This is a genomic window from Acidovorax sp. GW101-3H11, assembly GCF_001633105.1.
Classification (GTDB): Bacteria; Pseudomonadota; Gammaproteobacteria; order Burkholderiales; family Burkholderiaceae_C; genus Acidovorax.
This window is the reverse complement of the sequence record NZ_LUKZ01000031.1, coordinates 1-55,820: the sequence shown is the minus strand read 5'-3', so window position 1 is coordinate 55,820 and position 55,820 is coordinate 1. Positions and strand designations below refer to the sequence as shown.

The following is a 55,820-nucleotide window of genomic DNA, read 5'->3' as shown; positions in this document are numbered from 1 at the left end:
AGCTGCAGGCCGAGATGGCGCAGGAGATGGGCGCCTGCGTCTTTGACGTGACCCTGGATTGTGAAGACGGTGCCCCGGTCGGTTTCGAGTCCGGCCATGCGCGGCTTGTGGCCAGCCTGGCGCTGGGTGCCGCGCCCACGGCCCGGGTCGCCGCCCGCGTGCATGCGGTGGACCACCCGGCATTTGCCAATGATGTCGCCACGATCGCAGGCGAAGCAGGCCACAGGCTCTGCCACATCATGGTGCCCAAGGTCGAATCCGTGGACGACGTGCTGCAGGTGGAGCGTGCGCTGGAGCGCGCCTCGGCACCCCAGCTTCCCATCCACGTGCTGATCGAGTCGCCCGCTGCCGTGCACCGGGCCTTCGAGATTGCCGCCCACCCCCGCGTGCAGAGCCTGAGCTTTGGCCTCATGGACTTTGTGTCGGCCCATGGCGGGGCGATTCCGGCCCAGGGCATGACCTCGGTCGGGCAGTTTGCGCACCCACTGGTGGTGCGCGCCAAGCTGGAGATTGCTGCTGCCTGCCATGCCCACGGCAAGGTGCCCTCGCATTGCGTGGTGACCGAGTTTTCTGACACCGTGGCCATGCAGGGTGCAGCCCGCCGTGCTGCGCAGGAGCTGGGCTACACCCGCATGTGGAGCATCCACCCCGCGCAGATCCGCCCCATCCTGCAGGCCTTTGCGCCGCAGCAGGACGACATTGACAATGCTTCAAAAATAATAGCGGCCGCCGCTCAGGCTGATTGGGCTCCCATCAGCTTTGAAGGTGTGCTGCATGACCGTGCCAGTTACCGTTTCTACTGGCAGATCCTTGAGCGCGCCCACCACACCGGGCGCGCGCTTCCCCCGTCTGTGCGCCCCTGGTTTGGCGCATCGGCGGCTGTTCCATCGTGAACCACCTTCCTGAACACCCCTACGCAGGACCCTCCATGAAATCCATCATTGCCTCCGCCCTCCTGTTGCTGGCCCCGGCCATCGCCCTGGCCCAAACCGCGTCGGCCCAGTCGGCAGCCAAGTCCGAAAGCAAGGCTGCTGCAGCCAAGCCCGCCGCAAAACCGGCTCCCAAGACGGCCGCCAAGTCCGAGGCCAAGCCCACCAAGGCTGCAGCCAAGGACCCAGTGGCCAAGAAGGCCGCAGTGGCTAAGGCCGAGCCCACCAGCAGCCGCACCCAGCTGAAAAGCGCCACCAACCAGGTGGCAGCGGGCATCATTGCTGCAGAAGCGGCCCTCTCGCCCGCCGAGCTGGCCATCGCCGAACGCGTGCACACGGGCCGCATGCCCTGCGAGCTGGGGGCTTTTGTCACGGTGACGGCCGACCCCGCCACGCCCGGCCACTTCCATGTGGAAGGCAAGGGCTTCAAGTACTTCATGTCGCCCGTGGCCACGACCACCGGCACGGTGCGCCTGGAAGACCAGAAGGGCGGCGCCGTCTGGCTGCAGATCGCCAACAAGTCCATGCTGATGAACCAGAAGCTCGGCCAGCGCCTGGCCGATGAATGCATGAGCGCCGAGCAGGTGGTGGTGGCCGAAGCCATCAAGAAGAACCCCCCTGTGAGTGTTCTGGAACCCCTGCCTGCGGCCAAGTAGCCCGCTCGCTTTTTTGCGCCACTGCCCCCGAGAAATCCACGACCCCCTTGTGTGTGCTGGCGTGAGGGCCCTTGATGCCCTTGCAGCCCGGCACACCGCCCCACTTTAGAACGCAACCGGAGAAAAATGATGTTGAAAGCCTACCGTGACCATGTGGCCGAGCGTGCCGCCCTGGGCATCCCGCCGCTGCCGCTGGATGCCAAGCAAGTGGCCGAACTGATCGAACTGATCAAGAACCCACCCGCTGGCGAAGACGCCTTCCTGCTGGACCTGCTCACGCACCGCGTGCCTCCGGGTGTGGACGACGCTGCCAAGGTCAAGGCCAGCTTCCTGGCCGCTGTGGCGCACGGCGACGTGAAGGTGGGCCTGATCTCCAAGTCCAAGGCCACCGAGCTGCTGGGCACCATGGTGGGCGGCTACAACGTGCACCCCCTGATCGAGCTGCTGGACGATGCCGAAGTGGCTGGTGTGGCCGCCGACGCGCTCAAGAAGACGCTGCTGATGTTCGACTTCTTCAATGACGTCGCCACCAAGGCCAAGGCAGGCAATGCCAAGGCGCAGGAAGTGATGCAGAGCTGGGCCAACGCCGAGTGGTTCACCTCGCGCCCTGAAGTGGAAAAGAAGATCACCGTCACCGTGTTCAAGGTGCCCGGCGAGACCAACACCGACGACCTGTCGCCCGCGCCCGATGCCTGGAGCCGTCCCGACATCCCGCTGCACTACCTGGCCATGCTCAAGAACACCCGTCCCGACGCGGCATTCAAGCCCGAGGAAGACGGCAAGCGCGGCCCCATGCAGTTCATCGACGACCTGAAGAAGAAGGGCCACCTGGTCGCCTACGTGGGTGACGTGGTCGGTACCGGTTCTTCGCGCAAGTCGGCCACCAACTCCATCGTCTGGGCCACGGGCCAGGACATCCCCTTTGTGCCCAACAAGCGCTTTGGTGGCGTCACGCTGGGCGGCAAGATCGCTCCCATCTTCTTCAACACGCAGGAAGACTCGGGCTCGCTGCCCATCGAAGTGGACGTGTCCAAGCTGGAAATGGGCGACGTGATCGACGTGCTGCCCTACGACGGCAAGATCGTGAAGGACGGCGCCACCGTGGCCGAGTTCCAGCTCAAGAGCGATGTGCTGTTTGACGAAGTGCGCGCCGGCGGCCGCATCAACCTGATCATCGGCCGCTCGCTGACAGCCAAGGCCCGCGAATTCCTGGGCCTGCCAGCGTCTACCGCGTTCCGTCTGCCCACCGCTCCCGTGGCGACGAATGCAGGCTTCACGCTGGCGCAGAAGATGGTCGGCCGTGCCGTCGGCCTGCCCGAAGGCCAGGGCGTGCGCCCCGGTACCTACTGCGAACCCAAGATGACTACCGTGGGCTCGCAAGACACCACCGGCCCGATGACCCGCGACGAGCTGAAGGACCTGGCCTGCCTGGGCTTCTCGGCCGATCTGGTCATGCAATCGTTCTGCCACACGGCCGCCTACCCCAAGCCTGTGGACGTGAAGACGCACCGCGAGCTGCCAGCGTTCATCTCCAACCGTGGTGGCGTGGCCCTGCGCCCTGGCGACGGCGTGATCCACAGCTGGCTCAACCGCCTGCTGCTGCCCGACACCGTGGGCACCGGCGGTGACTCGCACACGCGTTTCCCCATCGGCATTTCGTTCCCCGCAGGCTCCGGTCTGGTGGCCTTCGGTGCCGCCACGGGCGTGATGCCCCTGGACATGCCCGAATCCATCCTGGTGCGCTTCAAGGGTGACATGCAGCCCGGCGTGACCCTGCGCGACCTGGTGCACGCGATCCCGCTGTACGCCATCAAGGCCGGTCTGCTGACCGTGGCCAAGGCTGGCAAGATCAACGCCTTCTCCGGCCGCATCCTGGAAATCGAAGGCTTGCCAGACCTCAAGGTTGAGCAGGCATTCGAGCTGTCTGACGCATCGGCCGAGCGCTCTGCCGCTGGCTGCACGATCAAGCTCAACCCCGAGCCGATCAAGGAATACCTGACCTCGAACATCGTTCTGATGAAGAACATGATCGCCGACGGTTATGCCGACGCCAAGACGCTGCAGCGCCGCATCGAGAAGGTCGAAGCCTGGCTGGCCAAGCCCGACCTGCTCGAAGCCGACAAGGACGCCGAATACGCTGCCGTGATCGAGATTGACCTGGCCGATATCAAGGAACCCATCGTCTGCTGCCCGAACGATCCGGACGACGCCAAGTTCCTGTCCGAAGTGTCGGGCACCAAGATCGATGAAGCCTTCATCGGTTCGTGCATGACCAACATCGGCCACTTCCGCGCCGCAGCCAAGTTGCTGGGCGGCCAGCGCGACATCCCCGTCAAGCTGTGGGTGGCACCACCCACCAAGATGGACGAGAGTGAGCTGATCAAGGAAGGCCACTACGCGGCGTTCGGCACGGCCGGTGCGCGCACCGAAATGCCCGGCTGCTCGCTGTGCATGGGCAACCAGGCCCAGGTGCGCGAGGGCGCGACGGTGATCTCCACCTCCACCCGCAACTTCCCCAACCGCCTGGGCAAGAACACCAACGTGTTCCTGGGCTCGGCCGAGCTGGCTGCCATCGCCTCGCGCCTGGGCTACCTGCCTTCGAAGGAAGAGTACCTGAAGGAAATGGGCGTGATCGACGCCGACAAGGCGAGCGTGTACCGCTACATGAACTTCGACCAGATCGAAGAATACGCAGAAGCCGCCAAGGGTGCGGCAGTCGCGTCCTGCTGACGCGCTGCGGATGCCCGGGCGGCGGTGTAGACCGCCTCCGGCCCCGACACAACGGCCCTTCGGGGCCGTTTTTTTTTGCTTCTGGGGCCGTTCTTCATCTTTTGGCACTGAAGGCAAAAATGTGACAGTCACGGTTTTGTCATGAAACCGTTCCTATGCTGCGGCCACAACAACAATAAAAAGAAAGAGAGGCTGGCATGGCATCCATGGTGGGTCGGGCGGGGGCGCTGCTTTTCAGTGCCGTGTTTGCGATCGGCTTTGGCCTCGGGGGTTACTGGGCGGGCCTGCGGCCGCTCGCGCAGACCCTGCAGGCGGCGTGGCAGGTGCGCAGCTGGGTGGCCCTGCCAGCGCAGGTGCTCCAGGCGGACCTGCGGCAGCGGCGGGGCAGTGAAGGGGGCATCACCTACGCGCTGCAGGCGCGTTACCGCTATGAATTCGGTGGTGCCCGCTACGAGGGCACGCAGGTGGGGCTCGACGCGCAAGGCGGGGCCGACAACCTGGGCGACTGGCAGCAGCAGTGGCACCGGCGGCTGCAGGAGGCGCAGTCGCGCAACCAGGCCATCACGGTCTGGGTGGACCCGGCCCAGCCATCCCGTTCTTTGATCGACCCGCACATCCGTTGGCCACTGCTGATGGTCCGGCTGCCGTTTGCATTTGTTTTCACCGGGGTGGGGCTGGTGGCGGCCTGGGCCTTTGTGTGGGTGCTGCTGGGGCGCGGCGGGGCGGCTGCGGCCCAACAGTCGCCTGAAGATGGCGCTTCGCAAGGGCCGGGCTTGGTGGCCAGCGCGCGCAGCTCCTTGCAGGGCACGGCCGCCACTGCATGGTTCTTTGCTTTGTTCTGGTGTGGCATCGCCTTCCCCATGGCGGGGGCGCTCTGGCCCGATCGGGGCGCGTCGGGGTGGGCCAAGGCCTTCATGGGGGTGTTTGTGGTGGTGGGGCTGATGCTGCTCTGCTTTGCCGCAGCCCAGACGCGCAAGGTGTGGCGCTACCGGGGCTCGGCGTTCACGGCCCTGCCACACCGGCCCCTGGCGGGGCGGGTGGTGGCCGTCACTCTGCGGCTGCCTGGCCGCGCGGCGGGGCAAGACGGTGCGCAGGCCCTGTGCTTGCGGCTTGCGCAGTACCGGGTGGACGAGTCCAGCTCGGGATCGCCCGAGCGGCTGGTGGAAGTGGTGGCGGCCAGCACCTCCCTACAACCCACCCCTGACGGTGGCCTGCACCTGTCGGCCCGTTTTGAACTGCCAGAGGACGCGCCCACCCACGGCGCGCAGCGGTCGGGGGAGCGTGTGGACTGGCGGGTGGAGCTGCAGCGGCCCGGCGGTACCCTGGAGCTTTCGTACGACCTGCAGGTGCAAGCAGCCCCATCGGCCCCATCGGCCCTGGCGGTATCCGCCCCCGACCGGTTTGACCGACGTGCGGCTTGGGGGCAGGAGTTGCCTGTGGCGCTGCCAGACAAGGCCCCCGCCGGGGATGACCACAGCGCCGCGCTGTGGCCCCAGGGTGTGCAGGTGCATGAGGCGCCCGACGCCTGGCAACTGCACTTTGCGCAGACGGGATGGCGCTGGGCCGCCGGGGTGGCGCTGGTTCTGCTGGGGCTGGAATGGGTCTTACAGGGCCGCGTGGGCGCGCAGGGCCTGGTGTTGCCACGCTCGCCCGGAGGGCTGGGCGTGATGGCGGTGCTGGTGGCGTTTGCGCTGCATGCCGCCACCCGGCGCTGGACGCTGTCCGTGAACGACGATGGTGTGCGCGTGCAGCGCAGCTCCTGGTGGTGGTCTTCGGTGCAATCCATTCCCGGCGAGGCCAGTCAGGCGCTGGTGCACAAGCTGCTGTACTCGACAGGCAGCGGGAGCAGCGAGCAGCGCTACCACGCGCTGTATGCGCGGCATGCCCGAGGGGGGCCGGTGCGGCTCACGCCGGGGCTCCGGGGCGCCGATGCTGCCGACGCGGTGGGGCGCGCCATCGCGCAGGCCTGGCAAGACCGGCGCGGCCGCTTTGCGCCCGGGGCGCTGCGGCACACCGCCGGTGACCACACACGCCCCGCGTGGGGCTGGCTCGTGGTGGCTGCCCTGCTGGCGGCGGCGCTGTGGGCGCCACGGGGTGCGCTGGAGGTGGGTGGCTCCCGCATGGGCGCAGTGCCTGCGCGGGCCTGGGCGCCAGCGGATGCCCAGCTGCTGGATGCGCAGAACACGGGCGATGCCTCCGCGTTGGAGCAGGCCCTGCGCGCTGGCGCCAACCCCAACCTGCTGGCCGACAACGGCTCGTCGGTGCTCATGCTCGCCTCGCACCGGGGGCAGATGGCGCATGTGGAGCTGCTTTTGCAGGCGGGCGCCACACCGGACCTGCGCCAGACCCAGAAAGACAGCGAGCGCGGCGACACGGCGCTGCTGCGGGCCTTCTATGGCGGCCACCTGCCCGTGGCGCAGCGGCTGGTGCAGGCCGGGGCCAGCCTGCAGGTGCGCAACCGCTGGGACTGGGGGCCCGTGCACATGGCGGCGCAAAGCGGCTGTGTGCCGTGCCTGCAATGGCTGGCCGAACAGGGGCAGGCCCTGGACGAACCCGCACCTGCAAGCTGGGGCGAAACCCCGGCTATGTTGGCGGCGGCCAAGGGCCGTGTGGAGGCGTTGCAGTGGATGCAGGCGCGTGGGGTGGACCTGGCCCGGCGCGACCGGCAGGGCCAGAGCGCGCAGGACTGGGCGCGGCAGCGCGGGCAGACTGAGGCCGAGCGCTGGCTGGCGGAGCACGGGGGGGCCCAACGGTAGGGCGCTTCGCACGGCGGAAGCACCCTCTGCACAAGCCCTGGCCGCACGGCGATGGCTGCGGGAAGACCCGGGGGCGGGCGCTGGCGGTCTCTGGGTAGTATTTGCTATTGTTTTTGAAGCGATGTTTGAGACCCATCGCGCGGTAGCGGCTATTTTTATCTATATTTTTGCAGCCTCCCTGCTCCGGCGTGCCGCACCGTACCCCGCCGCCCCGCGTGCGCCCTTGTCCAGTCTGGCAGCGGTCGCTGCGGAACGTTCGGGCCCGGTGGCTGTCAGAGCCGGGCGAACCTTTTCACCACCACAACACCCCGTCCACGATGTTCAAGTCCTTCTTTTTTGCCCGCCGCTGGTGGGCCTGGTCTGTTCTGGGCTCTGCCGTGATCCTGCTGGCCACGGCCTACCGCGTGCAGCTCGATGTGCAGATCAACGAATGGTTTGGCAGCTTTTACGACCTGATCCAGGAGGCGCTGGGCAAGCCCGGCAGCATCACCGCCGAGCAGTTCTGGGGCCAGCTCTCCACCTTCGCGCGCATCGCCATGATTTATGTGACGACGGCGGTGCTGGTGGACTTCTTCAGCAAGCATTACATCTTCCGGTGGCGGCAGGCGATGAACGAGCACTACATGGCCGCCTGGCCCCGGCTGCGGCACATCGAGGGCGCGGCCCAGCGTGTGCAGGAAGACACCATGCGCTTCGCCCGCACCATGGAAGACCTGGGTCTGAGCTTCATGCGCAGCCTCATGACGCTGGCGGCCTTTTTGCCGGTGCTGTGGGCGCTGTCGGACAAGATCACCGAACTGCCGCTGATCGGCGCCGTGCCCCACGCGCTGGTGTGGGTGGCGCTGGCCTGGTCGCTGGGCGGCACGCTGCTGCTGGCCTGTGTGGGCGTGAAGCTGCCGGGGCTGGAGTTTCACAACCAGCGCGTGGAGGCGGCCTACCGCAAGGAGCTGGTGCTGGGCGAGGACGACCCTGCGCGTGCTGCGCCGCCCACGGCGGCCGAGCTGTTTGCAGCCGTGCGGCGCAACTACTTCCGGCTCTTCTTCCACTACCTGTACTTCGACGTGGTGAAGTGGTCGTACCTGCAGGTGAGTGTGCTGGTGCCGCTGATCGCGCTTGGCCCCACGCTGATCGCAGGCGCCATCACGCTGGGTGTGATGCAGCAGATTGCGCGGGCGTTCGACAAGGTGCTGGAGTCGTTCCAGTTCCTGGTGCTCAACTGGAGCACGGTGGTGGAGCAGATCTCGATCTACAAGCGCCTGCGGGCGTTTGAGCGGCAGATGCTGGAGGCCACACCGGCCTCTGCGTAGAGCCGGTGGGGCGCTACCGCACCTGCTTCTTTTCGAGCTTGCGGGTGAGCGTGCGCCGGTGCATGCCCAGGCGCCGGGCCGCTTCCGACAGGTTGAAGCCGGTCTCGGCCAGCACCTCGTTGATGCGCTCCCACTCCAGCGTCTTGATGGAGCTGGAGCGGTTGGTCAGCTCCACCTCGGTGTTGCCTGCCTTGAGCCCGAAGGCCGCCTCGATGTCGTCGGTGTTGGAGGGCTTGGCCAGGTAGTGGCAGGCGCCCAGCTTCACGGCCTCCACCGCCGTGGCAATGCTGGCAAACCCCGTGAGCACCACGATGAGCATGTCGGCATCGGCCGCATGCAGCCGCTGCACGCAGGCCAGGCCCGAGGCATCGCCCTTGAGTTTCAGGTCCACCACGGCGTAGCCCGGTGTGTGGTCGGCCAGCAGGGCTTCCACCTCGGGCAGGCTGGCGGCCTGCAGCACGCGGTAGCCGCGCCGCTCGAACGAGCGCGTGAGCGTGCGCGCAAAGGCCTCGTCGTCTTCCACGATCAGCAGCAGGCGCCCGTCGTCGTCATCGTGTGCGTTGTCTTCGGTGTGCATGGCGGGTTGGAGCAAAAGACTCTCAGCCTCTCAGGTCTTGGTGCCGGGCAGGGCAACGGCTGCCAGCGGCAGCTCTATGGTCACTTGTGCCCCGCCCTCGGGCAGGTTGCGTGCCGCCACGCTGCCGCCCAGGGTGCGGGCCACATTGAGCACCAGGTACAGGCCCAGCCCGTGGCCGGGGCGGTTCTTGGTGGACTGGTACGGGGTTCCCAGTTTGGCCAGCATGTCGGGGGCAAAACCAGGGCCCCGGTCCGTCACGGTGATGTTCAGCACATCGGCATTGCGCGTGACGGCCAGGCGCACCCAGTCGGGCGAGGCGTCGCGGGCATTGTCCAGCACGTTGAAAACCATCTGCTGCAGTGTGGTGTCCGACACCATGGGCGTGTCGGCGCCAAACTGGTTGTCGTACTCGAACGTAGGCATCGAGCGGGTGCCGCGCCATTCGCGCGCCAGCGCATCGACAAAGGTGCACACGGTGGTCTGCACCGACTCCTCGCCACGCGCTTCGCCCGCCGACAGCAGGATGCCGCTCACGATGCTCTTGCAGCGCTGCACCTGGGCCTGCATCTCGCGGATGTCCTCTTGCAGCGGGTTGTTGTCGGCCAGGCGCTTGTCGTGCTGCCAGTCGCCCAGGATCACGGCCAGGGTGGACAGCGGCGTGCCCAGCTCGTGCGCCGCTCCCGAGGCCAGCAGCCCCATGCGCACGATGTGTTCTTCTTCCACGCGGCGGCGGCGGGCAGCGGCCAGGCGCGCGTCGCGCTCGCGCAGGTTCAGGTTGATGCGGGTGATGAACACCACCACCAGCGTGGCGTTGAGCACAAAACACACCAGCAGGCCCAGCACATACAGGCTGGAAAGCCCCTGGTGCAGGTCCTGCGGCAGCTCCAGCGGCAGGTGGTGCGTGGCCAGCACTGCAAAACACAGCAGCGTGATGACAACGATGGACCAGATATAGGCCCCGCGCAGCAGCACAGCGCCGATGGTGATCTGCAGCAGGTACAGGAAGACGAAGGGGTTGGTGGTGCCGCCGCTCAGGTACAGCTGTACGGTGAGTACGGCCACGTCGATCAGCAGGGCCAGGAACAGCTCAATGGTGCGCACCATGACCCCCGTGCGCAGCCGCAGCAGGCTCACCACGTTGAACATGGCCAGGCAGCCCACCACCAGCAGCATCTCGCGCAGCGGCAGGGTCAGGTTCAGGCTGTAGTGCGCCACCTCGATGGTGAATACCTGGCCCACCACGGCAATCCAGCGCAGCTCGATCAGCTGCTGCAGGTTCTTGATGCCCGCAGCCGCATCGGCCGCACGCGGGCTGCGCTGCTGTTGCTGCTGCGGCGTGGCGGTGGGTTCTGTGCGCGGGGTGGGTGTCATGGGCGGTGGCTGGCGGGCGGTTGGGCGCTGCGTGCATCGCGCAGGCGGCGCTCGTAGCGTGCCACATACCAGCCTGCGCCCGCAACCATGAGGGCCAGGCCATACCAGGTCAGTGCATAGACCAGATGGCTGTTGGAGAAGCGGACCACCGTCATGCCCGCGCGCGGCCAGCGGGTATCGGTAGCCGAGGTTGCAGAGCTACCCGGTGTCGGTGGCAACCCCGCGTCGATGAAGAATGGGGCAGCCTGGGGCAGCTGCAGCGCGCGGCCCATGGCGGCAATGTCGCGCGAATACCAGCGCTGCTCAGCGGGTGCATTGGTGCGCAGGAAGCCGCCGTCCGGCTCGCTCATGCGCAGCAGGCCCTGAATGGTGGCTGTGGTGGGGGCGGAGGCGGGCAGGGGCGTGGCCAGCCACTGGGCGCGCTGCTCCTGCGGCACAAAACCCCGGTTCACCAGCACCTGGGTGCCATCGGTCAGCTGCAGGGGCGTCATCACCCAGAAGCCCGAGCCCAGCTCGGTCAGGGCCTGGGCGAGCACGGTTTTCTCAGGCAACCACTGGCCCTGCGCGGTGACGGGCAGGTATTCGTGGCTGGCCGCGCTCACCTGGGGCCATTCGGGGCGCGGGGGCAGCGCCACGGGGGCTGCATGCACGCGCTGCTCCACGCGCTCGATCAGCGCGAGCTTCCAGGCACGGCGCTGCACCTGCCAGGTGCCCAGCGCGATAAAGCCCAAAAACAAGGCGATGCCCACCATTGCGAGCACCGCCTGGCGAAGCCGCCGAGCCTGGGGGCCCGGGGCTGTGGGGTGGGACGGCATCAGGGCGTCGAGTGGCCCGGCGCCTCATGCGTTGCGGGCGCGGGCGTGGGGTGCTCGGGCATCATGTTGGCGTTCATGTGGAACATCACCCACAGCGTGCCCGCGATGGCGATGGCCACGAACACCACGGTGAAGATGGTGGACAGCATGGTCCAGCCGCCTTCGACTTTGCCGTTCATGTGCAGGAAGTACACCATGTGCACCAGGATCTGCACCACGGCAAAAGCACCCAGCACCAGGATGGCGGTGTTGCGGTCGGCAATCACCTTGGCCATGACCAGCCAGAACGGGATGGCGGTGAGGATGACCGACAGCACAAAACCGATCGTGTAGTCGCGCAGGCTGCTGTGGGGGCCCACGTCGCCATGGTGGTCGTCATGGTCATCGTGGTGGTCATGTCCGGCATGTGCCGTGTGTTGTGCGGCGCTCATTTACAGCACTCCCATCAGGTAGACAAAGGTAAAGACGCCAATCCAGACCACGTCCAGAAAGTGCCAGAACATGGACAGGCACATCAGGCGGCGCTTGTTCTCGTGGATCAGGCCATGTTTGCCAATCTGCACCATCAGCACCACCAGCCAGATAAGGCCAAAGGTCACGTGCAGGCCGTGGGTGCCTACCAGCGTGAAGAAGGCCGACAGGAAGGCGCTGCGCTGGGGCGTGGCGCCCTGGTGGATCAGGTGGGCAAACTCATAGAGTTCGAGGCCCAGGAAGCACAGGCCAAAAAAGCCCGTCACGGCCAGCCATACCAGCGTGCCCTTCACGTCGTTCTGCTGCTTGCGCAGCATGGCAAAGCCGAAGGTGATGGACGACAGCAGCAGGAAGGCCGTGTTGATGGCCACCAGCGTCAGGTCAAACAGCTGCGCGCCCGTGGGGCCTGCCGCATAGCTGCGGCCCAGCACGCCATAGGTGGCAAACAGGGCGGCAAAGATGAGGCAGTCGCTCATCAGGTAGAGCCAGAAGCCCAGGGCCGTGCCGTTCTCGGGGTGCGGCTCGTGCGCGGGGTGGTATTGGCGCAGCGGCAGGGCGGCGCTTGCGGCGCCTGCCGCGCCAGGGGTGTAACGGATATCAGACATGGCTGGCGCGCAGTTGTTGGGTGCGGAGGTTTTCCGTCTCTGTCACTTCAGAGGCGGGAATGTAGAAGTCGCGCTTGTAGTTGAAGGTGTGGATGATGGACGCCAGGATCACGCCAGCGAACGACACACCCGCCAGCAGCCACATGTGCCAGATCAGCGCAAAACCCAGCACCAGCGACAGCACAGAGATCACCGCACCCGAGCCGGTATTGGCGGGCATGTGGATCGGTGCAAAGCCGGTGAGCGGGCGCTGGTAGCCGTGTTTCTTCATGTCCCACCAGGCATCGATCTCATGCACCACAGGCGTGAAGGCAAAGTTGTAGTTGGGCGGGGGCGACGAGGTGGCCCATTCCAGGGTGCGCGCATCCCAGGGGTCGCCTGTGTGGTCACGCAACTGGTCGCGCTTGAGGTAGCTCACCACGATCTGGATCAGGAAGCAGGCGATGCCCGCCGCAATCATCGCGGCGCCAATGGCGGCGATCACGAACCAGATCTGCAGCGATGGGTCTTCGAAGTGGTTGGCACGGCGCGTGACGCCCATCAGGCCCAGCACATACAGCGGCCCGAACGCCACCCAGAAGCCCACCACCCACAGCCAGAAGGAGCGCACGCCCCAGGTGCGGTCGAGCTTGTAGCCAAAGGCCTTGGGGTACCAGTAGTTGATGCCCGCGAACAGGCCGAACAACACGCCGCCGATGATCACGTTGTGGAAGTGGGCGATCAGGAACAGGCTGTTGTGCAGCACGAAGTCGGCCGGGGGCACGGCCAGCAGCACGCCGGTCATGCCGCCGATGGCGAACGTCACCATGAAGGCCACGGTCCACATCATGGGCAGCTCAAAGCGGATGCGGCCCTTGTACATGGTGAACAGCCAGTTGAAGATCTTCGCGCCCGTGGGGATCGAGATGATCATCGTCGTGATGCCGAAGAACGTGTTCACGCTGGCACCCGAGCCCATGGTGAAGAAGTGGTGCAGCCACACCAGGTACGACAGGATGGTGATCACCACCGTGGCGTAGACCATGGAGGTGTAGCCGAACAGGCGCTTCTTGCAGAACGTGGCCACCACTTCGGAGAAGATGCCGAAGCACGGCAGGATCAGGATGTAGACCTCGGGATGGCCCCAGATCCAGATCAGGTTCACGTACAGCATGGGGTTGCCGCCCAGGTCGTTCGTGAAGAAGTTGGTGCCTGCGTAGCGGTCCAGCGACATCAGCACCAGGGCAGCCGTCAGCACGGGGAACGACGCCACGATGAGCGCGTTGGTGCACAGGGCCGTCCAGGTGAAGACGGGCATGCGCATCAGGTTCATGCCAGGGGCGCGCATCTTGATGATGGTCACGATCAGGTTGATGCCCGACAGCGTCGTGCCCACCCCCGCGATCTGCAGCGCCCAGATGTAGTAATCGAGCCCCACGCCCGGGTTCTGCGCCCCCAGGTTCGAGAGCGCCAGCCAGCCTGCGGTGGAGAACTCGCCCAGGAACAGCGACACCATCACCAGCACGGCACCGGCAGTGGTCATCCAGAAGCTGAAGTTGTTCAGGAACGGGAAGGACACGTCGCGCGCGCCGATCTGCAGCGGCACGAGGTAGTTCATCAGGCCCGTGACCAGCGGCATCGCCACGAAGAAGATCATGATCACGCCGTGGGCGGTGAAGATCTGGTCGTAGTGGTGCGGCGGCAGGTAGCCCATGTTGTCGCCAAAGGCCATGGCCTGCTGCAGGCGCATCATCACGGCGTCGGCAAAGCCGCGCAGCAGCATCACCAGGCCCAGGATCATGTACATGATGCCGATGCGCTTGTGGTCGATGCTGCAGATCCAGTCACGCCAGAGCGTGCCCCAGAGCTTGAATTTGGTGATGCCGGCCATCACGGCCAGGCCGCCCAGCAGGGTGGCGATGAAGGTCCACAGCACGATGGGCTCATGCGCCATCGGTATGGAGTCCCAGGTGATTCGGCCCAGGGCCCAATGCGGTTCGGTTACAACGGGTGAGGTGGACATGTTCGTCAGTCTCTTATGCGCGGATCATTGGCGGGAGAGGGTGCGGTCGTAGACCGTGGCGTGGCGCGCTTCGAGGGCGGCCACCACCTGTGCGGCGTTGTCCACGGTGCAGACGTCCTGGGGCAGGTTCAGGCCCTGGGCCTTCATGTAGGCCTCGCCACCGCGCTCGTCGATGGACATCATGTGGTGCATGCACATCTTGCCGTCCTCGACGCAGCGGTTCAGCACCTTGTCGTACAGGCCGTCTTCCACACTGGCAAAACGCTGCACGGGGTCGCGCTCGCTGGGCTTGACCAAGTCCAGGTAGGCCTGGCGCGTGAGCGGCTTGCCTTCGGACTTGTTCCGGGCCACCCACTGGTCGAAGTCGCCCTGGCTCAGGCCATGGAACTTGAACGTCATGCCCGAGAAGCCGGAGCCGCTGTAGTGCGAGGACATGCCTTTGTACACACCGGGCTGGTTGATCACGGCGTTCAGCTCGGTCTGCATGCCTGGCATCGCGTAGATCATGCCGGCCAGATCGGGCACGTAGAACGCGTTCATGGTGGATGTGGCCGTGAGCTTGAACAGGATGGGGCGGTCCACCGGCGCGGCCAGCTCGTTCACCGTGGCGATGCCCAGTTCGGGGTAGAAGAACAGCCACTTCCAGTCCATAGCCACCACCTGCACCTCCAGCGGCGTGGACTGCGCATCCAGCGGCTTGGTGGCCGAGATGCGGTCCAGCGGGCGGTAGGGGTCGAGCTTGTGGGTGCCGATCCAGGTCAGCGCGCCCAGGGCGATGATGATCAAGAGGGGCACCGTCCAGATCACCAGCTCCAGCGAGGTGGAGTGGTGCCAGTCGGGGTCGTAGTCGTCTTCGGTGTTGGCGGTGTTGTTCTGGCGGTACTTCCAGGCAAACCACAGGGTCAGCGCAATCACCGGCACGATGATGATCAGCATCAGCAGCGTGGCCTGGATGACCATGTGCCCTTGCTGCGCAGCGATGTCGCCAGCGGGGTTGAGGACGACCGCCTTGCTGCAGCCAGCCAGGCTGCCCAGGGCAGCGATGGCGGCCAGCCAGGCGGGCACGCGGGAGAGGGATAGTTTTGGCATGTGGAAGCGCAATCGGAGCGTTTGATTACGGGTAAACGCGGATAACGAAGTGCCGCCGAATGTAATAGCCCTAGCGAATTTGTACATTGGACATTTTGTCCAAGGTCAAAGAGGGTTGCCCCAGCTTGGTGCGTTCTGGCCGCGTTGTCCTGCCCACACCCTGGTAAAACCGCACTTGTGGCTGGTTGGACTTGCGTGTAGAACGGTGTTGTCTTATTCACACAACGACAAGGAGCCTTGTTCATGAGCAGCCCCGCCTCTGCCACCTACCCTGCGGCCGGTTTTGAAGAAAGCCCCGCCTCTCTCTCGCGGGCTGATACGCATGAAGACGTCACCCCCAGCGAAATCGCTGTGGGCGTGATCATTGGACGTTCGTCCGAGTATTTCGACTTCTTCGTTTTCGGGATCGCTTGCGTTCTCGTCTTCCCGTCCTTTTTGTTCCCCTTCCTGTCGCGCCTGGACGGCACGCTGATGGGCTTTGCGCTGCTGGCGGTCGCTTTTGTCGTGCGCCCGGTGGGCACGGCCATCTCCATGGCCATCCAGCGGCGCTGGGGCCGGGCCACCAAGCTGACCGTTGCGCTCTTCCTGCTGGGCGTGTGCACGGTGGGCATGGCGTTTTTGCCCGGCTACAAGGATGTGGGCCTGACGGCCGTGGTGGCGCTGCTGATCCTGCGCATCGGCCAGGGGCTGGCGCTGGGCGGTTCGTGGGACGGCTTGCCATCGCTGCTGGCCATGTCGGCCCCCAAGGAGCGCCGGGGCTGGTACGCCATGATCGGTCAGCTGGGCGCACCGCTGGGGTTTGTGCTGGCGGCGGGCCTGTTTGCCTACCTGTACAGCAGCCTCTCCGTGCAGGAATTTCTGGCCTGGGGCTGGCGTTATCCCTTCTTTGTGGCCTTTGCCGTGAACGTGGTGGCCCTGTTTGCGCGCTTGCGCCTGGTGGTGGGGCAGTCGTACTCTGAGCTGCTCAAGGACCGGGAACTGCAGCCCGTGCCCGTGAGCCGCGTCATGCGCGACGAAGGCAGCAATGTGCTGCTGGGCGCGTTTGCGGCGCTGGCCAGCTTTGCGCTGTTCCACCTGGTCACCGTGTTCCCGCTGTCATGGATCACGCTGTATTCCGAGCAGCCCGTCACCCAGATCCTGGGCGTGCAGATCGTGGGCGCCTTTCTGGCCGCTGGCGCCATCATGGTGTCCGGCTGGCTGTCGGACCATCTGGGCCGCCGCAAGCTGCTGGGCGGCATGGCGGTGCTGATTGGCGTGTTCAGCTTCATGGCACCTGTGCTGCTCAACTCCGGCGAAGTGGGCAGCACCATGTTCCTGCTGCTGGGTTTTGTGCTGCTGGGCCTGTCGTATGGCCAGGCCTCCGGCACGGTGACGGCCAACTTCTCGCCCCAGTACCGCTACACCGGCGCCGCCCTGTCGGCCGACCTGGCCTGGATCATTGGCGCGGCCTTTGCGCCCCTGGTGGCCCTGTACCTGTCGGCCCAGTTCGGCCTGCTGGCCGTGACGGTGTACCTGCTGTCTGGCGTGGCCTGCACGCTGGGGGCGCTGAACCTGAACCGGCGCATGGAGCGCCGGGATCGGTAAAAGCCCGGGGGAATGGGCTCAGGTAATTTGCTATTTAATTGATAGCTGCTTGGGCTTGTCCATCAGGCGGTAGAGGCCAAAAGGGCTAAAAAATGCCCGGCTAGATGCCGGGCATTTTTGTTTTCGAGCCTCAGTCCTGCGGGCTGAATCCAATAATCAAAGAAGCTGGAGGAGCCCGCCCACCGATGTCTCGCGGCAAGGTTTCCGTTTTGTCTAGTGCGCGCAGCACGGCGTCGTCCCAGGCCTTGTTGCCACTTGGCCGTACGAGGCGTTTGCCTACGATGGTGCCGTCAGGCGACAGCCGCACCTCTACCTCAGCCCGTGGGTTGCCCGTGATCATGTCTGGGTACACGATATTGGGTTTCACTTTGGCGGACACCATGCCTCCATACGCACCCGACGGACCCGCACTGCGCTGGGCTGTGCCCGTGGCAGTTTCTGCCCCCGTGGCGCCCGCCATGCCCTGGATGCGGCGCATGTTGGCTTCGCGCTGTTCAGCCAGCTGCTTGGCTTCGGCATCGGCCTTGCGCTTGGCGGCTTCATCCGCCTTGCGTTTGTCTTCGGCCAGCTTCTTCTGCTTGTCCTGCTCGGCCTTCTTCTGCTCGGCCAGTTGCTTCTCGCGCTGTTCCTTGTCTTTTTCCTTTTGCAGGCGTTCTTTTTTCTCCTGCTCCAGGCGGTCCTTGCGCTCTTCGTCTTTGCGCTCGCGTTCGCGCTTCTCACGCTCCTGCTGCTGCTCGCGTGCTTTCTTTTCCTGCTCCAGGCGTTTCTTCTCGCGCTCGATGGCGATTTCGGCCTCGCGCGTGTCGGGCGGCTGCACGGCGCGCACGGGCGGCGGTGGCGGAGCAATCGGTTCTGGCGTGGGCGGTGGGGGTGGCGGCGCCGGGGGCTCCATGGCGCGCGCTGCGGCCTGGGTGGGTACGGCGGCCCACAGCTCGGCCTCTACGGCGGGTTGGTCGGCCGTGTTCTTCCAGTTCACACCCCAGGTGAGTGCGCCAATCAGCACCGCATGCACCAGCACCGCCAGCGTGATGGCGCGCAGGCGCGCCGGAGGACGGGGCGGGGCAAACTGGTCGCGGTCGGTGTGGGCTTGCATGGGCGTGAGAGCGGCGCGCGGGGACGAGGTTCAACCGCCCTGTTTGACGGAGAGACCCACGCGCTGCACGCCTGCCTTTTGCAAGGCATCCATGGCCTTCACCACGGTTTCGTATTGCACGCCCTTGTCGGCGCTGATGACCACCGCGCTGGCGCTGTCGGCACCCTGGGCTTTCTGCCAGCGGCTCGCGGCATCGCCGATCTCGCGCTGGTTCAGGCTGCGGGTGGCTTCGGGTGTCTTGAACTGCAGTGTGCCGTCCTTGTTCACGATGACCTGCGCGACGACCTTGGGCATGTTCTTGCCCTTGCCGACGCTGGGTACATCAACCACGCCCGGCGTGAGCATGGGCGCAGTCACCATGAAGATGATGAGCAGCACCAGCATCACATCGATGAAGGGCACCATGTTGATCTCGTTGATGGTGCGGCGGCCTCGGCCGCGGGATGCCATGGCGGGCATGGGGTGCCTCCCGGATCAGTGGCCCGAGGCCGTGTGGCCCGAGGACGCGGGCTGGGCGCCCAGGTTGCGCTGCAGGATGTTGGAGAACTCTTCGATGAAGGTCTCCTGGTGCGTGGCCACGCGGTCGATGTCGCGTGCAAAGCGGTTGTAAGCAATAACAGCAGGAATGGCGGCGAACAGGCCGATGGCGGTGGCCACCAGTGCCTCGGCAATGCCGGGCGCCACGGTGGCCAGAGTGACCTGTTCCATGCCTGCAAAGCCGGTGAACGCATGCATGATGCCCCACACCGTGCCGAACAGGCCCACGTAGGGCGACACGGAGCCGACGGAGGCGAGGAACGAAAGGCTGGACTCGACCACGTCCATCTCGCGCTGGAAGCTCGCGCGCATCGCGCGGCGGGCGCCATCGAGCAAAGTACCGGGGTCCACGATGCGGCGCTCGCGCAGCTTCTGGTATTCGCGCATGCCGCTGGCAAAAATCCGTTCCATGGGGCCGGCCTGCTTGGCGTTTTGTGCGGCAGCGGCATACAGGTCGTTCAGGCTGGTGCCCGACCAGAACTCGCGCTCGAAATCCTCGTTCAGGGTCTTCACGCGCTTGAGCGCAAACAGTTTGCGGAAGATGGCCGCCCAGCTGGCCACCGACACGCCCAGCAGCAGCAGCATCACGAGTTGCACCACCCAGCTGGCGTGCAGCACCAGGGAGATGATGGACATGTTTTGGGAGTTCATGGTGTGAGTTGTTCCAGAAGGGTGCTGGGGATTCTTGCGGGGCGCATCGTGGCGGCATCGACCCATCCGATGCGGATGGTGGCTTCAGACAGCAAGGTGGGGGGCTGGTCGGTCATTTGCTCTGGTTTCAGGAGCGCCTGCTGCAGTATTGTCAACGATGCCCGGCCTGCGTCCTGCAGGGCGGCGGTAACAATGAGTTCATCGTCCAGCCGCGCTGGGCGGTGGTAGCGCAGCTGCGCATCGGTTACGACAAACATGCCGCCGGTTTGTTCCCGCAAGCTTTGCTGGCCCACGCCCAGCGAGCGCAGCCACTCGGTGCGCGCGCGCTCGAAGAACTTGAGGTAGTTGGCGTAGAACACGATGCCACCGGCATCGGTGTCCTCCCAGTAGATGCGGATCGGGAACTCGAACGCCATTGGTTCAGCCGAGCAGCGTGCGCAACCGCGCCACAGACTCTTCCAGCTGCGCCATCGAGTTGGCGGTGGAGAAACGGATGAAGCGCTCGGGATCAAACGTGCCGAAGTCGCGCCCCGGCGTCACGGCGATGTGCGCGCGGCGCATGAGCTCGAACGCGAAGTCCCAGCTGCCGGTTACACCCAGGCGCTGCGCGGCCTGTGTGCAGTCGGCCCAGGCGTAGAAGGCGCCGTCGGGCTTTACCGGCACGGCCAGGCCCAGCTTCTCAAGCGCGGGGATGAAGAAGTCGCGCCGCGCCTTGAACTCGGCGCGGCGGCGTTCGTATTCGGCAATGCTCTCGGCCTCGAAGCAGGCCAGGGCCGCGTATTGCGACACGGTGCTGGCGCAGATGAACAGGTTCTGCGCCAGGCGCTCCACCACGGGCACCATGGCCTCGGGCACCACCATCCAGCCCAGGCGCCAGCCGGTCATGTTGAAGTATTTGCTGAAGCTGTTGATGCTGATGATGTTGTCGTCAATCGCCAAGGCTGTGTGGCCGAACTCTTCCTCGTACGACAGGCCTAGGTAGATCTCGTCGATCATCGTGATGCCGTCGTGCGATCGCACCACGTCATGGATGCGGCGCAGCTCATCGGGCGCGATCGAGGTGCCGGTGGGGTTGGAGGGCGATGCCAGCAGCACGCCGCGCGTTTTTTCATTCCACGCCGCACGCACCTTGTCGGCGCTAAGCTGGTAGCGCTCGGCCGCCGTGGTGGGCAGCAGCACGGCCTTGCCCTCGGCGGCGCTCACAAAGTGGCGGTTGCAGGGATAGCTCGGGTCGGGCATCAAAATTTCGTCGCCCGACTCGATGAGCGCCAGGCATGCGAGCTGCAGTGCGGCCGAAGCACCGGCCGTGACCACGATGCGGCGTGCGGGCACGTTGACGCCAAAGCGGCTTTGGTACCAGCTACTGATGCGTTCGCGCAGCGCATCCAGCCCCAGTGCGTTGGTGTACTGCGTGGCGCCGCTGTGCACAGCACGCGCGGCGGCCTCTTGCACCAGGGGCGGGGCGGTGAAATCCGGCTCGCCGATGTTCAAAAAGATCATCGGCTCGCGCGTGCCCGCCACCTCGCGCGCCAGGGCCTGCGCGGCCTTGGCGACCTCCATCACATAGAACGGTTCAATGCGCTCGGCGCGCGTGGAAAACTTCATGGCAAAGGCATCCTGCCCAGACCGGGCGTGGGGGCGTGGAGGGAGAAAACAGCGGAGCAGCCCCGACCGCACCGGTGGGGCTGCGGCACGGTCAGGCGGCGCCCGCGCCAGCGGCCTTGTCGGCCGCCACTTCCACGGCGCGCAGCTTGGGGGCCAGGCCGTTGAGCACGGCGTTCACGTACTTGTGGCCGTCGGTGCCGCCAAACTCCTTGGCCAGCTCGATGCACTCGTTGAGCACCACGCGCCACGGCACATCCAGGCAATGCTGGAACTCGTACACGCCGATCCACATCGTGGCGTGCTCGATGGGCGAGATCTCGGCCATCTTGCGGTCCAGCAGCGGGGTGATGAGCAGGTCCATCTCGGCTGCATTGGCAATGCAGCCATGCAGCAGCGCGTCGTAATGCACCGAGTCGGCCTTGTGGAAGCCCGCCAGGTCGCGCGTGAAGGCGTCGATGGCATGGGCGTCGTTGCCGCCCACCAGGTGCTGGTAGAGCGCCTGCAGCGCAAATTCGCGCGCGCGGCTGCGGTTGGACTTGGAGGCCGCCTTGCGCGTGCCCGTGCTCTTGAGGCCGGTGCGGGCCTGCTTGGGAGGGCGGGGCGACGAAGGCGTGGTGGGGGTGTTTTCGCTCATGACAGCTCGTCCAGCAGGTTGGCCATTTCCACTGCCACGCGGGCAGCGTCGGTGCCCTTCTCGGTCTGGCGGGCAATCGCCTGTTCGAGGTTTTCGGTGGTGATGATGGCGTTGGCAATCGGGATCTGGTAGTCCAGCGACAGGCGCGTGACGCCCGCGCCGGATTCGTTGGCCACCAGCTCGAAGTGGTAGGTCTCGCCACGGATGATGCAGCCCAGCGCGATCAGCGCGTCGAACTCATCGCTCTCGGCCATGGCCTGCAGGGCCACGGGCACTTCAAGTGCGCCGGGCACAAGCACATGCTTGATGTGCTTTTCTTGCACGCCCAGGGCCAGCAGCTCTGCGCGGCAGGCGGCGGCCAGGGTGTTGGTGATGCCTTCATTGAAGCGGGCCTGCACGATGCCGATGTGCAGCTTCTTGCCGTCCAATTTGTCTGCGGTGCCTTTGTCTGCGCCAAACATAGTCGTAGTCCTGTTCTTTTATTCTTTGGGGATGAAACCGGTGATTTCGAGGCCGTAGCCCGCCATGCTGGGCATGCGGCGCGGCTGGCCCATGAGGGCCATCTTGTGCACACCGCATTCGCGCAGGATCTGCGCGCCCACGCCGTAGGTGCGCAGGTCCATGCGGCCGCGCTCGGGGGCCTGCGCCGCGCGGGCCGTGCCTTCGAATTGGGCCAGCAGCTGGGCGGCGGTTTCGCCGCAGTTCAGCAGCACCGCCACGCCCTTGCCTTGTTTGGCCAGGTACTGCAGGCTGGTGTCCAGCCCCCACGAGTGCATGGAGCGGTTGATTTCGAGCGCGTCGAACACCGACAGCGGCTCGTGCACGCGCACGGGCACCACGTCGTCGGTGCTCCACTGGCCCTTGACCAGCGCCAGGTGCACGGCCTGGCTGGGCTTGTCGCGGAAGGCGTGGGCGGTGAACTCGCCGTAGGCCGTCTGCAGCGTGCGCGTGCCGACCTTTTCGACCAGCGACTCGTTGCGGCTGCGGTATTCGATCAGGTCGGCGATGGTGCCGATCTTGAGGCCGTGCTCGGCGGCAAACAGCTGCAGATCGGGCAGGCGGGCCATGGTGCCGTCGTCCTTCATGATCTCGCAGATCACCGACGCGGGGCTGCAGCCCGCCATGACGGCCAGGTCGCAACCGGCTTCGGTATGGCCGGCGCGCATCAGCACGCCGCCGTCCACTGCCTGCAGCGGAAAGATGTGGCCGGGCTGCACCAGGTCGGTGGGCTGGCTGTTGCGGTCCACGGCCACCTGCACGGTGCGGGCGCGGTCGGCGGCCGAGATGCCGGTGGTCACGCCCTCTGCCGCTTCGATAGAGACGGTGAACGCCGTGCTGTACACCGTGCCGTTGCGCGCGGCCATGGGCGGCAGCTTGAGGAACTCGCAGCGCTCGCGCGAGAGCGTCAGGCAGATCAGGCCCCGGCCAAAGCGGGCCATGAAGTTGATGGCCTCGGGCGTCACGTGATCGGCGGCCAGCACGAGGTCACCTTCGTTTTCGCGGTCTTCTTCATCCACCAGGATGACGATGCGCCCGGCGCGCATCTCGGCCACGATGTCCTCGACGGGCGAGATCGGCACGGGGGTGAGGGGGGTGTTCATGGAAGGTTGGGGCTTTCTGTGGGAGCCTCTGGCGGCTTGCCAGCTGGCGGTGTGCTGCAGCACAGGTTCCCGTGGCCGGGGACAACGGCTGTGCCCCCAAGAAACCGCCCCAAAGAACATGCGATGCGGCGCTGCCGCACGTCAAAGGAGCTGGGGAGCCTCTACATGAATCATCGCACCGCGTGCATCTGCGGTCTCGGGCGGTCTGCTGCGTTGCAAATGCTCGCAATAGCCCCGCTATTGCTGTGCTTTGCGCCTTGCAACCCATCCCGATCCGCAGCGCACACGCCGCGTCATTCATGCAGAGGCACCCTTGCCCCCGAAGCCATGGATTTTAGTGCACCGGGGCCCGTTCCGTCTCTGAACGGTGTGGTGTCTGACGAAGATCAGATGGCGCTGCCCTGCAGCACCACGTCTGACGCCGGATAGGCCACGCAGGGCAACACGCAGCCCTCTTCCTTTTCTTCGGCCGTCAGGCCCGGCCATTCGATGGCGTAGCGCACCGTGCCCTCGACCAGGTGGCCCAGGCAGGTGCGGCAGGTGCCATTGCGGCAGGAGCTGGGCCAGTCGATGCCGCCTTGTTCCATCGACAGCAGCAGGGGCTGCTCGGGCCAGGCGTCGCACTGTAGGCCGTCGGGCTCGACCTTGGCGATGAAGAAGGGGGCGGCGGTGGGTGTGTTCATGGGGCGTGTTTCGTCAAGGTTGGCGGGCGGCGTGGATCCACACCAGCAGCAGGTTGTTGGCGGGCATGGCGTGCCGTGCGGCGAGCTGCAGGCCTGCGCTGGCTGCCACGGCGGCCACGTCTTCAAGGCGGCGGATACCCCAGGCGGCGTCTTGTGCGCGCAGGCTGGCATCAAAGGCAAGGTTGCCCGGGGCCGTGGGCACGCCGTCTTCCAGGTAGGGGCCATAGGTGACCAGGTGGCCACCTGCTGCCAGGTGGCGGGCGGCGCCCTGCATGAGCCCGGTGCAGCATGCCCAGGGCGCGATGTGCAGCATGTTGGCGCAGTAGATCAGGTCGAACGGGGCGCCAAAGGCCGGGCCTTCGGCGGGCCAGGGGTGTTGTTGCACATCGAGCCGCAGCGGCGCGCGCACGTTGTGTGCCTGCGCCTGCGCGGCCCAGCCGGTGATGGAGCCAAAGTGGGTGGCCTGCAGGTCGGTGGGCTGCCAGGCCCAGCCGGGCAGGGCGGCGGCAAAGTGGGCGGCGTGTTGGCCGGTGCCACTGGCGATCTCCAGCGCCGCCCCCGCTGGCGCAAGCAGGCCCAGCAGCTGCGCCAGGATGGGCCCCTGGTTGCGTTCTGCGGCGGGGCTGTGCTGGAGGAGGGTGTTGGACATGGATGTTTTTGGCCGTTTGCGCGCGTCTATCAAGCGCCGATAGCTATCAAATAAGGAGCATTCATGGGTGTGCCGGTGTGCAATGTACCGCAGATGCCCTGTCCGGCAGGGTGCCTGTTTTTTAAGCGGCGCAAGGATATTCCTTGCAAATCAAGCACTTAAGCTTGTCATACAAGGCTTGTTCACAGTTATCCACAAGATTGTCCAGTGCCGGGCGGGATAACCGGGGTGCTGCAGGGCTTGGTGGTGGGTGGTTGGCACGGGGCTGGATGGTGCCTGCTGGCTGCCTGTTTTTTGATCAATGCAAGGATATTCTTTGTAAATCAACCACTTAACTATGTCATACAGGGCTTGTTCAAAGTTATCCACATGATTGTCCAGTGTGGAAAGGGRTAACCGCTGCTGGCTTTTGATGGATTGCCTAAAAAATGTGCAATGCAGGGTGCTTCCTTACAAATCAAGCACTTGGAGTTGTCATACAGGACTTGCCAAAACTTATCCACATGATTGTCCAGCGGCAGCAGGGATAACCCACGGGCAGTGGGTCAGGCCGTGACTTTGACGTCTTTCCAGAACGCCACGCGGCCCCGGATTTCTTCGGCCTCGGGCTTGGGGTCGGGGTAGAACCAGGCGGCTTCGGGGTGCATTTCGCCGTTGATCAGCAGCGACAGGTAGCTGGCCTGGCCTTTCCAGGCGCACATGGTCTTGTGGTTGCTGAAGGTGAAGAACTCGCGCTTTAGGGCGTTTTCGGGGAAATAGTGGTTGCCTTCGACCACCACGGTGTCATCGCTTTCGGCGATGACTACGCCGTTCCAGGTTGCTTTCATGGGGTTTCTTTTCCTTTTGTTCGGGGCTTGTTTGCGGGGGAGATACCTTACTCGATTGGTTTTTTTTGGGGGGGGGTTGGGCTTGGCTGGCTGCGTGCTTTTTTTGAGGGCGGAGGCCGGGAGTCGCCCGGCATGCGAGTAACTTTCTTTCGCGTCGCCGAAAGAAAGTCACCAAAGAAAGGGCGACCCCCAGTCTGCGACCCCTTCGCTGTGCGAAGGGGCAAACCTGCGTCGGTGCGGTTGCGGGGTGCGCCGCAGAACTCACTGCGCGCCTGCGGCGCTCCGTTCGGACAACTGCGGCGAGTCAGTTCACGAAGCATGGGCGCTTCGACGCCCATGCCACCCCACAACCGCCCCGCCGCAGGCGCAGCCAGCAGGGGGTGGACAGCCGAACATCCAACAGCCNCATCCACACGGGCCATTGCTGCGCTCGGCCCCGCCAGCGCAGCGCGAAGCGCTTGCGCCCGCGAGAGGGGGCCGAGCGCAGCAATGGCCCGTGTGGATGTCCGAATCGCGGGTCCCCTTCACGATGCGCCGAGGAGCGCAGGGCGTGGGGCGGCACGCGCGTCGGAGCGCGCGTGCTTCGTGCTCTGACTCGCTGCGGTTGTCCGAGCGAAGCGCGCAGCGCGTAGCGAGTTCCGCAGCGCGCCCCATGCACGAGCACCGCAGGTTGCCCGCAGCGAAGCGGAGGGACGCAGCGTGTAGGGTCGCCCTTTCTTTGGTGACTTTCTTTCGGCGACGCGAAAGAAAGTTACTGCGCCGCCGGGCGCACACCCCGGCCTCCGCCCTCCAACCAGGCAAGCCGCTACCCATAAAGCAGAGCACAAAAAACAGAACCCCTCCAGTCACCTGCGCAACCCCCTCCACCCCCCATCTCGCTTAAAGTCCCACGCGCAGCGTGCCCTCCCGGCACCCAGCCCCGTCTTTGCACAACACAACCAACTAACCAACCAACAACAGGAGAAGCTCACATGGGTATCGACTTCCAAGGCCGCGTGGCCATCGTCACAGGCGCCGGTGGGGGCCTGGGCCGCCAGCATGCACTGGCACTGGCCAAGCGCGGCGCCAAGGTGCTGGTCAACGACCTGGGCGGCGCGGTGGACGGTAGCGGCGCCACAGTGAGCGCGGCGCAGGCCGTGGTCGATGAGATCCGCGCGGCGGGCGGAGAGGCGCTGGCCAATGGCGCGTCCGTCACAGACTTTGCCGCCGTGGAAGCCATGGTGCAGCAGGCCATCGACGCCTGGGGCCGCGTGGACATCCTGGTCAACAACGCGGGCATCCTGCGCGACAAGTCGTTTGCCAAGATGGACATGGCCGATTTCAACCTCGTGGTGCAGGTGCACCTGATGGGCGCGGCCCACTGCTGCAAGGCCGTGTGGCCGCACATGGTGGCGCAGCAGTACGGCCGCATCGTGATGACGACCTCGTCCACCGGGCTGTACGGCAATTTCGGCCAGGCCAACTATGGCGCGGCCAAGCTCGCGCAGGTGGGGCTGATGCAGACGCTGTCCATCGAAGGTGCCAAGAACAACATCCACGTGAACGCCCTGGCCCCCACGGCCGCCACGCGCATGACCGAAGGCCTCATGCCGCAGGAAGTGCTCGATGCCTTGAAGCCCGAAGCCGTGGTGCCCGCCATGCTGGTGCTGGCGCACGAAAGCGCACCCACGCGCACCATTCTGTGTGCTGGTGCGGGCACGTTCGAGGCCGCCCACATCACCCTCACGCAGGGCATCCACCTGGGGATCGGTGCCGATGTGCCCGAGCAGCTGGCGGCCCGCCTGGCCGAGGTGACCGAGCGTGCGGGCGAGCAAGTACCACAAAGTGGCGCGGCCCAAGGAACCAACGAAGTAGGAAAGGCCTTGGCCGCAAGGGCTTGATTTCCCCAAAGGCGGGCCAGCGCTCAACGTGCTAAGTTCCGGGCCGACAGAAGTTGGATCGGTATAAACATATGAGCAAACTGCACGAGAGACTGGCCGCCTACCCGGCGGACGCCCTGGGGGGGATTCGCCGCGGCATTGAAAAGGAAGGGCTGCGCGTGCTGCCCACGGGCGGCCTGGCGCTTACGCCCCACCCGCTGGCGCTGGGCTCTGCGCTCACGCACCCGCTGATCACCACCGATTACAGCGAATCGCAGCTCGAACTCATCACCGGCGCCCACAAGGGCGTGCAGGCCTGCCTGGATGAGCTGACCGAAGTGCACCAGTTTGTGCACCACACCCTCAAAGACAGCGGCGGCGAGCTGCTCTGGGCCTCCAGCATGCCCTGCGGGCTGCCCACGGACGAGACGATTCCGATTGGGCGCTACGGCAGCTCCAACGTGGGCCGCGCCAAAAGCGTGTACCGCATGGGCCTGGGCCACCGCTATGGGCGGCGCATGCAGACCATTTCGGGCATCCACTACAACTGGTCGCTGCCGGGCGTGACGAGCGAGCAGTATTTCTCGCTCATCCGCAACTTCCGCCGCCACGCGTTTGTGCTGCTGTACCTGTTTGGCGCCTCGCCCGCGCTGTGTCCCTGTTTTGTGGAAGGGCGCCAGCATGGCCTGCAGCAGATGCAAGGTGGCAGCGCGCTGTACCTGCCCCACGCCACCTCGCTGCGCATGGGCCGCCTGGGCTACCAGAGCGATGCCCAGGCCACGCTGGCCGTGAGCTACAACGGCCTCACGGGCTACGCCAACTCGCTGCACGAGGCGCTGACCAAACCCTACCCGGCCTATGAAACCGTGGGCGTGCGCAACCCGGGGGGCGATTACAACCAGCTGGGCACCAGCCTGCTGCAGATCGAGAATGAGTTCTACGGCACCATCCGCCCCAAGCGCACCGTGCGCACGGGCGAGCGCCCGCTGCACGCGCTGCGCGAGCGCGGGGTGGAATATGTGGAAGTGCGCCTGATGGACCTGGACCCGTTCGTGCCCGTGGGCATCACGGCGTCCACCATGCGCCTGCTGGATGTGTTTTTGCTGCACTGCCTGCTGTCCGACAGCCCGCCGGACACGCCCGCCGAAATCGCCGAACTCAAGCAGAACCAGCACCTCACCGCAGAGCGCGGCCGCGAAAGTGGCCTGCACCTCACGCGCAATGGCCAGCGCGTGCTGCTGACTGACTGGGGCACCGAGGTGCTGGCCGCCTGCGAGCCCCTGGCCGCCGCGCTGGACGCCACCCACGGCACCGACGACTACAGCACCGCGCTGCGCGACGCCCGCGCGCTCATGGCCGCGCCCGAGCGCACGCCCTCGGCCCGCGTGCTGGACCACATCACACAGCAGCACCACCACAGTTTCGAATCCTTTGCGCGCCAGCAGTCCATGGCTGCGCGCGACGCGTTGCTGGGCCTGCCCTGGTCGGATGCGCAACAGGCCCGCTACGTGGCCATGGCCGCAGAGTCCATCGCTGCGCAGAAGGCCATCGAGGCGGCGGACACGCTGCCGTTCGAGGAATGGCGCGAGCAGTACATGGCGGTGAAGGAACTGGGCTGAGGCAAGCAAGCTGCAGGCGTCAATTTCTGCAGGCGCTCTGCAGATGTATCTGCAGATGCATCTATGGATGCAATTCGCTACTGATTTGATAGCTTAAACCGCTTGTCCATCAGGCGGTAGAGGCCCATTTGGCTTGAATTTTTAGCCCGCTATCTGCAGCAGAGCCTCCTGCCGCCAGTATTCCGCCGCGTCCAGGAACCCCTCCCATACACAGCCATTGCAGCCCCGGCCGCAGCAGGTGGTGGGCTCGGGCGGCGGGGCGCGCAGGGTGATGCCCAGTTCTTCGGCGCGCTGTTGCAAGGCGGCAAACAGGGCCTGGGCCGAGGCGCCGTCCACGGCGCGGGCCGGGGCGGTGAAGCGGTCTGCTGCCACGGCCTGCGTCACGGCTGGCGGCGCCCGGCCTGGGCGCGGCGCACGCCGTACAGCACCCCGAACGCAATGCCCAGCACCAGCGCAAACCAGCCCACCAGGGTGGCCTGCGCCATCAGCTCGCGCACGCTATCCGAGCGGGCGACGTACGGCGCCAGCAGGATGACCAGGCCAATCAGGGCGCAGGTCACGCCCTTGAACAGCAGCTCCTTGTCGGCCTTGCGGGCGGCGGCGTTGCGGGGGTTGTCGGTGGGTGCAGACATGGCAGAAAAAGCGCTGTGGCGGGTGGCGGCAAAGAGCGCGATTATCCTTGCCACCCTCCGACCGTCTGAAAAACACAAGAAAGTACCCCCGCATCATGGCCATCCAGTGGTTCCCCGGTCACATGCACCTGACCAAGAAAGCCATCACCGAACGCATCAAGGACATTGACGTGGTGATCGAGGTGCTGGACGCGCGCCTGCCGGGCTCCAGCGCCAACCCGCTGCTGGCCGAGATCACGGGCCACAAGCCCACGCTCAAGGTGCTCAACAAGCAGGACGTGGCCGACCCCGCGCGCACGGCCCTGTGGGTGGACTGGTACAACGCCCAGAGCGACACGCGCGCCGTGCCGCTGGATGCGTCCGACGCCGCGCCCGCGCGCAAGCTCATCGACGCCTGCCACCTGCTGTCGCCTAACCGGGGCGGCATGGCCAAGCCCATGCGGGTGCTGATCTGTGGCGTGCCCAATGTGGGCAAGTCCACCCTCATCAACACGCTCAGCAACAAGCGCCAGGCCAAGACGGGCGACGAGGCGGGCATCACCAAGCTGGAGCAGCGCATCACGCTGGCCGACGACTTTTACCTGTGGGACACGCCCGGCATGCTGTGGCCGCGCATCATCGTGCCCGAAAGTGGCTACAACCTGGCTGCCAGCGGCGCCGTGGGCCGCAATGCGTATGACGAAGAGCTGGTGGCGCTGGAGCTGCTGCGCCGCCTGCAGCAGCACTATGCCCCACTGTTGGAGGCGCGCTACAAGCTGGGCCTGCCCGCTGGGGCCATGGCCACCATGCAAGACGACGAACTGCTGGAAGCCATTGGCCGAAAACGCGGCGCCATGCTGGGCGGTGGCCGGGTCAACCTGCAGAAGACGGCCGAGATCGTGATGACCGACTTTCGCTCGGCCATCCTGGGCCGCATCACGCTGGAAACCCCTGCCGAATTTGAAGCCTGGCGCGCCGCCGGCCTCGCCGAAGACGCAAAGCGTCAAGCCAAGAAGGATGCGCGCGCCAAGGCCAAGGGCAAAGGCTCCGGGGTGCGCGAGCCCGCCCCGGGCAATGGTGACGGCAGCGCGGGCTGATCCCTTCGCCTCTGCTGGGGCCCCTGCACAGGGATTCCCGCAGCCCCTCCCGTGTGGGCCCCTGTGCTGTGTTGCAGGCGCGCTGCCGCTGGCATTTTGCTGGTAGGCGTTTGTGGAAGCTGCGGTTAGGATGGTTTCCTCCCCCCGCACCTCCCGTTGCCATGGCCGAAGCCTCTGCTGTTCCGTTGCCTGACCATGAAGACGCCACAACGCGCCACCTGGTGCGTGTGGCGGGCTGGGCCGTGATGCTGCTGGGAATTGCCATCGGATTGCTGCTGCTGTGGGACGAACCCGTGCAGCCGGTGCGCGTTGCGCTCAACTTTGTGGCTGCGCTGGTGGGAGGGACGGCGCTGCTGCTGGCGCGTTTGCGGCGCTGGACGCTGGCGACCCATTTGCTGGTGTGGGGCGTGTGGGTGTCGGTGTCGCTGGTGGCGGCCCGCAATGGCGGCGTCAACGGCCCCAACCTGCTCAACTACCCCGTGATCATCGTGCTGGCAGGCTGGCTGCTGGGGGTGCGCGCCACGATCGCGCTGGTGGGGCTCACCGCGCTGCTGTTTCTGGGCTTTATCTGGGCGGATGTGCAGGGCATGTTCAAGCCGGTGCAGGTGGCCAACCGTGTGGCAGGGGCGGTGTACCTTGCGGGCATTCTGGTACTGACGGCGGCAGCCACACTGCTCTCGCGCCGCAACTACATGAACCGCGTGCGCGAGGCCCAGCAGACAGCTGCCAATCTTGCGGCCAGCGATGCATCGCTGCGCAAGCTGCTGCGGGCCGTGGAGCAGAGCCCCGAGGCCATCGTCATCACCGACCTGCGGGAGGACATCGAATATGTGAACGACGCCTTTGTGCGCCGCACGGGCTACGAGCGCGACGAAGTGGTGGGCCGCGCGTCGGCCGAGTATTCCAGCAACGGCCTGGCGCCCGCGCAGCGCGAGGGCCTGCGCACCACCCTGGCGCGGGGCGACAGCTGGGCGGGCGAGCAGGTCAACTACCGCAAGGACGGGCAGGCGCTGATCGAATCGGTGGTGGTGGCCCCCATCCGCCAGCCCGACGGCCGTGTGAGCCACTACGTGGAGCTCAAGCAGGACATCACCGAGCGCAAGCGCGCGGCCGACGAGATCCACCGCCTGGCGCATTTCGACAGCCTCACCGGCCTGCCCAACCGCTCCACGCTGATGGAGCGGCTGCAGACCCTGCACGGCCGCGCAGGCCGCCCGCCCTCCATGCAGCACGCGCTGCTGCTGCTGGACCTGGACCGCTTCACCACCTTCAACGACGCGCGTGGCAGCGAGATGGGCGACCGCCTGCTGTGCGCCGTGGCCCTGCGCCTGTCCGAGATCCTGCCCGCCCAGAGCCTGCTGGTGCGCGTGGCGGGCGACGAGTTTGCCGTGGTGCTGCACGGCCTGGGGGTGGATGTCTCCCTGGCCAGCCGCCACGCGCTGGCCTTTGCCGCCAAGCTGCAGGCCACCCTGCTGCATCCCCTGCGCCTGGAGGGCGATGCGCAGGACGCCCAGCTGGGCGCCAGCGTGGGCATCACCCTGTACCCACAAAGCGCGGGCGACAGCGCACACGACGCCCTGCGGCGCGCTGGCATGGCCCTGCACCGCGCCAAGCAGGCGGGCGGAGGGCGGGCCGCGTTTTTTGAGCAGGGCATGGGCGAGGCCGCCGAGCAGCGCTTTCGGCTGGAGCGCGAGCTGCGCCACGCCATCGGCGCGGGCGAGCTGCGCCTGCACCTGCAGTCGCAGGTCAATGTAGAGGGGCAGCTGACCGGGGCGGAGGTGCTGGTGCGCTGGCAGCACCCGCGCGACGGCCTGGTGCCGCCGGGTGTGTTCATCCCTATTGCCGAGGAGTCCGACCTCATCGTGAGCCTGGGCGAATGGGTGCTGGCCCATGCCTGCGGGTTGCTGGCACAGCCCGCGTTCCGCGAGCGGCGGCTGCGGCTGTCGGTCAACCTCAGCGCCCGGCAGTTCCGGCAGGCGGGCTTTGTGCCGCAGGTGCGTGCGCTGCTGGCCTCCAGCGGGGCCGACCCCCGGCTGCTCACGCTGGAGGTGACCGAAGGGCTGGTGATCGAAGACTTTGACGACACCGTGGCCAAGATGCGCGAGCTGGCCGAGCTGGGCGTGGACATCTCGCTCGACGACTTTGGCACAGGCTATTCATCGCTGGCCTACCTCAAGCGCCTGCCGATCCAGGAGATCAAGATCGACCGATCGTTTGTGCACGAGGCGCCCACCAACGCCGACGATGGCGTGCTGGTGGAAGGCATCCTGTCGGTGGCGCGCCACTTTGGCCTGCGCGTGGTGGCCGAAGGGGTGGAGACCCAGGCGCAGGCCGACTTCCTGAGCCAGCGCGCGCCAGAGATCGTGTACCAGGGCTACCTCTTCGGCCGGCCCGAGCCCGACACGCAGTGGTTGGCCCGCCTGGTGCCTGCGGAGGCGCTGCGGTAACGGGGGTTGGGGGCGGTCGAGGGGCGGCTTGATCCGCAAAAAAACAAGCAAAAAAGGCCGTTTGCGCGCAGTGGTAAAGGGATTAATGCTATTTTATTTATAGCAAATCCCCTTTGTGCGCGGCGCCCCCCCCAGCCGGGCTACTTGTTCTTGTCCTTGCCCTTGGGCATCACGCTGGTGATGGGCGCCATGGGGCGGTCAGAGCCGCTGTGTTCCTTCGGGGGCGATGTGTCCTTCTTGGGCTTCTTCGCCATCTTGTTGCTGCGTTGTTCACCTTTGGCCATGGGATTTCCTTGAAAGGTCTCGGGATGGGACCGTGCCGCATGGTACGGCACAAACCGGCGTTTTTCGTGCGCTTTGGGCCTGCGCCGGGTGCGACACCGCCCGCGCCAATCCGTGACGTTTTGCGCGAAAGGCGCGGGCAGTGGGCAGGGGTGCGCGCACGCAGGGTGGTGTGCGGTCGGTGCCTCTCCTATCATGGCGTCGCCAACTGGCACCCACGCAGTCAACCGGAGAGCGTTCATGATCAAGACACTGTTTCGCCAATGGGGCGCATCCCTGTGCCTCGGCTTCCTGGCCCTGGCCAGCCAGGCCCCGGCCGCAGCGCAAGACCTGCCCGGCGCCAAGGACCACCCAGCCGTGAAGCGTTTTGGCGGCAGCACCATCGTGGGCTACGAGGCGCGCAACTTCGACGCCGTGGAGTTCCAGACCTCCACCTTCAAGGAGTTTGACCTGCAGGCCCACAAGCGCCGCTATGTGCAGCCCCCGCTGGCGCTCGAAGGCAAGCTCACCCGCCTGTGGTATGAGGCCCCGGGCGCCACGCGGTCGCTGGAGCTGTTCCGCAACTACGCCAACGACCTCGCGGCCAGTGGCTTCACCGCGCTCTACGACTCCACCCGCGACAGCGCAGCAGGCAGCTACACCAACTTTCTGGCCAATTTCAGCAGCGGCCAGCGCGACAACATCAAGAACAACCGCAGCGAATACGTGATGTACGCCGCCGACGCCAGCACCGTGCGCACCGGCACCTTCCAGAAGGGCAACACCACCGTGCGCCTGGTCTCCATCGACTGGCCCAAGGAAGACGCCACCTACAAGTCCAGACAAGGCGCCTACATCGCCGTGGACATCCTGGAGACCAAGGCCATGGAACAGAACATGGTGGTCGTCAGCGCGTCCGACATCAGCAAATCCATCACCGTGAGCGGCAAGGTCGCCATCTACGGCATCCTGTTCGACACCGGCAAGGCCGACGTCAAGCCCGAGTCCAAGCCCTCGCTGGATCAGATCGCCGCCTTCCTGAAAGCCGAGTCCACCGTCAAACTGCACGTGGTGGGCCACACCGACAGCGTGGGCAGCTTCGACAGCAACCTGGCCCTGTCCAAACGCCGGGCTGATGCGGTGGCTGCGGCGCTGGTGAAGGACTATGGCATTGCCGCCAACCGCATGGTGGGCAACGGCGTGGCTTCTTTGGCGCCTGTGGCCAGCAACAGCAGCGATGAGGGGCGCGCCAAGAATCGGCGGGTGGAGTTGGTGCCGCAGTAGGGGCGCTGGCATTGCTCGGTAGGGGGCCCTGTGGCAACAACGACGCAGGGTGCTTCAATGGAGAAATGAGCAACGGACAGCAGACTGACGAAAGTAGATCAATGGGACTTTCGTGTCAGTTGCCAACTGAGATTGCACTCACAAGACCTCAAATTTTGCTGCTGAGAGCGCGTACGCTTTCAGTTCAGGGTCGATGTTGGGGCGCTCAGTGAGGAAGCACTGAATTGCCGTATCTGTCTCAGGATGATGCAAGTGGCCGAGTCCGTGAAGCGCTGCCCCCTGGCAATGCTCTTGCGGTAGTTTCAGGATCCGGACCAGAGTGTCGAACATCACATCTTGCATGGCCAGATCCTCTCCGCCATTGGCGCGAAGGCGGATACCGCAGTGCCAGTCATATGCCAGCGAGTCCCACCACATGTCCGTTGAATTTTCAAGCGGCTCCTTTGCGAACAGACGTGCATACAGTTCGTACATTGAGCGGATGCAGCTTTCGCGCATCTCGAACGACAGTCTGGTGTTCCAAATCAGATATGCGACAGAGCAATCTATGTTGCAGCTGGGTATGGCCCAAAAAGCCTGCTCGAGTTGGGGCGCCGTGTAGCGGTTAAGCAGGAATTCGGGCTCTGAGAAAAGCCGTATGTAGAAGGCTAGGGTCTTTTGAGGGGCGAACTTTACGTCAGCGTCCCAGTACCACGGACGCGAGGCAGGGTTCGCATTCTCGATATACGGGGTGACCTCGCGGCCGAACATGAATTCGACAAATTCGTCGAATGTGGCCGATGTGATGTCGTAGTGCTGAGGCATGTTCCAGGCAGTCAAATTGAATGTGTTTCGCAAACCGGCTGGGTGGGCGGGACATTCTGGCAAATGAATGGCTTGCCTCCTGGGTCTACAGTCGCCATGCCGCTCGCGTATTCAGGTATGTGAATCCGTGAAATCCGGCAGGGTGGTTCCGAGCAGACTGTAGCGAGTGAGCTGGTGGAGCATGAATACCCCAAGGGCCCCCGTTGCACCCTTACCACCGCACCGGCCCCGCCTCATCCCCCCAAAAAATCCACCGGCTGGTCTCCACATACGGCGAGGTCCCAATCGAATACGGGTCCATCCCCGCCTCGCTGCGCTCCAGCCGCACCAGGTAGCCGCCGTAGCTGGCGGCCCACAGTACGCTGCCGTCGGGGGCCATATCCATGCCGCTGATGGTGCTGCCGATGTGGTGGCGCCACAGGGCCTGGCCGTCGTCGCTGATGGCGTGCAGGTAGCCGTCTGCGTCGCCCAGAACGACCAGGCCGGGCTGGGTGGCCGAGGCGTAGACGCGGCAGCGGTTGTCCAGCGTAGGCAGGTCTTCTGCGTCGGTGGGCGCGGGCTGCGGCGCGTGTTGCTGCCCCTGCGCAGCGAGCGGCGAGGGCGGCGACAGTGGCGCGAGCGGCACCGACAGCGTGCTGCCCCAGTACAGATGGCAGGAGTTGGCGAACAGGCGTGTGCCGTCGTGCGAGAACGCTGTGTGGTGCGGGTAGGACGACTGCGGGTCGTATTCGGCCACCAGGGTGCCCTGGGCGTCGAGCAGGATGTGGCTGCTGTCCTGGTCGCCCACGGCGATGTGGCGTTCGTCGGGCGAGAGGGCCATGTGCAGCATGTCGAGGGCCAGCACGGTGACGTTCTGACCACCCACCTCTTCGTCCATCTGGTTCTTGGGCCAGGTGTAGGGGCCGTCTTCGTCGAAGGTCTGTGGGTGCAGGCGTTGCACGCCGCCACCGTCACTGTGGCCATCGCTGCCGCCGCTGCCGTTGGCCGTGGGCGTGAGCAGGTAGATGCCGGTGGGGTTGCGCAGCAGCACGCGCTGGCCGTCGTTGAAGGGGATGAGTTCGTCGCAGCGCTGCCCCAGCGGGCCGGGCGCCACGGGCACATGGGGTGGCAGGCCTTCGTTGCCACGGGGCGGGGCAAAACGCGCGATCACCGGGCCGCCAAAGCCCTGGTGGGTGGTGATCTGCTGGCCGTCGCTCTGCGCAAAGATGTGCCGGTTGTGGGAGCGGCCCAGGCCGCGCAGTGCGGGCAGGGGCTGGTGGTGCGGGCCCTGCACGGCCACCCAGTGCGCGGTGTCGTCGTAGGCAGGGCCAATGCGGGCCAGCACGCGGCCGTCGTCCAGCGCAATCACCGGGCCGATGAAGCAGCCCGCATTGGCAGCGCGTTGCACAAAGGCATCGGGGGCAAACGCAAAGCGCTGGCGAAAGCGCTCGCCCAGGTCGGCATCGGCATGCCGGTGCACCACGCGTGCCAGCTGCAGCACGGTGGCGGCGGCGGCCTTGCGTGGGTCGGGGGACAGGGGGTTGTCTTCCTCCTCGTCGTCGTCACTCTCGCCGCCTGCCGCTGCTTCATCGCCCGCTGCGGGCTCGGGGTTGTCTAGCGCCAGCTGGTGGGCGCGCACGGTGGCCACATAGGCCTGGCCGTCGGTCTGCCACTGGGCCGAGAGTTCCATCAATTCCAGCGGGAAGACCGCCACATCGGGCACATCGGCCGCCAGGGGCGGGGTGGCCAGCAGGTGCACTGCCGCCTCGATGCGCCGGGCCTCGGCCTGGCGGGCGGCCTCTTGCTCGGCCTGGGCGCGGATGCGGGCCTCCACGGCGCCATAAAAGCGCAGCAGGCGGGCGATGTGGTCGGCCGCGCCACGGGGCAGGGGGGCGCGGCTGTCGTTCTGGCGCTGCGCATAGGTGAATTCGACCACCGCAGGCCCTTCGCGGGCTTCGTCGATGTTGATCTGGTAGGCGCTGTGGGCGTTGTCTTCGTCGTCGCCCGGTGCGTCGTCTCCGTTGTGCCAGCTGAGCTTGAGCGCGCGGCCCCAGGGCTCGCCGTCGTGCATGCAGGGCTGGCGGGCGCCTACCCAGATGTCGCCCTCCCACCAGCCGTTGCGGTCGCTGTCCCACCAGTCGTTGTACTGGTCGGTGAACACGGGCAGGCTGGTGAAGCGCTCGATGTGTTCGGCCGTCAGCGTGGCCACCAGGCGCTGGTGGAGCGGGTAGCGCGCGCGGTGCTGGCCCACGGCCTTGCGCACGTAGTCAAGCACGCCGCGCCAGGCGGTCTGGCAGGCCTGCCAGGCTTCGGGGTCGGTGCCCTCGGCCAGCGCCTGCCATTCGCCGGGTTCGCCCTGGCTGTAGCGGCGGTACAGCAGGGTGAGCTGCGGCGTGGTGGGCACGCTGCGGCGCAGCACCGTGGCCGCCAGCCGCTGCAGCAGGCCCTGGGGCGCAGGCGTCTGCTCGACCGAAAGGTAGAAGTCCCAGGTTTTCCAGACGGTGATGAACACGTTGTCGTCGCGCTGGTCGCCGTCTTCGTCCACATGCCGCTGGCAGATCGAAAAGTCGGTCTGCTGGAACCAGCCATAGGCCTTGTGCTCCTTGTGCGCGATGACCGGCGTGTGCACCACGGCCAGGATGTTTGGCACGCTGATGCTGTTGTCGGCGCACAGGTCGTGTGCCAGCGGCCAGGCGGCCTGGATGTCTGCGCTGCTGTGCACCGCGCTGTCGCCAGCCCGCACGGCGGCCACCACCTGGGGGCGGTGCAGCCTGGCGGCCAGGCCGTCCTCGCCCGCGTCCGCCCCGTTGTGGCACTCGGGGGCAAACACGGCGCCCAGCACCTCGCCAGAGAACTCTGCCAGGTGCGGCACGGGGCGCACTTCGTCCAGCAGAAACTCCACCTGCTCGGGGCCTGCGATGTGCAGGTGGTATTCGTCGGTGAACAGCGCCACGCGGGCCTGCAGCCCGCCGTGCACGCGCAGCTCGCCGTGGTTGTAGTGGCCCCACAGCAGGTCCTGCACCCGCAGTGCGCCTTGCACATGCACCAGCTGCCCGCCGATCACGGCGTTGTGCACTTGGGCGTCGCCGGTGACGATGAGGTGGGTGGCGCCATCGGTGTCGTCGCAGGTCAGCGCGCCGTCGATCTTCAGGTGGCCGTCCACCAGGATGAGAAAAAGCGAGCGGGGGATGGGCGTGTTGTCCGCGCCGGTTTGCAGGCTGTGCCACCAGCGGCGCTGCGGGCTGCCGCTGGCCAGGGGGGCGTCCAGGTGCAGCTCGGGCCACTGCACGTCGCCGGTGATCCACAGCACGGTCTCATCGGCCAGCGCGGTGGGGTCCTCTGCCAGGCGCTCGGCCATCCAGCAGTCGGCGGGGATCAGGGCGGCCACATCGGCCAGCGGGCAAAGTCGGGCAGTGGGCATCGGGCGTTGAAGTGGTGGTGCCAGTGGCGGGGCATCGTACACGCAGGCCACGCGGCGGCTGCTTTGCGCGGACAATGATGTGTTGTCTTATTAATTGCCACCCCATGTCCCAGAATCCCCCCGTTTTTGAAGTCCTGCCCCGCGACCTCTCGGCCTACCGCCAGGGCAATGTGGGCATCGACTATGTGCACCGCTTCGAGTCCGGCAAGCCCGGCCCGCATGTGCTCATCAACGCCCTCACCCACGGCAACGAGATCTGCGGCATGGTGGCCGCCACGCACCTGCTCGATACCGGCGTGCGCCCGCTGATCGGCACGCTGACCATCAGCTTTGCCAACGTGGCCGCCTACGCGTCGTTTGACCAGAGCCGCCCGTTTGAAAGCCGCCAGCTGGTGCACAACCTCAACCGCGTGTGGTCGGCGGCCGAGCTGGACGGCACCGCAGACAGCCCCGAGCTGGAACGCGCCCGCGCCCTGCGCCCGGTGGTGGCGGCGGCCGACCACATCCTAGACATCCATTCCACCAGCCAGGACGTGCAGCCCTTCTGGGTCTATCCCGCCTACCCGCGCAACGCCGAGGCCGCGCTGGCCCTGGGCCGCCCGCCCGTGCACCTGGTGATGCCCAGCGGGCTGGGCTCGGGCACGCCGCTCATCCAGCATGGCCGCCACGGCCAGGCCGATGGCACAGGTGTGGCCCTGGTGGTGGAGTGTGGGCAGCATTTCCTGCAATCGGCCGCGGATGTGGCCACGATGGTGGCGCAGGATTTTCTGGCGCACTTTGGCCTGATCGCCCCGCTGGCCGACCGGCCCGCGCCCGAGGCACAGCGCCGCTACGAGCTGCTGGAGACCTGCATGGTGCGCACGGCAGACTTCCGCTTTGCGCGGCCCGTGCAGGGCTTTGAGGTGTTTGCCAAGGGCGAACTCATCGCCACCGATGGCCCGCACGAGATCCGTGCGCTGTGCGACGACTGCACGGTGATGATGCCCACGCGCGAGCCCATCGTGGGGCGCGAGGCGGTGTACCTCACGCGGCCAATCTGACGGAGTGAATTAAAACCGTTCACGCTGAGCTTGTCGAAGCGCCGCATAAGGCTTCGACCAGCTCAGCCCGAACGGGTGTTTCAAGTTCAAAAATATTGGCGCCAGGGTTCGTTCAGAACGACGAACCGGGCTGCTGCAAAAACGCCAGCTCCTCGGGCGTAGAGCTGCGCCCCAGCACCGCATTGCGGTGCGGGTAGCGCCCAAAGCGCGCAATGATGTCGCGGTGGCGCACTTCAAACTGCAGGTTGTTCTCCAGCCCCGGCTGGTCAAACAGCACCAGGGCCTGCGCGTGGATGGCGGCCGACTCGCTGTGCATGTAGGGCATGTAGGCAAAGGCGCGCTGCGCGGGCGTCAGCGCCGCGTCGTGGCCCCTGGCCACCAGCTCCTGGGCGAGCGCCAGGGCCTGGGCATCCTGCGCAAACGCCAGGGACGAACCCCGGTGCAGGTTGCGCGAGAACTGGTCCAGCACCAGGATCTCGGCCAGGCGCCCCAGGGGCGTGGCGCGCCAGGCCCACAGCTCGCACTGCTGCGCCGCCTGCCAGGTGGTGCCAAACCGGGTGCGGATCTGCGCGTCCAGCGCGTCGCTCTGGGCAAAGTGCTGCGCGGGTGTGAGTTCTTCAAACCAGAAGTGCAGGATGTCTTGGGCTTGCATGGGCTGGGTGTCCGGTCTTATTGAGAAAAATAGGCTGTTTCCGCGCTCTGGTATTCATTTGTTTGCTATTGAATTTGTAGTATTCAATGCGCGGACGATGGTGCAGTGGCGGCGGTGCCTTCAGGGCGGCACCACGGCCTGCGTGCGCTCCTGGCGCACCAGATACAGGCCGCTGCCGATGATGATCGCGCCCCCGAGCAGGGTGCTGTAGCCCGGCACGGTCTGCCACAGCACCCAGTCCAGCCCCATGCCCCAGGCCAGGGCCGTGTATTCAAACGGCGCCACCACCGACGCCTGCCCGTGGCGGAACGCCTCGGTGATGGCCAGCTGGCCTGCAAACCCGGTCACGGCCAGCCCGGCCACCAGCGGCCAGTGCGCTTGGGCCACACCCACCCACTGCGGCCAGGCCAGCGTGCCCGCGCCCAGCGCCAGCAGGGTGGTGGTCCAGAAGACCAGGCTGGCGCTTGAATCGGTGCGCGTGAGCAGGCGGCCCGTGATGGCCGACACCGCATAGCAGCCCGCCGCCGCCAGCACCGCCAGCGCGCCGAGGGTAAAAAACGCCTCCTGGCTGGGGCGCAGCGCCACCAGCACGCCCACCATGCCCAGCGCAATCGCCACCCAGTGGGCGGCGCGCACCTTTTCGCGCAGCACCACGGTAGACAGTGCGGTGATCAGCAGCGGCGCGATGAAGAACAGCGTGTAGGCCTCGGCCAGCGCCAACTCACGGATGGCAAACGCAAACAGCGCCAGCATGGCCACGTTGAGCCCGCCGCGCAGCAGGTGCAGCGGCCAGCGCACTTTGAGCAGCCGGGGCACCTCGCCGCGCCACAGCACATACAGGGCCACCAGCGGCAGCGCGGCCCAGCCCCGCAGCGCGGCGACCTGCATGGCCGGGTAGTGCGCCGTGAGCGTCTTGAGCAGCGCATCCATCAGCGAGAAGAAACCCACGGCCGCCACCATGGCGACGATGCCGCGCAGGTTGCCGGACGCGGCAAGGGGCTGAAGGGTGGCTGATGTGGAGGCAGAAGTAGACGATTGCGTGGGGCGCATGTCAGACATGGGAACCCCCTGGGCGCTGCCAGAGCTTGGCGAGGGCCTGCCATGTGTCAGGGACGGTGGCCTGCGCGCAGACAACGCAGGAAAAAGGTTTGTGCCGTTGCATGTGGAGGAGGGCGCGGGTGCTTCAGGTTGGCACCAAGGAAAAAGGCAAAAAAGTGTAGCGCAGCAGGTGCCTGCGGAATGCGCTGGGTTCGGGGTGTTTGGGGCGCTGAACCCTGGTGATTGTCAGGGCGTGGGCCCATCCACCGTGACACCTGGCAGGGCACCCAGCCGCCCCCGATGGATGATGGGGCAGTTCAGCACCACGCGGGTCTCCCGCAGTGTCACCAGCCCTTGTTCCTGAGCGTTCAGCACCTCCTCCTCGGACCGGAGCGTGCGGGCTTGCGCCGGGTGGACCCACGTCACCTGCACCAGCTGCCACAACGGGCTGTAAGCGGTGAACGTGTTGGCAGGCCCCACGGGTTGCGGGGCCGAGGCAAAAACACTGGCCTGCGGGTAGTTGGTGGTGCCATACACACGGTCGGTGGCGCCGGGGCGCCGGATGCCGCCGGGCGTGGCTGGTGCAACGTCGGCCAGCGCCAGGGCCAGCAGCGGTGCGTAGTTGGCGTGTTTTGCCTGGGCCACCTCTGCGTCAGACACATCGGTGGTCACGTAGAGCACCTCTTGCCCCTCGAACCATCCGCGCAGCAGTGGCAGGTGGGCCATCTCGGGCCGCTGGCCTGCAGGGGGCGCGGTGCTGCACCCGGCCAGCAGCACCATGGCGGCTGCCAGGGTGCCAGCAAACACAGTGGCCCGAAGGGATGGTGCGGAGCGGCGGATGGCTGGGGGCATGGGCGGTCCTGGTTGGCTGCGTTGGGTGGGAAGGCGCGGGGGGAGGGCGTGGAGGGAGGATAGTGCTTGCACCTCCCTGCTGGAGGTGACCCTGCCAGCAGATGGGCCATGACCCCCGGTGCATTGGGTTGATCCCAGGGCGCCCCTTGGTCCCACCAAAGCAGCATGGGAGGCCGCAACCGCCATCGCGTTGCTGTGCCGCCAGCACGACCGCTCAGCCCCCCGGGGCCGATACGGCCTCTAGCCAAACGACCGCGCTGCGGCCAGGGCGCCCATGCGCTGGCTGATCGCAAAAAACTCTGCCACCGTCTCTTCAATGATCTGCTGCGCCGTCTTGATGGAGTCGATGAGCCCGGCCGTTTGCCCTGCGAGTGCAGGGGCGGCCTCCATGTCACCGTCAAAGTACACGCGCTGGATGCCTGCAAAGCTGTCGGCGGGCATCAGGCCCGCCTCATGGATGGCCTGCGTGCGCTGCGACTTGAGCGCGCGGATGCAGGGGCTGGCCTTGGTGTTCAGCATCCAGGTGCCCGTCACGCCCGCATCGACGATGGCGTTCTTGTAGTTGGCGTGCACGGGGCTTTCGGCGCAGCTCACAAACCGTGTGCCCATCTGCACCGCCTCGGCCCCCAGCGCAAAGGCTGCGGCCATGCCGCGCCCATCGCAGATGCCCCCGGCCGCGACCAGCGGCACATCCACCCGCGCGCGGATGGCCTGCAGCAGCACCAGGGTGGAGACCTCCTCGGGGTTCTTGAAACCGCCGCCTTCGCCGCCTTCCACCACCAGGCCGTCGATGCCTGCATCCACACATTTGAGCGCTGCGTCCACCGTGGGCACGGCGTGGTACACGGTGATGCCCGCGTCCTTGAGCGGCGCAATGAACTTGGCTGGGCTGCCCGCCGAGGTGGTCACAAACTTCACGCCCGACGCGCACACAAAGCGCAGCATGGCGTCGTCCTTCAAAAAGCGGATGGGCAGGTTCACGCCAAACGGCAGGCCCAGCGCGCTCATCTTGGTGATCTCGGCCTGGCAGTTGGCGGTTTCGCCGGACGATGTCTCGATGATGCCCAGCCCACCCGCGCGCGACACGGCCGAGGCCAGCTGCGTGCGCGCGATCCAGCCCATGGGCGCCTGGATGATGGGGTAGCGCGCGCCGGTGTGGGCAAGGACGCGGTTGGTGGCGGGGGTGGTCATGGGCGGGGTCTCCTGATTTTTGGGAGCGCCCATTATTTCGACGGGTGTGCCGTCGCCGTGTCGCCCGCGTTACGGGGCCGAGGCGGGTGTCTCTTGCCAGGGCAGCTGCGCAAACAGCCGCTGCCAGTCGGCGCAGGGCTGCGCAGCAGAATCGTCGGCGGGGGCGTGTACGCCGCCCCAGCCCGCAGGCCCCGGCCATTGCAGCCCGCTGTCAAACGTCATCGCTGCGCCCGTCACTGGGTGCGGCACCGTGAGCTGCCAGGCATGCAGCCACAGCCTTTGCTGCCCCAGCCGCTCGGCCCACCAGCGGTTGAGCGGGCCCTTGCCATGCGTGGCATCGCCGATGATGGGGTGCGCCAGGTGCTTGAGGTGGCGGCGGATCTGGTGCCGCCGCCCGGTGGTGGGGATGGCCTCGACCAGCGAGGCGCGCGTGGTGGCAAAACGCGCATCGCTGGCCTCGGGCAGCGTGAGCTGCGCCAGCCGCCGAAAGCGGGTGTGGGCGTCCTGCACTGCCGCATCGGCCGGGGCGTCATCGGGCTTGAGCGCGTGGTCCACCTCGATGGCCTCCGGCGCCCAGCCGCGCACCATCGCCAAGTAGCGCTTGCGCGTAGCGCCATGCTCAAACGCCTGCGACAGCGCGCGCGCCGCATCGCTGTGCAGCGCCATCACCAGCACGCCGCAGGTGCCCTTGTCCAGCCGGTGCACCGGGAACACATGCTGGCCCAGCTGGTCGCGCAGGGTCTGCATCACAAACCGCGTCTCGCCCGCGTCCAGCCCCGTGCGGTGCACCAGCCAGCCTGCGGGCTTGTAGACGGTGACCAGGTGCTCGTCGCGCCAGAGGATGTGCAGGGGAGGGTGCATGAAGGAATCCATCGCCACCGGGACAGGCCGGGGAAGATAAGGGAAGGCGCGGATTGTGCCGCACTGCGCTGTGCCTAGACTGGCAAGCCTCAAACGCTGAAAGGAAGCCCAGGTATGTCCGCTGGAGACTGGAAAGACATGTACGCCGCCGCTGTGGCGGGCGACCTGGCGCTGGTGCGCCACCACATCAGTGCAGGCGTGAACCCCAACTACCAGCACCCCGAGATCTTGTGCACGCCCTTGGTGGCCAGCCTCATCCACGGCCACGACGCCATCGCGCACTACCTTTTGGTCCACGGCGCCGACCCCGGGCTGCGCTCCGACTTTGACGACATGACCCCGCTGGAGGCCGCGCGCCGGTACCGGCGCGCCGAGTTCATCGCCTTGCTGCAGGCACGGGGCGCCAAGGAAGAGCGCAAGCCGTTCTGGTGGCGCTGGCTGCCGGTGTAGTTGTTGGGGCGGCATTCTTGAATTGGAAACATCCGTTCGGGCTGAGCTTGTCGAAGCCTCGCGCGGCGCTTCGACAAGCTCAGCGTGAACGGTTTCTGCGGTGTTGACTCCGAATCAACAAGCTCCCTGAGCTGCTTCGCGCTCCCCCTCGCACTGGGACGCCGCCCCTGCGGCAGGGCGGCCCTTGCGCTGCGGCACCGGTCTGGGCCGTGCCCGTTTCAACGTGGGGACCGGCCAGCGTATGCAGCTTCCTTTGCCCGCATCTTGGCGCCGATGTACTCCCCATGCGTCACATGCAGCAGCCCGGCCACCTTGCTGATGGTGTGCATCTCGTTCTCGTCCAGGTGCGCATCGGCATAGGCCACCTGCCACATGGCTTCGACCAGCTGGATCTTCTGGTCCTGCGAGAAGTGCGCGTTCAGGCTGCTGGTGAAGCGCTGGTAGTCGTAGGCGGTCTGGGATGTGGTCACGGCCAGCTCCAGCAGGCGGGCCAGTTCGTCGTCGCTCAGCGCAAACTTGCTGCGCAGGGCGGTCACCACGGTGGTGCGCTCGGCGTCGTCCATCGCGGCATCAAATCGCACCACCTCCACCAGCAGCACGGCGGCGGCCAGCTGCACGGTGTGTGCTCGCTCGGCGGGTGACTGGGACGGCGTGGGCTGCGTGAAGCTGTCGAACAGGTCTTTGAGGGTTTGGAACATCGGGGGCCTTTGGGGAGGGCTTTCGCCGTGTGGCGCAAGGGGGTGGAGGTGTGGCCGCGCCGGTTGGTTCCCGCCGGGCGCGTGGGCGGTTGCGCACTTTGCGCTCGCTGCTGTCTGTTGCCCCAGCGACAATTGGGGGTCATGACGAAGAAAACCATACTCCCCCTGCAACTGCTGGTTGCCCCCGACAAGAACGACCCCGCGCCGCTGATCCTGTACCACGGGCGCAACTGCCCCGATGGCTTTGGCGCCGCGCTGGCTGCCTGGCTGTATTACGGTGAAAGCGCCGAGTACCGGGGGCTGGACCATGGCGATGTGCTCTCGGTGGACGACCTGCCGCCCGTGGCGGGCCGCACTGTCTACATCCTCGACTTCTCGTTCTCGGCCGAGATCCTGCAGGCCATTGACGAGCGCGCCGCCAAGCTGGTGATGCTGGACCACCACAAGAGCGCGGCCGAAAAGCTCACCGGCTTTGCCTGCCGCTGCGGGGTGGTGCACTTTGACATGAGCAAGTCGGGCGCGCGCCTGGCCTGGGAGTTCTTCCACCCCCACACCCCCATTCCGGCGCTGCTGCAGTATGTGGAAGACCGTGACATCTGGAAGTGGGAGTTTGAAGAGAGCGCACGCTTTCTCTCGGCGCTCGACATGGAGACGCAGGACTTTGCGCGTTGGAGCGAGATTGCCAGCTTCAGCCCCGAGCAGCTCGCACAGTTCATGGTGCGCGGCGCGGCCATGGACGAGAAGTACAAGAAGCTCTGCGCCGACATTGCCGAGGGCGCGCAGCCCCTGGTGTTCAACGGCATTGCGGGCCTGATGGTGAATGCGCCCGGCATGTTCCACAGCCTGGTGGGCGACATGCTCTCGGCCAAGACCGGCACCTTTGCGCTGATGTGGAGCGCGGGCGAAAAAGGCGTGAAGGTGGGGCTGCGTGCGCAGCGCAATTTCGACTGCATCGCGCTCGCCGAAAGCATGGGCGGCGGCGGCCACGCGCAGGCCTGTGGCTTCAAGATGAAGGTGGAGCGCCTGCCCGAACTGCTTTCTGGCACCTTCAACGCCTGAAATAGAGGCCAACTTTGAGTAAAAATCGGCCCTGCCGCTCTATGGGTAAGCGCTGATAGCTACTAAATATATAGCAATCAACGCAAGCTACACCAGCCGCAAATCCATCCCCTTCGTCCCCGGAAACACCCGTGTCACAGCGGCCGCGTTCAGCCCGTACATGCGCGCAAACAGCCCGCCCAGCACGGCGCGGTAGTCGTTGAGCACGGGGTAGTCGCGGTTCTGGAACAAGGTGGTGGCCGTGAGCGCCTGCTGCTCGCCCACCACGCGCCCGCCGCCCACGCCACCGCCCAGCACCCAGAACACGCTGCCGTGGCCGTGGTCGGTGCCCCGGTTGCCGTTCTCGCGGAAGGTGCGGCCAAACTCGCTGACCACCGCCACCACGGTGTGCTTCCACGCCGGGCCCATCTCGTCGGCAAAGCCTGCCAGGCCCCGGCCCAGCTCGTCAAACCGGTTGGCCAGCGCGCCCGTGGCTGCACCTTGGCCCACATGGGTGTCCCAGCCGCCCACGTCCACAAAACCGATCTGGTAGCGCGCCTGCATCAGCTTTGCCATGCGCCGGGCCGTGCCTTCAAAGCCCTTGGTGCTCAGCGCGTTGCGGCTGGCGGCTTCCATCTCGCCCTGCATGGTGCGGGCGACTTCTTCGCGCGTGGCAAAGCCTTCGGCCACGGGCGTGGCCAGCGGCGTGCCCCGGTACATGGATTCGATGAGCTGCGCCTGCCGCGCGTCCACACCGCTGCGGCCCGCCGCCGCGCTCAGCAGCGTGTTGGGGACATCCACCGCGCCGCGCAGCACCAGGGGCAGGGTGCTGGTGAAGGCCATGGGCTGCAGTGCGGCCGGGGCCGGGGGGTTGCCGGTGCGCGGGTTCAGCTCGGCCACCAGCCGGTTCAGAAAGCCTGAGCGGTAATCGCGCCGCCCGCCCACGGGCTGGCCCAGCTCCATGCTGTCCTGCGTGTCGAAGTGGCTGCGCGAGAGGTCATCCGTGCCTGCAAACGGCACAAAGGCCAACTGGCGCTGCTGGTACAGCGGCAGCATCGAATCGGCCAGCGCGGGGTGCAGGCCCCAGTCGGGCGAGAGCGGCAGCGCGCCGCCGTCTTGCCCCGGGCGGGCGATGGCGATGTTGGGCCGTGTCTCGTAGTAATAGCTGCTGGCCGTGGGCACAAGCAGGCTGGCGCAGTCATAACCGCCGCGCAAAAATACGAGCAGAAAACGCACGTCCTGCGCGCCGGGGGCGGCCATTGCGCTGGCGCTGTGCACGCCGAGTGCGCTGGCGCCCAAGGCTTGAAGAAGGTGTCGTCTGTGCAGCATGGACTTGTCCTTTCATTCGCGCTCGCGCACACCATCGACTGCTGCGCATGAGCTTGCGCGGCCTAAGCCAGGGCAGCCGTGCAAGGGCTGCCCCGCCGCACGGGCTGCGTCCCCCTTCCCGAATCGCGGAGCAATTCGAGAGAAGGGGGAAGGCGCGAAGCGACTCAGGGGGATGTGCTCCATCTTGCTCTAGCCGTGCATGAACTCGGGGGAGGCAAGGAACAGCAAGTTCCACTCACGCGGCGAGGCCGCCTGCGCCAGCGCATTGCGTGTGGCGGCCGACCAGGTGGGCTGCAAAGCGCGCACATAGGCACTCTGTGCCAGCGGTGGGGGCGTGCGCTGCAATGCAGATGGGTCGGCCATCTTCATCTCCTTCTCGCGCGGGGTGGGCAGGGGGGTGGCGGCCACCCCGGCGCCGATGGCGCGGGCGATCTCGAAGCGGGTGGACATCTGCCCCGAGCCCGCCCATGCCGCCGCATCCAGCGGGTAGCCGTCGGGCGTGGCGCGGCCATACAGGGGCTCGGCCAGGCGCTGCAGCCAGCCCAGCGCGGGTTCGGCGCCGGGCAGCACGGCGTCGCCATGGGCCAGGCGCAGGCTGGCCAGCACGTAGTGCACCGGGTCGCGAAACCGCTGGCCCAGCGATGCGCGAAATTCGGGTGCGTTGAACAGCGCCTCCAGCACGGCGGCGATGTCGCCATCGGTGCGCTCGAACGTGCGGGCCAGCGTCTGCAGCAGTGCGGGCGGCGGTTGGTCGCCCACCAGGAAGAGCGCGATCTTGCGCGTGATGAAGCGTGCGGTGGCCGGGGCGCGGGCCAGGCGGTCTAGCGCTTCGTCCACCTCGGCCAGACCCTCGGCGCGCAGGGGCTGGCCCAGCAGGGTCTTGGGCTCCCAGTCATGCCGCTGTGGGTTGAACTCGAACAGGCCCTCGCGCACGTAGTGGCGGCGCAGCGCGGGCTTCATGCGCGGGGGCTCGTCGCCGTCTGGCAGGCGCGCAATGCCCACGCCGGTCAGCACGCGTGCCAGCTCCTGCACATCCTGCTGGCTGTAGCCGCCGTCCACGCCCAGCGTGTGCAGCTCCATCAGCTCGCGCGCGTAGTTTTCGTTGATGCGGCCTGCTGCGTTGCGGGCGTTGTCCAGGTAATGCAGCATGGCCGGGTGGCGCACCGTAGCGCCCAGCAGGTCGCGAAAGCGGCCCAGGGCATGGGGGCGGATGGCGCGTTCCTCATAGTCGCCCACCAGCACACGCAGGTGGCCCTTGCCCGCAAACACGCTGAAGTGGTTCATCCAGAACCAGGTCATCTTCTCGCGCAGCTGGGTGGGCGAATACAGCGCGCGCAGCACAAAACGCTCGGCCGCCTCTTGCTGCAGCGCGCGCATGTCCTGCTGCCAGGCCTTGAGCGCGGCTTTGCGGCCATCCTCGGTGGGCTGGGCCTTGGCGGCCTGGTGCTGCGCCTCCATGCGCGCGGCCAGCTCGGGCAGGGGCGTGCGGGTGATGGCCATGGCGTCGATCTGCGCCTGGGCCGCGCGCGGCAGCGTGGCGGGCGGGGGGCGCAGCTGCGCGGCCAGGTAGGCGGCAACCCCTTGCGGTGGCAGCGCTTGTGCGCCTTGGGCGGTGTTGCCCCAGGTCACGCGGTCCAGCAGGCGGGCCAGGGTGGCTTCGTCGGCCTGGGCCCAGCCTGTGGCACCCACCGGGGCGGCGGCGCGGGCCAGGCCCAGCGGGGCGGTGGCGGCCAGGCCCAGCAGGCCTGCGAGCACGGTGCGGCGGTGAAGAGGGCCAGGGGGCGGGGCGAAAGGAGCGTTCATGGGGCGCGCTTTGGGAGCAGGCAGTGGGCGCATGGTGCGCCGCCCCCACGCGGCGTGCAAGCCTGCTGCGCGGGTTTTACCTGCGCGACACAAACGCCCCGGAGCTTGTTTACACGGGCTGTCGCGCCGTCGCTGAACTGCTGAAGAGCTAAACCGTTCAGTTGCTGGCCTGCGCAGCTTCCTCGAAGCGGTCCACCGTGCGCAGGGTCTTGAAGGCCAGCATCCACCCACCCACTACGCCCAGCGTGCACAGGCCGCCTACCACGGCGGCGGGCACCACACCCAGCCAGGCGGCGCTGGTGCCCGCGCGGAACTCGCCCAGCTCGTTGGACGAGCCGATGAACAGCATGTTCACCGCGTTCACCCGCCCACGCATGGTGTCGGGCGTGGAGAACTGCACCAGCGCGCCCCGGATGTACACGCTCACCATGTCGGCCGCGCCCGCCACCATCAGCGCCGCAAACGACAGCCAGAACCAGTGTGAGAGCGCAAACACCAGGTTGGCCACGCCAAACACCGCCACGGCGATGAACATGGTGCGCCCCACATGGCGGTTGAAGGGCCGCATGCTCAGGTACAGCCCCGCACCCACCTCGCCCACCGCCATCGCGCTGCGCAGCGCGCCCAGGCCTGTGGGGCCCACATGCAGCACCTCTTGCGCATAGATGGGCAGCAGGGCCACCACGCCGCCCAGCAGCACAGCAAACAGGTCCAGCGAGATGGTGCCCAGGATGATGGGCCGCGAGCGGATGAAGTCAATGCCCGCGCCAAAACGCTGCCACATCGTGCCCTGCGTGGGGCCGGGCGCCGTGCCGTGCGCCACCGGCACCCGCAGCACCAGCGCCACCCCCAGCGCAAAGCAGGCGCAGCACATGGCATAGGTCAGCTCGCCGCCGCCCAGCGCATACAGCAGCCCACCCAGCAGCGGCCCGCCGATGCTGGCCACGCGCATCAGCATGCTGTTGGCAGCCATGGCCTGCGCCAGATGCCCGCGTGGCACGACCTGCGGCAACAGGCTTTGCATGGCGGGCCCCGAGAACGCGCGCGAGCAGCCATACAGCACCAGCACGGCATAGATGCCCGCCACCCCGCTGGCCCCGTGGCCCGACAGCCACCACAGCAACGCGCTGCACACCCCGCCCACCGCCCAGGCCAGCGCCAGGATGCGCTTGCGCGCAAACCGGTCGATCAAATCACCCGCTGGCAGTAGCAGGCACAACATGGGCAGGAACTGCGCCAGGCCCACATAGGCCAGCGCCAGCGGCTCGCGCGTGAGGTCGTACACCTGCCAGGCCACCACCACGGCCTGCACCTGGGTGGCCACCACGGCCACCACGCGGGCGATCAGAAAAGCAACAAAACCGGAATGGCGGTAAACGCTGGCGGGCTCGGCATCGGGCGCCGAAATTGGGGATGGGGGGGCGGTCATGACAACGGAGGGGCGGTTGGCGCGGGGCTGAAAACAGCTCTTCAAGGGCCGGGCCAAGGGGGAGAGAGACCCCTCGATCCTAGCGGCTATGCCCCTGGCGCGCTGGCGGCTTAGAGACTCTCAGTCTCTCAGTGAAAGACCCGCAGAAATCGCCATTCAGGTTTTGCCGCAGCCCGTCGATAAGGAGAAAGAGAAGCGGGTTTCCGGGCTCCGGCGCTGTGGCGTGGGGGGCGGGAGCTGCGTATTTGTATTTATCACCACCACTCACCAGGAGCTGCGGAGCTGGCCATGGGGTTGACGATCAACACCAACGTAATGTCGCTGAATGCGCAGCGCCGGCTTGGCAATGCGCAGAACGACATGGCCACGACCGTGCAGCGCCTGTCCTCGGGCCTGCGCATCAACAGCGCCAAGGACGACGCGGCGGGCCTGGCGATCTCCGAGCGGTTCACCTCGCAGATCCGGGGGCTGAACCAGGCGGTGCGCAATGCCAACGACGGCCTGTCGCTCATGCAGACGGCCGAGGGCGCGCTGCAAAGCGTCACCGCCAGCCTGCAGCGCATCCGCGAGTTGGCCGTGCAGGCCGCCAATGACACCAACAGCGCGTCCGACCGCCAGGCCATCCAGGCCGAGGTGACGCGGCTGGCGCCAGAGATCGACCGAACCGGGCGCACCACGCAGTTCAACGGCATGGACGTGTTCGACCGCTCCGACGCCAGCGTGGTGGGCGACGAGAACTTGCTGTCCGTGTTCGACGGGCTGACCAGTGCAGGCAGCTGGCTGGAGAGCAGCGAGAACCTCATCCGCACCTACTTCGGCCTGCAGGGCGACGGCGCGGCCATCGACATCCGCTACACCGGCTTTACCGACAACGCGGGCGGTGTGGCCGCCTACGTGCAGGTCACCGGGTTTGACGGGCAGGGGCGGGGCAACAACCTGGTGCTGCAGGTGGACATGGCCGACTTCGTGCCGCCCAACCCGCCCAATGGCGGCTCTGCGCCGTTCTACAACGACCGTGTGATTGCCCACGAAATGGTGCACGCCGTGATGGCCCGCTCCACCAACTGGCAGAACATCACCGGCAGCCACCTGTGGTTTGCCGAAGGCGCGGCCGAGTTCATCCACGGCGCCGAAGAGCGTGTGCGCGCCGACGTGGCCAACCTGGGCGTGGCCGCCGTGGTGGCGGCCATTGGCGGGCCCAGCAATACCAGTGAGTTCTACTCGTCCAGCTACTCGGCCGTGCGCTACATGCACGACCGCATCAAGACGGCAGGCGGCACCGGCATCAAGGATGTGCTCACCTACATGAGCAACAACCCCGGCTCCACGCTGGACACGGCCATTGGCGCCGCCTCGGCGGGCGCATTCACCAACGCGGCCGATGTGCAGGCGCAGTTCGCGCTCAACGGCGCGGCCTTCATCGGCGGGTTTGACCTGAACAATGCCGACACCGGCGCCATTGGCGGCGCCGACGTGGACGGCGGCATGGTGCGTGACGCCAAGGCGGCCCTGCCCAACCAGGGCAGCCGCTCGGGCAAGGACGCGCTGCAGGGCTTCACCGAAACCTACGAAAACATCGCCTCGTCCAGCGGCGCGATCAGCACCAAGGTCTTCCAGGTGGGCGCCAACGCCAACCAGACCCTGGAAACCCGCGTGGGCGCGATTGGCCTGGGCGCCATGGGGCTGCGCAACACGCTGGACGTGACCACCTCGGCCGCGCAGGCCATCGTGTCGGTAGACCGCGCGCTCGACTACGTGAACAGCCAGCGTGCCGTCATCGGTGCGCAGTCGTCGCGGCTGGAGTCGGCCATCACCAACCTGCAGATCGGCAGCGAGAACCTCTCGGCCAGCCGGGGGCGCATCACCGACACCGACTTTGCGGTGGAGACCGCCACCCTGGCGCGCCAGCAGATCCTGCAACAGGCGGGCAACGCCATGGTGGTGCAGGCCAACCAGATGCCCCAGGGCGTGCTGGCTTTGCTGCGCACCTGATCCATTCCTCTCCAACTCAGCCCAGCTCGGCTCTGCTCAGCGCTGGCTGCGCCGGTGCCGGTAGTCCCACGGCGCCAGCGGCCGTTTTTGCGACCACAGGCCGGTGCCGCTGCTGCGCGCTTTCGACTGCAAAGCCGCCAGCTCCGGGCGCGATTCGGCATAGGGCGTGTACACCCAGGCCAGGCCCGCGCGCACCTGGGCCGTGGCCACATCGGCACTGCCACAGCGTACATGGGCCACCGTGCGGCCGTAGTTGTCCTCGTCCACCGGCTGCAGCGTGGCGCGCTGTTTGAAGCACAGCCGTGCCAGGTTCTGCCGCGACTTCTGGCCAAACGCCTGGCGCGACTCGGGCGCGTCGATGGCGGCAATGCGCACCTTCACCTGCTGGTAGGCGCCGGGCGCGCCGCAGCGCGCGGTGAGGGTGTCGCCGTCGCTGATGGCGACGACCAGGCAGAGCAGGGAAGCGAGGGGCACGGGTGGGGCGGCGGGGGGAGGTGGAGGAGGAGGCTGCAAGACAGCACAGGCGGGAGTCGGCAGCTTTACAAGCTTTTTAGGCCTCTTGGGCGCAATGGGTAAGCGCTGATAGCTATCAATAGTGTAGCTGCTGTGGCAAAGCTTCCGAAGCGCGCCAGGGCGTGCGACCTGAGGGGCGCCGGGATGCCCTTTTTATGTGCAGCCTGCTGAAACCACGCACCGGCGCGGGTTCTGCGGGTTGTTCCGGGGTTTATCCACAACCTGTTGCACATGCGGCGGGTATAACTTGCAGGAAGAGGGTGGGCACGGCGCACAAACCCTGTCCAAACCCCGGGCATGCAGCGGCCGGTGGGCTGGCCGCTCCCTAAAATCGATGGAACCGCGCCGGGCCTGTGCCGTCAGAGCACCCTGTTGCGCAGCGTGAACAAGACAACCCGACATGACACCAAAACCCCAGACGCATTGCCCCTTGCCCCCCGCCGCACCGGCGGCCCGCGCGCCAGCCCGGGCTCCGCTGCGGGCGCTGGCTTTGGCCCTGGCGGGCGGTGCATCGGCCCTGCTGCTGGCGGGCTGCGTGGGCACCACCGTCAAGACCTTCGAAGTGCAGGAAAACTTCGGCTCCGTGGCCACCTACTCGCGCCTGTTCGACGCCACGCCGCAGCAGACCTGCGAGGCATCGCGCCGCGCGCTGCTGAGCCAAGGCTACGTCATCTCCACCCAGCAGGCCGAGCTGATCGAGGGCAAGAAGAGCTTCCAGCCCGAGGCCGAATCGCACCTGCAGATGGTGGTGCGTGTGGTGTGTGTGCCCGAGGCCAATGACGGCAAGGTGAGCCTGGGCTTTGTGACTGCATTGCAGGACACCTACGCCCTGCGCAAGACCAACAACTCCGCCAGCGTGGGCGTGGGCGCCATCGGCTCGGTGTCGCTGCCGTTTTCTTCCAGCAGCGAATCGCTGGTCAAGGTGGGCAGCGAGACCATCTCCAAAGACACCTTTTACGAAAGCTTCTTCGACCTGGTCAAGCGGTACCTCATCATCGACCAGGCACAGACTAGCGGCGGCTGAACGCGTGATGCCAGGCGCCCCGCAGCGATAGGGCAGCAGGCTTCACTTGCCGCGCCAGCGCTCCACCAGCGCCCACCCCTCGGGCCAGTCGCCCAGCCCGCTGTCGGCATTGAGGTGGCCCCGCGCGCCCAGCACCACGGGCTCGGCGTTCCAGGCGCTGGCGCACTGCGCCGGAAAGCCGGGGGTGGAATACGGGTCGGTGGTGCTGCTCATCAGCACCCGTCTTGTCATGGAGGGCTGGGTGGGCAGCGCTGGCAACGATGCAGGCAGCGGCGCAAAACCCCGGGCGTCGGCCGGAAAGTTTGGCCCGCTGGGGTCGGGCACCGCCACCAGCAGCAGCGCGTGCACGGCCCGGTGGTGGCGCGCGGCCCAGTGCACCGCCACCAGGCAGCCCAGGCTGTGGGCCACCAGAATCGGGGGCTGCGGCAGCGCGGCAATCGCATCGTCGAGCGTGCGCACCCAGGTGTCGCACACGGGGTGGTCCCAGTCGGCCTGCTCCACCCGCGCCACGCCCGCATGCCGCGTTTGCCACAATGACTGCCAATGTGTGGGGCCCGAGTTGTAGATGCCCGGAATGAGCAAAACTGGTCGCGTCGTCATTCAATTCCCTTGTCGTCAAAGCAGATCCATCACTGCCCGCCAACGATAGGAAACTGCGGCCACCTCGGCCAGTGGCACCCATCGGAAATCGCCCGCCCAAACCTTGAAGTCATCGCAAAACACAAAGGAAACGCTGCTGTGGAACTGGACAAAAAAGACCGGCAGATCCTCACGGCCCTGCAGCACGACGCGCGCCAGAGCCTGTCGGCGCTGGGCAAACAGATCGGCCTGTCGCAGCCCGCGATGAGCGAGCGCGTGAAGAAGCTCGAAGACGCAGGCGTGATTGCGGGCTACTCCGCCCGCATCAACCTCGCCGCCGTGGGCCTGGGCCTGCAGGCCGTGGTGCGGGTGCGCACCACGCACGAGCACATCCAGCGCTATGTGCAACTGTTCCAGTCCATGCCCGAGGTGCTCGACGCCGTGCGCGTGACCGGCGAAGACTGTTTTGTGGTGCGCTGCGCCTTCGGCCAACCCGCCGACCTGGAGCGGGTGGTGGATGCGCTGGCGGCTTTTGGCAGCGTGTCCACTGCGCTGGTGCTGTCGCACCCGGTGAACAAGGCGGTGCCGCTGGTGTAGCCCGGGTGGGGTGGGCCTCTTGCAAGAAAAATGGCTCTCTTCCGTTTCGGGTGGAAAGCCACATTCCCCACCATAGCCATGGTCAGGCCCTTGCTTTTTGCAAAGGACTGCCCGGCAGGTGAGTGAGCTTTCCAGCGATCAGGAACGCCATGGCGATGAAGTGGTCGGTGGTGCCATAGC

The 55,820-nt window shown here is 66.5% G+C and carries 51 protein-coding genes (1 of these 51 running past the window's edge); 17 read left to right on the top strand and 34 right to left on the bottom strand.

All coding sequences use genetic code 11. From position 1 onward, the window contains the following. The 5 genes from A1D30_RS21880 to sbmA all read left to right on the top strand — a co-directional run. On the top strand, positions 1-893 hold the 3' portion of the coding sequence (locus A1D30_RS21880; protein ID WP_242421993.1) for an aldolase/citrate lyase family protein. The gene continues 202 nt to the left of window position 1, outside the view; the window shows 893 of its 1,095 coding nt (coding positions 203-1,095); its start codon lies beyond the left edge, outside the window; it ends in the stop codon at positions 891-893. 35 nt (positions 894-928) lie between these two features. Further along, complete coding sequence (locus tag A1D30_RS21875) at positions 929-1,585, top strand: hypothetical protein (RefSeq protein WP_063462843.1); 657 nt, start codon at positions 929-931, stop codon at positions 1,583-1,585. A gap of 129 nt (positions 1,586-1,714) precedes the next feature. Next, positions 1,715-4,315 carry a bifunctional aconitate hydratase 2/2-methylisocitrate dehydratase gene (acnB, locus tag A1D30_RS21870; RefSeq protein WP_063462938.1) on the top strand — a complete coding sequence of 867 codons (2,601 nt, stop codon included), beginning with the start codon at positions 1,715-1,717 and terminating at the stop codon, positions 4,313-4,315. 197 nt (positions 4,316-4,512) lie between these two features. Then, the gene (locus tag A1D30_RS21865) at positions 4,513-7,071 is read left to right on the top strand and encodes an ankyrin repeat domain-containing protein (protein ID WP_063462842.1); all 2,559 of its coding nucleotides are present in this window, start codon (positions 4,513-4,515) and stop codon (positions 7,069-7,071) included. A gap of 317 nt (positions 7,072-7,388) precedes the next feature. After that, complete coding sequence (sbmA, locus tag A1D30_RS21860; RefSeq protein ID WP_063462841.1) at positions 7,389-8,378, top strand: peptide antibiotic transporter SbmA; 990 nt, start codon at positions 7,389-7,391, stop codon at positions 8,376-8,378. A 13-nt stretch (positions 8,379-8,391) separates the two neighbouring features. Here the strand turns inward: sbmA and A1D30_RS21855 are convergent, their stop codons facing one another. The 7 genes from A1D30_RS21855 to cyoA are packed head-to-tail and all read right to left on the bottom strand — an operon-like array spanning position 8,392 to position 15,308. Next, positions 8,392-8,955, bottom strand: coding sequence for a response regulator transcription factor (locus A1D30_RS21855; RefSeq protein WP_063462840.1), 564 nt, complete (start codon positions 8,953-8,955; stop codon positions 8,392-8,394). A 30-nt stretch (positions 8,956-8,985) separates the two neighbouring features. Further along, entirely contained in the window at positions 8,986-10,326 is a 1,341-nt protein-coding gene (locus A1D30_RS21850) for an ATP-binding protein (protein ID WP_063462839.1), read from the bottom strand. Further along, positions 10,323-11,141 carry an SURF1 family protein gene (locus A1D30_RS21845; RefSeq protein WP_082836577.1) on the bottom strand — a complete coding sequence of 273 codons (819 nt, stop codon included), beginning with the start codon at positions 11,139-11,141 and terminating at the stop codon, positions 10,323-10,325. Before A1D30_RS21845 ends, A1D30_RS21850 begins: the two co-directional genes overlap by 4 nt. After that, on the bottom strand, positions 11,141-11,572 hold the full coding sequence (cyoD, locus tag A1D30_RS21840) for a cytochrome o ubiquinol oxidase subunit IV (RefSeq protein ID WP_063462837.1): 432 nt from the start codon (positions 11,570-11,572) through the stop codon (positions 11,141-11,143). Before cyoD ends, A1D30_RS21845 begins: the two co-directional genes overlap by 1 nt. After that, the gene (cyoC, locus tag A1D30_RS21835) at positions 11,573-12,217 is read right to left on the bottom strand and encodes a cytochrome o ubiquinol oxidase subunit III (RefSeq protein ID WP_063462836.1); all 645 of its coding nucleotides are present in this window, start codon (positions 12,215-12,217) and stop codon (positions 11,573-11,575) included. After that, the gene (gene cyoB, locus A1D30_RS21830; RefSeq protein ID WP_082836576.1) at positions 12,210-14,219 is read right to left on the bottom strand and encodes a cytochrome o ubiquinol oxidase subunit I; all 2,010 of its coding nucleotides are present in this window, start codon (positions 14,217-14,219) and stop codon (positions 12,210-12,212) included. The genes cyoC and cyoB overlap by 8 nt, the downstream gene beginning before the upstream one ends. Positions 14,220-14,243: 24 nt before the next feature. Then, the gene (gene cyoA, locus A1D30_RS21825) at positions 14,244-15,308 is read right to left on the bottom strand and encodes a ubiquinol oxidase subunit II (RefSeq protein WP_063462834.1); all 1,065 of its coding nucleotides are present in this window, start codon (positions 15,306-15,308) and stop codon (positions 14,244-14,246) included. A gap of 243 nt (positions 15,309-15,551) precedes the next feature. On the opposite strand from cyoA, the gene A1D30_RS21820 reads away from it, so the two are divergent. Next, a complete protein-coding gene (locus A1D30_RS21820) occupies positions 15,552-16,892 on the top strand; it encodes an MFS transporter (protein ID WP_063462833.1) in 1,341 nt (446 codons plus the stop codon). Positions 16,893-17,022: 130 nt separating this feature from the next. On the opposite strand, the gene tolA is transcribed toward A1D30_RS21820, so the two are convergent. From tolA to A1D30_RS21765, 11 genes are all read right to left on the bottom strand, one after another. Further along, complete coding sequence (tolA, locus tag A1D30_RS21815) at positions 17,023-17,985, bottom strand: cell envelope integrity protein TolA (protein WP_063462832.1); 963 nt, start codon at positions 17,983-17,985, stop codon at positions 17,023-17,025. Between the two features lie 30 nt (positions 17,986-18,015). After that, the gene (locus tag A1D30_RS21810; protein ID WP_063462831.1) at positions 18,016-18,444 is read right to left on the bottom strand and encodes an ExbD/TolR family protein; all 429 of its coding nucleotides are present in this window, start codon (positions 18,442-18,444) and stop codon (positions 18,016-18,018) included. A 15-nt stretch (positions 18,445-18,459) separates the two neighbouring features. Continuing rightward, positions 18,460-19,173: a protein TolQ gene (gene tolQ / locus A1D30_RS21805; protein ID WP_063462830.1), complete on the bottom strand. Its 714-nt coding sequence runs from the start codon at positions 19,171-19,173 to the stop codon at positions 18,460-18,462. After that, complete coding sequence (ybgC, locus tag A1D30_RS21800) at positions 19,170-19,589, bottom strand: tol-pal system-associated acyl-CoA thioesterase (RefSeq protein ID WP_063462829.1); 420 nt, start codon at positions 19,587-19,589, stop codon at positions 19,170-19,172. The genes tolQ and ybgC overlap by 4 nt, the downstream gene beginning before the upstream one ends. A gap of 4 nt (positions 19,590-19,593) precedes the next feature. Then, the gene (locus tag A1D30_RS21795; RefSeq protein WP_063462828.1) at positions 19,594-20,778 is read right to left on the bottom strand and encodes a pyridoxal phosphate-dependent aminotransferase; all 1,185 of its coding nucleotides are present in this window, start codon (positions 20,776-20,778) and stop codon (positions 19,594-19,596) included. A 91-nt stretch (positions 20,779-20,869) separates the two neighbouring features. After that, positions 20,870-21,412, bottom strand: a complete 543-nt coding sequence (gene nusB, locus A1D30_RS21790; protein ID WP_063462827.1) for a transcription antitermination factor NusB — start codon at positions 21,410-21,412, stop codon at positions 20,870-20,872. After that, the gene (ribH, locus tag A1D30_RS21785; protein ID WP_063462826.1) at positions 21,409-21,873 is read right to left on the bottom strand and encodes a 6,7-dimethyl-8-ribityllumazine synthase; all 465 of its coding nucleotides are present in this window, start codon (positions 21,871-21,873) and stop codon (positions 21,409-21,411) included. The genes nusB and ribH overlap by 4 nt, the downstream gene beginning before the upstream one ends. An 18-nt stretch (positions 21,874-21,891) precedes the next feature. Further along, positions 21,892-23,013 carry a bifunctional 3,4-dihydroxy-2-butanone-4-phosphate synthase/GTP cyclohydrolase II gene (gene ribBA / locus A1D30_RS21780; protein WP_063462825.1) on the bottom strand — a complete coding sequence of 374 codons (1,122 nt, stop codon included), beginning with the start codon at positions 23,011-23,013 and terminating at the stop codon, positions 21,892-21,894. 386 nt (positions 23,014-23,399) lie between these two features. After that, positions 23,400-23,696, bottom strand: a complete 297-nt coding sequence (locus tag A1D30_RS21775) for a 2Fe-2S iron-sulfur cluster-binding protein (RefSeq protein WP_063462824.1) — start codon at positions 23,694-23,696, stop codon at positions 23,400-23,402. 13 nt (positions 23,697-23,709) lie between these two features. After that, the gene (locus A1D30_RS21770) at positions 23,710-24,345 is read right to left on the bottom strand and encodes a DUF938 domain-containing protein (protein WP_063462823.1); all 636 of its coding nucleotides are present in this window, start codon (positions 24,343-24,345) and stop codon (positions 23,710-23,712) included. Between the two features lie 545 nt (positions 24,346-24,890). Further along, a complete protein-coding gene (locus A1D30_RS21765) occupies positions 24,891-25,172 on the bottom strand; it encodes a DUF427 domain-containing protein (protein WP_063462822.1) in 282 nt (93 codons plus the stop codon). 971 nt (positions 25,173-26,143) lie between these two features. Between A1D30_RS21765 and A1D30_RS21760 the strand changes: the two genes are divergently transcribed. Both A1D30_RS21760 and gshA read left to right on the top strand, forming a co-directional pair. Continuing rightward, entirely contained in the window at positions 26,144-27,052 is a 909-nt protein-coding gene (locus A1D30_RS21760; protein WP_063462821.1) for an SDR family oxidoreductase, read from the top strand. A 71-nt stretch (positions 27,053-27,123) separates the two neighbouring features. Further along, positions 27,124-28,650, top strand: a complete 1,527-nt coding sequence (gene gshA, locus A1D30_RS21755; RefSeq protein ID WP_063462820.1) for a glutamate--cysteine ligase — start codon at positions 27,124-27,126, stop codon at positions 28,648-28,650. 141 nt (positions 28,651-28,791) lie between these two features. Here gshA and A1D30_RS21750 read toward each other — a convergent pair whose 3' ends face one another. Continuing rightward, on the bottom strand, positions 28,792-29,022 hold the full coding sequence (locus A1D30_RS21750; protein WP_242421991.1) for an oxidoreductase-like domain-containing protein: 231 nt from the start codon (positions 29,020-29,022) through the stop codon (positions 28,792-28,794). Positions 29,023-29,030: 8 nt separating this feature from the next. After that, a complete protein-coding gene (locus tag A1D30_RS21745; protein WP_063462819.1) occupies positions 29,031-29,282 on the bottom strand; it encodes a hypothetical protein in 252 nt (83 codons plus the stop codon). 95 nt (positions 29,283-29,377) lie between these two features. On the opposite strand from A1D30_RS21745, the gene ylqF reads away from it, so the two are divergent. Both ylqF and A1D30_RS21735 read left to right on the top strand, forming a co-directional pair. Continuing rightward, positions 29,378-30,358, top strand: coding sequence for a ribosome biogenesis GTPase YlqF (gene ylqF, locus A1D30_RS21740; RefSeq protein WP_063462818.1), 981 nt, complete (start codon positions 29,378-29,380; stop codon positions 30,356-30,358). Positions 30,359-30,519: 161 nt separating this feature from the next. Further along, positions 30,520-32,805 carry an EAL domain-containing protein gene (locus A1D30_RS21735; protein ID WP_063462817.1) on the top strand — a complete coding sequence of 762 codons (2,286 nt, stop codon included), beginning with the start codon at positions 30,520-30,522 and terminating at the stop codon, positions 32,803-32,805. Between the two features lie 140 nt (positions 32,806-32,945). Here the strand turns inward: A1D30_RS21735 and A1D30_RS26120 are convergent, their stop codons facing one another. Then, complete coding sequence (locus A1D30_RS26120; RefSeq protein ID WP_199866028.1) at positions 32,946-33,089, bottom strand: hypothetical protein; 144 nt, start codon at positions 33,087-33,089, stop codon at positions 32,946-32,948. A gap of 238 nt (positions 33,090-33,327) precedes the next feature. Here A1D30_RS26120 and A1D30_RS21730 point away from each other — a divergent pair, with 238 nt between their 5' ends. Then, positions 33,328-34,350: an OmpA family protein gene (locus tag A1D30_RS21730; RefSeq protein WP_063462816.1), complete on the top strand. Its 1,023-nt coding sequence runs from the start codon at positions 33,328-33,330 to the stop codon at positions 34,348-34,350. Between the two features lie 138 nt (positions 34,351-34,488). On the opposite strand, the gene A1D30_RS21725 is transcribed toward A1D30_RS21730, so the two are convergent. After that, on the bottom strand, positions 34,489-35,154 hold the full coding sequence (locus A1D30_RS21725; RefSeq protein WP_063462815.1) for a hypothetical protein: 666 nt from the start codon (positions 35,152-35,154) through the stop codon (positions 34,489-34,491). A gap of 211 nt (positions 35,155-35,365) precedes the next feature. Next, a complete protein-coding gene (locus A1D30_RS21720; protein ID WP_063462814.1) occupies positions 35,366-38,554 on the bottom strand; it encodes a hypothetical protein in 3,189 nt (1,062 codons plus the stop codon). Positions 38,555-38,658: 104 nt separating this feature from the next. Between A1D30_RS21720 and A1D30_RS21715 the strand changes: the two genes are divergently transcribed. Beyond that, complete coding sequence (locus A1D30_RS21715; protein ID WP_063462813.1) at positions 38,659-39,594, top strand: succinylglutamate desuccinylase/aspartoacylase family protein; 936 nt, start codon at positions 38,659-38,661, stop codon at positions 39,592-39,594. Positions 39,595-39,706: 112 nt separating this feature from the next. On the opposite strand, the gene A1D30_RS21710 is transcribed toward A1D30_RS21715, so the two are convergent. The 5 genes from A1D30_RS21710 to A1D30_RS21690 all read right to left on the bottom strand — a co-directional run bounded on the left by A1D30_RS21710 (position 39,707) and on the right by A1D30_RS21690 (position 44,188). Next, positions 39,707-40,246, bottom strand: a complete 540-nt coding sequence (locus A1D30_RS21710) for a DUF924 family protein (RefSeq protein ID WP_063462812.1) — start codon at positions 40,244-40,246, stop codon at positions 39,707-39,709. A 120-nt stretch (positions 40,247-40,366) separates the two neighbouring features. After that, positions 40,367-41,296 (bottom strand): DMT family transporter, encoded by a 930-nt coding sequence (locus A1D30_RS21705; protein WP_063462811.1) that lies wholly within the window; start codon positions 41,294-41,296, stop codon positions 40,367-40,369. A gap of 234 nt (positions 41,297-41,530) precedes the next feature. Continuing rightward, the gene (locus A1D30_RS21700) at positions 41,531-42,136 is read right to left on the bottom strand and encodes a hypothetical protein (protein ID WP_131798514.1); all 606 of its coding nucleotides are present in this window, start codon (positions 42,134-42,136) and stop codon (positions 41,531-41,533) included. A 240-nt stretch (positions 42,137-42,376) separates the two neighbouring features. Continuing rightward, positions 42,377-43,327 (bottom strand): nitronate monooxygenase, encoded by a 951-nt coding sequence (locus A1D30_RS21695; protein ID WP_063462810.1) that lies wholly within the window; start codon positions 43,325-43,327, stop codon positions 42,377-42,379. Positions 43,328-43,396: 69 nt separating this feature from the next. Next, entirely contained in the window at positions 43,397-44,188 is a 792-nt protein-coding gene (locus A1D30_RS21690) for a pseudouridine synthase (RefSeq protein ID WP_063462935.1), read from the bottom strand. Between the two features lie 114 nt (positions 44,189-44,302). On the opposite strand from A1D30_RS21690, the gene A1D30_RS21685 reads away from it, so the two are divergent. Further along, positions 44,303-44,638: an ankyrin repeat domain-containing protein gene (locus A1D30_RS21685; RefSeq protein WP_063462809.1), complete on the top strand. Its 336-nt coding sequence runs from the start codon at positions 44,303-44,305 to the stop codon at positions 44,636-44,638. Between the two features lie 218 nt (positions 44,639-44,856). Here the strand turns inward: A1D30_RS21685 and A1D30_RS21680 are convergent, their stop codons facing one another. Further along, positions 44,857-45,336: a TerB family tellurite resistance protein gene (locus A1D30_RS21680; protein WP_063462808.1), complete on the bottom strand. Its 480-nt coding sequence runs from the start codon at positions 45,334-45,336 to the stop codon at positions 44,857-44,859. A 141-nt stretch (positions 45,337-45,477) separates the two neighbouring features. Between A1D30_RS21680 and A1D30_RS21675 the strand changes: the two genes are divergently transcribed. After that, on the top strand, positions 45,478-46,395 hold the full coding sequence (locus tag A1D30_RS21675; RefSeq protein WP_063462807.1) for a DHHA1 domain-containing protein: 918 nt from the start codon (positions 45,478-45,480) through the stop codon (positions 46,393-46,395). 87 nt (positions 46,396-46,482) lie between these two features. Here the strand turns inward: A1D30_RS21675 and A1D30_RS21670 are convergent, their stop codons facing one another. The 3 genes from A1D30_RS21670 to A1D30_RS21660 form a co-directional block, all read right to left on the bottom strand. After that, a complete protein-coding gene (locus A1D30_RS21670) occupies positions 46,483-47,703 on the bottom strand; it encodes a DUF1501 domain-containing protein (protein WP_199866027.1) in 1,221 nt (406 codons plus the stop codon). Between the two features lie 189 nt (positions 47,704-47,892). After that, a complete protein-coding gene (locus tag A1D30_RS21665; protein ID WP_242421987.1) occupies positions 47,893-49,506 on the bottom strand; it encodes a DUF1800 domain-containing protein in 1,614 nt (537 codons plus the stop codon). Between the two features lie 157 nt (positions 49,507-49,663). Further along, complete coding sequence (locus A1D30_RS21660) at positions 49,664-50,935, bottom strand: MFS transporter (protein WP_063462805.1); 1,272 nt, start codon at positions 50,933-50,935, stop codon at positions 49,664-49,666. A 288-nt stretch (positions 50,936-51,223) separates the two neighbouring features. On the opposite strand from A1D30_RS21660, the gene A1D30_RS21655 reads away from it, so the two are divergent. Further along, the gene (locus A1D30_RS21655) at positions 51,224-52,927 is read left to right on the top strand and encodes a flagellinolysin (protein ID WP_063462804.1); all 1,704 of its coding nucleotides are present in this window, start codon (positions 51,224-51,226) and stop codon (positions 52,925-52,927) included. 36 nt (positions 52,928-52,963) lie between these two features. On the opposite strand, the gene A1D30_RS21650 is transcribed toward A1D30_RS21655, so the two are convergent. Then, entirely contained in the window at positions 52,964-53,401 is a 438-nt protein-coding gene (locus tag A1D30_RS21650; RefSeq protein ID WP_063462803.1) for a thermonuclease family protein, read from the bottom strand. Between the two features lie 529 nt (positions 53,402-53,930). Here A1D30_RS21650 and A1D30_RS21645 point away from each other — a divergent pair. Next, a complete protein-coding gene (locus A1D30_RS21645) occupies positions 53,931-54,464 on the top strand; it encodes a DUF2242 domain-containing protein (RefSeq protein WP_242422003.1) in 534 nt (177 codons plus the stop codon). Between the two features lie 42 nt (positions 54,465-54,506). Here the strand turns inward: A1D30_RS21645 and A1D30_RS21640 are convergent, their stop codons facing one another. Then, positions 54,507-55,064: an alpha/beta fold hydrolase gene (locus A1D30_RS21640; RefSeq protein ID WP_063462802.1), complete on the bottom strand. Its 558-nt coding sequence runs from the start codon at positions 55,062-55,064 to the stop codon at positions 54,507-54,509. A 138-nt stretch (positions 55,065-55,202) separates the two neighbouring features. Between A1D30_RS21640 and A1D30_RS21635 the strand changes: the two genes are divergently transcribed. Next, positions 55,203-55,640, top strand: a complete 438-nt coding sequence (locus A1D30_RS21635) for an Lrp/AsnC family transcriptional regulator (RefSeq protein ID WP_063462801.1) — start codon at positions 55,203-55,205, stop codon at positions 55,638-55,640. Positions 55,641-55,820: the final 180 nt, after the last annotated feature.

Excerpts from the sequence above, each read along its gene's own strand:
- A1D30_RS21875 (WP_063462843.1), top strand. The coding sequence starts at position 929 with ATGAAATCCATCATTGCCTCCGCCCTCCTGTTGCTGGCCCCGGCCATC.
- acnB (WP_063462938.1), top strand. The coding sequence starts at position 1,715 with ATGTTGAAAGCCTACCGTGACCATGTGGCCGAGCGTGCCGCCCTGGGC.
- A1D30_RS21865 (WP_063462842.1), top strand. The coding sequence starts at position 4,513 with ATGGCATCCATGGTGGGTCGGGCGGGGGCGCTGCTTTTCAGTGCCGTG.
- sbmA (WP_063462841.1), top strand. The coding sequence starts at position 7,389 with ATGTTCAAGTCCTTCTTTTTTGCCCGCCGCTGGTGGGCCTGGTCTGTT.
- A1D30_RS21855 (WP_063462840.1), bottom strand. The coding sequence starts at position 8,955 with ATGCACACCGAAGACAACGCACACGATGACGACGACGGGCGCCTGCTG.
- A1D30_RS21850 (WP_063462839.1), bottom strand. The coding sequence starts at position 10,326 with ATGACACCCACCCCGCGCACAGAACCCACCGCCACGCCGCAGCAGCAA.
- A1D30_RS21845 (WP_082836577.1), bottom strand. The coding sequence starts at position 11,141 with ATGCCGTCCCACCCCACAGCCCCGGGCCCCCAGGCTCGGCGGCTTCGC.
- cyoD (WP_063462837.1), bottom strand. The coding sequence starts at position 11,572 with ATGAGCGCCGCACAACACACGGCACATGCCGGACATGACCACCACGAT.
- cyoC (WP_063462836.1), bottom strand. The coding sequence starts at position 12,217 with ATGTCTGATATCCGTTACACCCCTGGCGCGGCAGGCGCCGCAAGCGCC.
- cyoB (WP_082836576.1), bottom strand. The coding sequence starts at position 14,219 with ATGTCCACCTCACCCGTTGTAACCGAACCGCATTGGGCCCTGGGCCGA.
- cyoA (WP_063462834.1), bottom strand. The coding sequence starts at position 15,308 with ATGCCAAAACTATCCCTCTCCCGCGTGCCCGCCTGGCTGGCCGCCATC.
- A1D30_RS21820 (WP_063462833.1), top strand. The coding sequence starts at position 15,552 with ATGAGCAGCCCCGCCTCTGCCACCTACCCTGCGGCCGGTTTTGAAGAA.
- tolA (WP_063462832.1), bottom strand. The coding sequence starts at position 17,985 with ATGCAAGCCCACACCGACCGCGACCAGTTTGCCCCGCCCCGTCCTCCG.
- A1D30_RS21810 (WP_063462831.1), bottom strand. The coding sequence starts at position 18,444 with ATGCCCGCCATGGCATCCCGCGGCCGAGGCCGCCGCACCATCAACGAG.
- tolQ (WP_063462830.1), bottom strand. The coding sequence starts at position 19,173 with ATGAACTCCCAAAACATGTCCATCATCTCCCTGGTGCTGCACGCCAGC.
- ybgC (WP_063462829.1), bottom strand. The coding sequence starts at position 19,589 with ATGGCGTTCGAGTTCCCGATCCGCATCTACTGGGAGGACACCGATGCC.
- A1D30_RS21795 (WP_063462828.1), bottom strand. The coding sequence starts at position 20,778 with ATGAAGTTTTCCACGCGCGCCGAGCGCATTGAACCGTTCTATGTGATG.
- nusB (WP_063462827.1), bottom strand. The coding sequence starts at position 21,412 with ATGAGCGAAAACACCCCCACCACGCCTTCGTCGCCCCGCCCTCCCAAG.
- ribH (WP_063462826.1), bottom strand. The coding sequence starts at position 21,873 with ATGTTTGGCGCAGACAAAGGCACCGCAGACAAATTGGACGGCAAGAAG.
- ribBA (WP_063462825.1), bottom strand. The coding sequence starts at position 23,013 with ATGAACACCCCCCTCACCCCCGTGCCGATCTCGCCCGTCGAGGACATC.
- A1D30_RS21775 (WP_063462824.1), bottom strand. The coding sequence starts at position 23,696 with ATGAACACACCCACCGCCGCCCCCTTCTTCATCGCCAAGGTCGAGCCC.
- A1D30_RS21770 (WP_063462823.1), bottom strand. The coding sequence starts at position 24,345 with ATGTCCAACACCCTCCTCCAGCACAGCCCCGCCGCAGAACGCAACCAG.
- A1D30_RS21765 (WP_063462822.1), bottom strand. The coding sequence starts at position 25,172 with ATGAAAGCAACCTGGAACGGCGTAGTCATCGCCGAAAGCGATGACACC.
- A1D30_RS21760 (WP_063462821.1), top strand. The coding sequence starts at position 26,144 with ATGGGTATCGACTTCCAAGGCCGCGTGGCCATCGTCACAGGCGCCGGT.
- gshA (WP_063462820.1), top strand. The coding sequence starts at position 27,124 with ATGAGCAAACTGCACGAGAGACTGGCCGCCTACCCGGCGGACGCCCTG.
- A1D30_RS21745 (WP_063462819.1), bottom strand. The coding sequence starts at position 29,282 with ATGTCTGCACCCACCGACAACCCCCGCAACGCCGCCGCCCGCAAGGCC.
- ylqF (WP_063462818.1), top strand. The coding sequence starts at position 29,378 with ATGGCCATCCAGTGGTTCCCCGGTCACATGCACCTGACCAAGAAAGCC.
- A1D30_RS21735 (WP_063462817.1), top strand. The coding sequence starts at position 30,520 with ATGGCCGAAGCCTCTGCTGTTCCGTTGCCTGACCATGAAGACGCCACA.
- A1D30_RS26120 (WP_199866028.1), bottom strand. The coding sequence starts at position 33,089 with ATGGCCAAAGGTGAACAACGCAGCAACAAGATGGCGAAGAAGCCCAAG.
- A1D30_RS21730 (WP_063462816.1), top strand. The coding sequence starts at position 33,328 with ATGATCAAGACACTGTTTCGCCAATGGGGCGCATCCCTGTGCCTCGGC.
- A1D30_RS21725 (WP_063462815.1), bottom strand. The coding sequence starts at position 35,154 with ATGCCTCAGCACTACGACATCACATCGGCCACATTCGACGAATTTGTC.
- A1D30_RS21720 (WP_063462814.1), bottom strand. The coding sequence starts at position 38,554 with ATGCCCACTGCCCGACTTTGCCCGCTGGCCGATGTGGCCGCCCTGATC.
- A1D30_RS21715 (WP_063462813.1), top strand. The coding sequence starts at position 38,659 with ATGTCCCAGAATCCCCCCGTTTTTGAAGTCCTGCCCCGCGACCTCTCG.
- A1D30_RS21710 (WP_063462812.1), bottom strand. The coding sequence starts at position 40,246 with ATGCAAGCCCAAGACATCCTGCACTTCTGGTTTGAAGAACTCACACCC.
- A1D30_RS21705 (WP_063462811.1), bottom strand. The coding sequence starts at position 41,296 with ATGCGCCCCACGCAATCGTCTACTTCTGCCTCCACATCAGCCACCCTT.
- A1D30_RS21700 (WP_131798514.1), bottom strand. The coding sequence starts at position 42,136 with ATGCCCCCAGCCATCCGCCGCTCCGCACCATCCCTTCGGGCCACTGTG.
- A1D30_RS21695 (WP_063462810.1), bottom strand. The coding sequence starts at position 43,327 with ATGACCACCCCCGCCACCAACCGCGTCCTTGCCCACACCGGCGCGCGC.
- A1D30_RS21690 (WP_063462935.1), bottom strand. The coding sequence starts at position 44,188 with ATGCACCCTCCCCTGCACATCCTCTGGCGCGACGAGCACCTGGTCACC.
- A1D30_RS21685 (WP_063462809.1), top strand. The coding sequence starts at position 44,303 with ATGTCCGCTGGAGACTGGAAAGACATGTACGCCGCCGCTGTGGCGGGC.
- A1D30_RS21680 (WP_063462808.1), bottom strand. The coding sequence starts at position 45,336 with ATGTTCCAAACCCTCAAAGACCTGTTCGACAGCTTCACGCAGCCCACG.
- A1D30_RS21675 (WP_063462807.1), top strand. The coding sequence starts at position 45,478 with ATGACGAAGAAAACCATACTCCCCCTGCAACTGCTGGTTGCCCCCGAC.
- A1D30_RS21670 (WP_199866027.1), bottom strand. The coding sequence starts at position 47,703 with ATGCTGCACAGACGACACCTTCTTCAAGCCTTGGGCGCCAGCGCACTC.
- A1D30_RS21665 (WP_242421987.1), bottom strand. The coding sequence starts at position 49,506 with ATGAACGCTCCTTTCGCCCCGCCCCCTGGCCCTCTTCACCGCCGCACC.
- A1D30_RS21660 (WP_063462805.1), bottom strand. The coding sequence starts at position 50,935 with ATGACCGCCCCCCCATCCCCAATTTCGGCGCCCGATGCCGAGCCCGCC.
- A1D30_RS21655 (WP_063462804.1), top strand. The coding sequence starts at position 51,224 with ATGGGGTTGACGATCAACACCAACGTAATGTCGCTGAATGCGCAGCGC.
- A1D30_RS21640 (WP_063462802.1), bottom strand. The coding sequence starts at position 55,064 with ATGACGACGCGACCAGTTTTGCTCATTCCGGGCATCTACAACTCGGGC.